This window comes from Segatella copri, assembly GCF_009495355.1.
Taxonomy (GTDB): domain Bacteria; phylum Bacteroidota; class Bacteroidia; order Bacteroidales; family Bacteroidaceae; genus Prevotella.
Genome location: NZ_VZAD01000040.1, coordinates 1 through 57,671, shown reverse-complemented (window position 1 = coordinate 57,671; position 57,671 = coordinate 1). Strand labels below are relative to the sequence as shown.

35 protein-coding genes and 1 riboswitch (1 of these 36 running past the window's edge) are annotated in these 57,671 nt (G+C 45.9%); of the genes, 24 read left to right on the top strand and 11 right to left on the bottom strand.

The genetic code is table 11. The annotated features are described in order from the left end of the window. Both F7D20_RS04875 and rmuC read left to right on the top strand, forming a co-directional pair. A protein-coding gene (locus F7D20_RS04875) for a Fic family protein (RefSeq protein ID WP_158463080.1) crosses the window boundary here: on the top strand, positions 1-434 show its 3' end. 715 nt of this gene lie to the left of the window's left edge; only the last 434 of its 1,149 coding nucleotides appear in the window; its start codon lies off the left edge, out of view; it ends in the stop codon at positions 432-434. Positions 435-1,023: 589 nt separating this feature from the next. Further along, positions 1,024-2,499: a DNA recombination protein RmuC gene (gene rmuC / locus F7D20_RS04870; RefSeq protein ID WP_228114103.1), complete on the top strand. Its 1,476-nt coding sequence runs from the start codon at positions 1,024-1,026 to the stop codon at positions 2,497-2,499. Positions 2,500-2,846: 347 nt separating this feature from the next. Here rmuC and F7D20_RS04865 read toward each other — a convergent pair whose 3' ends face one another. From F7D20_RS04865 to purL, 4 genes are all read right to left on the bottom strand, one after another. Then, positions 2,847-3,257, bottom strand: coding sequence for a hypothetical protein (locus F7D20_RS04865; RefSeq protein WP_158463079.1), 411 nt, complete (start codon positions 3,255-3,257; stop codon positions 2,847-2,849). 52 nt (positions 3,258-3,309) lie between these two features. Further along, a complete protein-coding gene (locus tag F7D20_RS04860) occupies positions 3,310-3,882 on the bottom strand; it encodes a chromate transporter (RefSeq protein ID WP_022253286.1) in 573 nt (190 codons plus the stop codon). A gap of 97 nt (positions 3,883-3,979) precedes the next feature. Continuing rightward, a complete protein-coding gene (locus tag F7D20_RS04855; RefSeq protein WP_158463078.1) occupies positions 3,980-4,531 on the bottom strand; it encodes a chromate transporter in 552 nt (183 codons plus the stop codon). A gap of 27 nt (positions 4,532-4,558) precedes the next feature. Continuing rightward, positions 4,559-8,290 (bottom strand): phosphoribosylformylglycinamidine synthase, encoded by a 3,732-nt coding sequence (gene purL, locus F7D20_RS04850; protein WP_158463077.1) that lies wholly within the window; start codon positions 8,288-8,290, stop codon positions 4,559-4,561. 534 nt (positions 8,291-8,824) lie between these two features. Here purL and F7D20_RS04845 point away from each other — a divergent pair. From F7D20_RS04845 to F7D20_RS04815, 7 genes are all read left to right on the top strand, one after another. Beyond that, positions 8,825-9,679, top strand: coding sequence for an OmpA family protein (locus F7D20_RS04845; protein WP_022251638.1), 855 nt, complete (start codon positions 8,825-8,827; stop codon positions 9,677-9,679). Positions 9,680-9,834: 155 nt separating this feature from the next. Next, positions 9,835-9,932: riboswitch (TPP riboswitch) on the top strand. Positions 9,933-9,994: 62 nt separating this feature from the next. Then, positions 9,995-10,810, top strand: coding sequence for a bifunctional hydroxymethylpyrimidine kinase/phosphomethylpyrimidine kinase (gene thiD, locus F7D20_RS04840; protein ID WP_158463076.1), 816 nt, complete (start codon positions 9,995-9,997; stop codon positions 10,808-10,810). A gap of 76 nt (positions 10,811-10,886) precedes the next feature. Continuing rightward, entirely contained in the window at positions 10,887-11,510 is a 624-nt protein-coding gene (locus F7D20_RS04835; RefSeq protein WP_158463075.1) for a thiamine phosphate synthase, read from the top strand. A gap of 23 nt (positions 11,511-11,533) precedes the next feature. Further along, positions 11,534-13,123: a phosphomethylpyrimidine synthase ThiC gene (gene thiC, locus F7D20_RS04830; protein WP_158463074.1), complete on the top strand. Its 1,590-nt coding sequence runs from the start codon at positions 11,534-11,536 to the stop codon at positions 13,121-13,123. A 79-nt stretch (positions 13,124-13,202) separates the two neighbouring features. Continuing rightward, positions 13,203-13,976 carry a sulfide-dependent adenosine diphosphate thiazole synthase gene (locus F7D20_RS04825; protein ID WP_022251642.1) on the top strand — a complete coding sequence of 258 codons (774 nt, stop codon included), beginning with the start codon at positions 13,203-13,205 and terminating at the stop codon, positions 13,974-13,976. A gap of 12 nt (positions 13,977-13,988) precedes the next feature. After that, on the top strand, positions 13,989-14,576 hold the full coding sequence (locus F7D20_RS04820) for a thiamine phosphate synthase (RefSeq protein ID WP_022251643.1): 588 nt from the start codon (positions 13,989-13,991) through the stop codon (positions 14,574-14,576). Positions 14,577-14,796: 220 nt separating this feature from the next. After that, positions 14,797-16,008: an NADP-dependent isocitrate dehydrogenase gene (locus F7D20_RS04815; RefSeq protein ID WP_022251644.1), complete on the top strand. Its 1,212-nt coding sequence runs from the start codon at positions 14,797-14,799 to the stop codon at positions 16,006-16,008. A 181-nt stretch (positions 16,009-16,189) separates the two neighbouring features. Here the strand turns inward: F7D20_RS04815 and F7D20_RS04810 are convergent, their stop codons facing one another. Beyond that, entirely contained in the window at positions 16,190-16,432 is a 243-nt protein-coding gene (locus tag F7D20_RS04810) for a helix-turn-helix domain-containing protein (protein ID WP_022251645.1), read from the bottom strand. A gap of 1,090 nt (positions 16,433-17,522) precedes the next feature. On the opposite strand from F7D20_RS04810, the gene F7D20_RS04805 reads away from it, so the two are divergent. The 12 genes from F7D20_RS04805 (at position 17,523) to F7D20_RS04750 (ending at position 36,719) form a co-directional block, all read left to right on the top strand. Beyond that, positions 17,523-18,218, top strand: coding sequence for a response regulator transcription factor (locus F7D20_RS04805; protein WP_158463073.1), 696 nt, complete (start codon positions 17,523-17,525; stop codon positions 18,216-18,218). Positions 18,219-18,238: 20 nt separating this feature from the next. Further along, positions 18,239-19,705 carry a sensor histidine kinase gene (locus F7D20_RS04800; protein WP_158463072.1) on the top strand — a complete coding sequence of 489 codons (1,467 nt, stop codon included), beginning with the start codon at positions 18,239-18,241 and terminating at the stop codon, positions 19,703-19,705. A 95-nt stretch (positions 19,706-19,800) separates the two neighbouring features. Beyond that, positions 19,801-21,930 carry a Tex family protein gene (locus F7D20_RS04795; RefSeq protein WP_158463071.1) on the top strand — a complete coding sequence of 710 codons (2,130 nt, stop codon included), beginning with the start codon at positions 19,801-19,803 and terminating at the stop codon, positions 21,928-21,930. Positions 21,931-22,075: 145 nt separating this feature from the next. After that, positions 22,076-24,847, top strand: a complete 2,772-nt coding sequence (locus F7D20_RS04790) for a TonB-dependent receptor (RefSeq protein ID WP_158463070.1) — start codon at positions 22,076-22,078, stop codon at positions 24,845-24,847. Between the two features lie 19 nt (positions 24,848-24,866). Next, positions 24,867-26,186 (top strand): DUF4876 domain-containing protein, encoded by a 1,320-nt coding sequence (locus F7D20_RS04785; protein ID WP_158463069.1) that lies wholly within the window; start codon positions 24,867-24,869, stop codon positions 26,184-26,186. Between the two features lie 36 nt (positions 26,187-26,222). Continuing rightward, complete coding sequence (locus F7D20_RS04780; RefSeq protein WP_158463068.1) at positions 26,223-27,722, top strand: DUF6850 family outer membrane beta-barrel protein; 1,500 nt, start codon at positions 26,223-26,225, stop codon at positions 27,720-27,722. A 49-nt stretch (positions 27,723-27,771) separates the two neighbouring features. Then, a complete protein-coding gene (locus tag F7D20_RS04775; RefSeq protein ID WP_158463067.1) occupies positions 27,772-29,538 on the top strand; it encodes a hypothetical protein in 1,767 nt (588 codons plus the stop codon). 23 nt (positions 29,539-29,561) lie between these two features. Continuing rightward, positions 29,562-32,375 carry a M16 family metallopeptidase gene (locus F7D20_RS04770; RefSeq protein WP_158463066.1) on the top strand — a complete coding sequence of 938 codons (2,814 nt, stop codon included), beginning with the start codon at positions 29,562-29,564 and terminating at the stop codon, positions 32,373-32,375. Between the two features lie 332 nt (positions 32,376-32,707). Then, positions 32,708-32,962: a hypothetical protein gene (locus F7D20_RS04765; RefSeq protein WP_158463065.1), complete on the top strand. Its 255-nt coding sequence runs from the start codon at positions 32,708-32,710 to the stop codon at positions 32,960-32,962. A 202-nt stretch (positions 32,963-33,164) separates the two neighbouring features. Beyond that, complete coding sequence (gene dnaK / locus F7D20_RS04760) at positions 33,165-35,078, top strand: molecular chaperone DnaK (protein ID WP_022251655.1); 1,914 nt, start codon at positions 33,165-33,167, stop codon at positions 35,076-35,078. Positions 35,079-35,232: 154 nt separating this feature from the next. Then, on the top strand, positions 35,233-35,838 hold the full coding sequence (locus F7D20_RS04755; RefSeq protein ID WP_158463064.1) for a master DNA invertase Mpi family serine-type recombinase: 606 nt from the start codon (positions 35,233-35,235) through the stop codon (positions 35,836-35,838). Positions 35,839-35,852: 14 nt separating this feature from the next. Next, positions 35,853-36,719 (top strand): TaqI-like C-terminal specificity domain-containing protein, encoded by an 867-nt coding sequence (locus F7D20_RS04750; RefSeq protein WP_367383910.1) that lies wholly within the window; start codon positions 35,853-35,855, stop codon positions 36,717-36,719. A gap of 319 nt (positions 36,720-37,038) precedes the next feature. Here the strand turns inward: F7D20_RS04750 and F7D20_RS04745 are convergent, their stop codons facing one another. The 6 genes from F7D20_RS04745 to F7D20_RS04720 form a co-directional block, all read right to left on the bottom strand. After that, the gene (locus F7D20_RS04745) at positions 37,039-40,398 is read right to left on the bottom strand and encodes an Eco57I restriction-modification methylase domain-containing protein (RefSeq protein WP_158463062.1); all 3,360 of its coding nucleotides are present in this window, start codon (positions 40,396-40,398) and stop codon (positions 37,039-37,041) included. Between the two features lie 10 nt (positions 40,399-40,408). After that, on the bottom strand, positions 40,409-43,666 hold the full coding sequence (locus F7D20_RS04740; RefSeq protein ID WP_437182654.1) for a helicase-related protein: 3,258 nt from the start codon (positions 43,664-43,666) through the stop codon (positions 40,409-40,411). Positions 43,667-43,757: 91 nt separating this feature from the next. Beyond that, the gene (locus F7D20_RS04735) at positions 43,758-44,417 is read right to left on the bottom strand and encodes a hypothetical protein (protein ID WP_158463060.1); all 660 of its coding nucleotides are present in this window, start codon (positions 44,415-44,417) and stop codon (positions 43,758-43,760) included. Between the two features lie 13 nt (positions 44,418-44,430). Beyond that, the gene (locus F7D20_RS04730; protein ID WP_158463059.1) at positions 44,431-44,820 is read right to left on the bottom strand and encodes a hypothetical protein; all 390 of its coding nucleotides are present in this window, start codon (positions 44,818-44,820) and stop codon (positions 44,431-44,433) included. Between the two features lie 12 nt (positions 44,821-44,832). Continuing rightward, positions 44,833-46,125, bottom strand: coding sequence for an ATP-binding protein (locus tag F7D20_RS04725; RefSeq protein ID WP_158463058.1), 1,293 nt, complete (start codon positions 46,123-46,125; stop codon positions 44,833-44,835). 518 nt (positions 46,126-46,643) lie between these two features. Next, the gene (locus F7D20_RS04720) at positions 46,644-49,139 is read right to left on the bottom strand and encodes a GH36-type glycosyl hydrolase domain-containing protein (RefSeq protein ID WP_158463057.1); all 2,496 of its coding nucleotides are present in this window, start codon (positions 49,137-49,139) and stop codon (positions 46,644-46,646) included. Between the two features lie 218 nt (positions 49,140-49,357). Here F7D20_RS04720 and F7D20_RS04715 point away from each other — a divergent pair, with 218 nt between their 5' ends. The 3 genes from F7D20_RS04715 (at position 49,358) to F7D20_RS04705 (ending at position 57,154) form a co-directional block, all read left to right on the top strand. Next, positions 49,358-55,066, top strand: a complete 5,709-nt coding sequence (locus tag F7D20_RS04715) for an alpha-2-macroglobulin family protein (protein WP_158463056.1) — start codon at positions 49,358-49,360, stop codon at positions 55,064-55,066. A gap of 81 nt (positions 55,067-55,147) precedes the next feature. Continuing rightward, positions 55,148-56,212, top strand: coding sequence for a DUF1573 domain-containing protein (locus F7D20_RS04710; RefSeq protein WP_158463055.1), 1,065 nt, complete (start codon positions 55,148-55,150; stop codon positions 56,210-56,212). Positions 56,213-56,299: 87 nt separating this feature from the next. Next, positions 56,300-57,154, top strand: a complete 855-nt coding sequence (locus F7D20_RS04705; RefSeq protein WP_022252440.1) for a 4-hydroxy-3-methylbut-2-enyl diphosphate reductase — start codon at positions 56,300-56,302, stop codon at positions 57,152-57,154. Positions 57,155-57,671: the final 517 nt, after the last annotated feature.

Genomic DNA, 57,671 nt, shown 5'->3' with positions numbered 1-57,671 from the left:
ACTATCGCAATCCTTCAAAAGGTATAGAGCCCAACAAATCATTCCTCATCAGGTTCTTCCGTAATTTGATGTTGGGCGAACATCATGAACTGAAGAACCGTTATATGCTGATAGGATATGCAGATGTTGGTGATACCCATACAAGTACCCATACAAGCACCCATACAAGTTTTGATGAAACCGTATCTACGTTATCTGAAAATATAAAACGGTTAGTTGTTGCGATTGGCACAGATGAAAAGAGCGTAAAGGAAATGATGGAGGCGGTCGGTTTGAAGAATCGTCCCAATTTCCTTGAATATTCTCTTACGCCAGCCATTACTGAAGGCTTGGTAAAAATGAAATTTCCTAACTCGCCACATCATCCTCGCCAGAAATATCTTCTGACCGTGAAAGGGTTAGCGGTGTATGATGAGTGTGTCAAATCAATGTGAAAAATCTGCCAGAGCTTGCTCCCCGAAGGTGCTCAGCCGAGGAACTCCGAGGATGCTTGACTTGTACAAGAACTCCTTTTGGAGTGGCAGCCTGATGCGGTTTTCAAAAACCGGTAATTAGGCTTACCGATTTTTAAAATCGTTGTTTTAGCGGCATCGAGATAGCTCGCTGGAAAAGTAAAAGCCAGTGCTCTTTGTGCATCTTATGTGAGGTGCGCATTGAGCATTGGCTTGACATTTATGAACAATTATTGTTTTTTAGCCTCTGTATGAGCCATTCAAGAGAGGGACAATCTCGGTTGTCTCTTTCAATCGGTCACCGATACGCTTGCCGTACACCTCTGAGATTTGTTGAAAAATAATTTGTTTAATTTTTAGTTAACATTTGTATGTGAAAACTTATAGAATGCACGGCTGTAGTGAAACAGTCGTGCATTTGACTTTAAAACGGTTGCTATGGCATTTCTTGGTTAAAAAAAAGATGGGGGCTTGGATATTCGTCAGAAAAAGTGTACCTTTGCGTCTGGTAATTGTAGGGATGAGAGTCCTTATATGTTGAATCGAGTAAACGCAAGAAATAAACAAAACAATGGAAATCATCATTATCATAGCCATTATTATCGGCATCATCGTAGGCTTCTTTCTTGGCAAGCTGATGGCTGCGAAAACTGCAAGCGAGGAGAAAACACAGCTTGTGGCAAAGGCTCAAGTGTTGGCGGCAGAGATGGAACAGGTTAAGAGCCTGACCGACCAGGTGCGCCAGCAGGCAGAGAAGGAAAAAGAAGTATTATGTAAGCAGGCAGAGAAGGAGAAAGAAAATCTGAAGGAACATTATGATGTTATCCTAAAGAATGAGAGAGCCCATCATGCCGAAGAGATGCAGGCATTGAGGGAAGCACATGCTTCGGAGATGCAGTCGCTGAAGGGACAGATGGAGAGCGAACGCCAGTATGCTGCCAAACTGCGTGCCGAGAGCGACCAGCAATGGGCGCAGAAGATGGAAACGCTTAAGCAAGACATGCAGCGCATGAATGCAGAACATCAGAAAGTGGCTGCAGAGCAACTGGCTGCCAAGCAATCGGCTTTGCAGGAGAACAACCGTCTGCAGATGGATGAACTATTGAAGCCTATCAAGGAACAGTTTGCAGACTTCAAAAAGTCGGTTGAGGAAAGCAAGACTCAGAACGAAGTGAACAAGAAAGAACTGCAGAACACCTTTGAGGCTACAATGAAACTCTTTCAGCAGGAGCAGCAGCAAGCAGTTTCTTTGTTGAAGGAGCAGACTTCGAAGATAGGTTCGGATGCTGCTAATCTAACTCGTGCCCTGAAGGGAGATAGTAAGATGCAGGGCGACTGGGGTGAGATGGTGCTTGAAACCATTCTCGAGAACAGTGGATTGCGAAAGGACGAGGAGTTCTTTATCCAGGAGAACACTAAGGATGAAGAGGGCAAGAACTTCCGCCCTGATGTCATCGTAAGATTCCCAGAAGGCAGAAGTGTAGTCATCGACTCGAAGGTTTCGCTTACTGCCTATTCTGATGCCATAGCGGCAGAAGATGATGGCGAGCGCGAACGGCTGATGAAACTGCATGCGGCAAGTGTGCGCAGACATATCGACGAACTGGCAGAAAAAGACTATTCCAAGCTGGTGGATGATGCCATTGGCTTTGTTCTGATGTTTATTCCCAACGAAACCAGCTATATTGCAGCCATGAAGCAGCAACCTGAGCTTAGCCGTTATGCTTATCAAAAGAAAATTATCATCATTTCGCCCAGCAATCTTCTGATGGCTCTTCAGTTGGCATACAACCTGTGGCAGTATGACCGTCAAAACAAGAATGTAGAGAAAATAGTGAAGACTGCAGCAGACTTGTATGATAAGGTGGCAGGTTTTGAGGACACCTTTATGGGTGTGGGCGACTTGATAACCCGTCTGTCTGGAACCTTTGACAAGGCTAAAAAGCAACTTTATGATGGCGCTGGTAATGTCATGAGAAGGGTAGAGAGTCTGAAGAAACTGGGTGTTACACCTAAGAAGCAGATTAAAGAACTCTCCGACGAATAGCCTTTTAAAGGTAAAAAGGTAAAAAGGTAAAAAAGGTAAAAGAGTAAAAGGTAAAAATGCACCGCTTTTTTGTCAAGAATGAGAGAATCTTGTCTTTCTCTTATTCTTGACTCGACTTTCGTAGATGGGGAAGTTAAAGAATTTAAAGAAGTTAGAGAAGTTAGAGCCATATGCTTTGTAGCTAAGTATACATCCAAAAGGCTATTGGCTATAACTTCTAACGACCGAGTGAAGTGATAACTTCTTTAACTTCTATAACTTCCATACATGCTAAACTTCAGTTCTTGACAATATATTTGAAGACTTATTTGGGAATAAACGGGCTTGTTTTTGAAAATGAGGTATGGTTATTGCTGTGTGATTTCTTCGACGGCTTTCACGAGCGAGTCTTTGCCATTGAGGAGATAGAAATCGACACGTACCACGTGGTTGATATCAGCGCAACCCTTAACCTTGATGCGGCGAGTCTTTCCGTATTCAAAGGTGTCTCGTCTTGAAGGATAGGAAACCAATTGTAGTTTTTCCTTAGAAGATCCGCTTCCGATATAGTATATTCCCACACTGTCGGTCATGGCCTTCTGAGCCTTTATTCGTGCCATCTTTTTGGCATGAAGTGCCGAAGTGTCTTCTGGATAGAATTCGCTGGCAGCCACTGTGTCTCCATCATTCTGCGATGGGGCAAACTTGCAGCTGGTGGCTGTTGAGACAGATGCGGTGGCAGCAATTACAACTGCAGCAAAATATAATAGTTTTTTCATTCCTTCGTAGATATATTGAATGTTCGTTCAGTTTCGGAGAATTTAATCTCTGTTAATACAGCAACAGCAATCCGGCAAAAGCAGAGTAGCATATCATGCGGATGGGGTTGATGCCGACAAACTTGACACCAAAGAAGGTGGCAAGGAAGAGCGCGATAGAGATATAGAATCGCCAGGGGTCGGCAGGAGATGAGAAGTTTTCTTGGTTCATCAAGAGCAGGGCTGCAGCTCCTACGAGCCCAACTATGGCGGGGCGAAGACCAATGAAAATGCTCTGTATGGCTGTGGTGTTCATATATTTGTACAGCATCTTGCTGATAAGAATCATCAAAATCAAAGAGGGAAGAACCAAGGCAAATGTAGCTACTGCACTTCCCAATATGGCCATTGATTCGCTCAAGCCTGCATTGTGTACAGCAGTATAGCCACAATAAGTAGCAGCATTGATGCCAATGGGACCTGGTGTCATCTGCGAAATGGCAACGACATCAGTAAACTCTTGCATCGTCATCCAGTGGTATTGTGTTACTACTTGTCCCTGTATGAGGGAAATCATAGAGTAGCCACCTCCGAAACCGAAGATGCCAATCTGGATAAAAACGAGGAAAAGCTGAAGAAAAATCATATCAATAGATAATTAAGAATCGATAATAGACAAATCTATACCTTGGAAGATTCATCTTTTCTGAAGACTTACACCTTATTATATATAAGCAGAGGCTTCATTCTGTAGGCAGTATGAACTTGCCGTAAATGTAGCCAGCTGCGGCTGCGGAAATGATGACCCAGATGGGGTTGACGTGCAGAAGCCAGATAAGCATGGCAGACAGAATGGGAATCCAGCAGTTGGCAAAAGTGATGTGTGCACTCTTGGCAAGTGAGAATGTAGGGACGGCTATCAGGGCAACGACTGCAGGACGAATGCCGGCAAACATAGCTGCCACAACCTTATTGTCCTCGAACTGATGGAAGAACATGGCGATGGCCAATATGATGAGGAAAGAGGGAAGTGAGGCTCCGAGAGTGCAGATGATGGCTCCTGGAGATTTTGCCAACTTATATCCAAGCATGGAACTCATGTTGATGGCCAGGGCTCCCGGACAAGTCTGTGTCACAGCGATGGCATCGAGAAACTCTTCCTTCGTCATCCAATGATGCTTGTCAACGACTTCGGATTCTATAATAGGAATCATGGCATAGCCACCCCCAAAGGTGACTATGCCAATCTTCGTAAATGTTTTGAATAATGTAAGATAACTTACGCTATTATTCATTTTTTACCTTTTTACTTTTTTACCTTTTTACTTTTTCAAAGTTCTTTCTTCAATCCACTGGCGTGCATTGACGAATGCCTCAATCCAAGGAGTTACCTCGTCGTTGCGACGGTCGGCCGGATACCAGGCGTTCTGCCATGGGAAGATGGCACGCTCCAAGTGTGGCATCATTGCCAGGTGGCGACCATCTGCTGAGCAGATACCTGCCACGTTGTAGTCACTGCCGTTAGGATTGCCAGGATACTCAGCATAGTTGTACTTCGCAATCACATTGTAGTGATCCTCTGGCTCAGGAAGGTAGAAACGACCCTCGCCGTGAGCTACCCAGATACCGAGCTTGTCACCGCTCAGGCTACCGAACATCACACTGTCGTTCTGAGGAATTGTCAAACCCAGGAATGTGCTCTCAAACTTCTTGCTGGTATTGTGGCAGAGGTGTGAGCGATGCTTGTGCTCAGGATTGATGAGGTTGAGTTCTACCATCAGCTGGCAACCGTTACAGATGCCGAGTGAAAGAGTGTCCTCACGGGCATAGAACTTGTCGAGTGCCTCCTTAGCCTTAGGATTGTAGAGGAATGCACCAGCCCAACCCTTGGCAGAACCGAGAACGTCGGAGTTAGAGAAACCACCGCAGAATACGATGAAGTTCACATCCTCCAAAGTTTCACGACCACTGATAAGGTCGGTCATCATCACGTCCTTCACGTCGAAGCCAGCGAGGTACATAGAGTAAGCCATTTCGCGCTCACCATTGGTTCCCTTCTCACGAATGATTGCCGCCTTGATACCAGATGGCTTGCGGCGGTTGGCATCGAGACCATAGCTGGAGAGTGTGCCCTTGAAACCATAACCGAAGTTCATCTCAATAGGCTGCTTCTTATAGTTGGTGTAGCGCTTCTTAGCCATGCCGTTCATGCTCTGCTTGCGGTCGAGGAGGTAAGAAGTCTTGTACCAGTTGTCGCGCAGGGCGTCAATATCGAATTCGTGCTCGAAGCCATCCTTCTTGATGATGATCTTGCGGAGCTCTGGAGCTGGATAACCAATCTTGGCATAGCCGATGCCATTGTCCTCGAGGAATGCCTTGAGTTCATCTTTATGAGCATCGCTTACCTGGATGACAACACCTGGGTTCTCTGCGAAGAGAGTCTTGATGATGTCTTTGTCGGCTATGTCATGGAGGTTGATCTTCATACCGCCCTCTACGTTGGCGAATGTCATCTCGAGGAGAGTGGTAATCAAACCACCGGCGCTGATATCGTGACCTGCCATTACCCAACCGCGGTTGATGAGTTCCTGTACGGCATTGAAGCAGTCAACGAAGTACTCAGGGTTCTTCACGGTAGGAACATCGCTGCCCACCTTGCCCAAGCTCTGAGCGAAGGCAGAACCACCGAGGCGCTGCTCGTCGAAGCTGAAGTCGATGTGATAGAGGCTTGAGTTCTTGTCGTTGACGAGAACCGGACTAACCACCTTCTTGACATCTGAAACCTCACCACCAGCACTTACGATAACGGTACCAGGAGCGATGATCTTCTCGCCGTTAGGATACTGCTGGGTCAATGAGAGCGAGTCCTTACCTGTTGGTACGTTCACGTGGATGGCGCAGCAGAAGTCTGACAATGCCTTCACGCCCTCGTACAAACGAGCATCCTCACCCTTCTGGCTGCGGCAAGGCCACATCCAGTTGGCAGAGAGGCTGATGCTGTCCATACCATCTGCCAATGGAGCCCAAACGATATTGGTCAATGACTCTGCTACAGAGAGTACAGAACCTGCCTTAGGATCTGCAAGACCTGCCTGAGGTGCATGACCCATAGCAGTTACGATACCCTTCTCGCCACGGTAGTCGAGTGCTACGACACCACAATCGGAGAGTGGCAACTGAATCTGACCCTGGCACTGCTGACGTGCAATCTTACCCGTTACGGAGCGGTCCACCTTGTTGGTCAACCAGTCCTTACAAGCCACAGCCTCCATCTGGAGAACACGCTGCAAGTATTCGTCGAGGTTGTCGGCAGAATAAGTTACATCCTCATATTTGCGCTCTACGGTCTCGTCGACCATTACAGTCTTAGGAGTATGACCGAACATCTGAGCTACATCGAGGTCGAATGGCTTCACGCCGTCAGCCTGCTTAAAGCTGAAGTGAGCATCGCCAGTAGTCTCGCCTACCACGTACATAGGAGCACGCTCGCGGTCGGCAATCTTCTGAACCTCGCTGATATATTTTTCGTCGATGAGTAAGCCCATGCGCTCCTGGCTCTCGTTGGCGATGATTTCCTTGGCGCTCAAAGTCTTGTCACCGATAGGCAACTTAGACATATCGATTTCGCCACCGCATTCTTCTACCAACTCAGAGAGACAGTTCAAGTGACCTGCAGAACCGTGGTCGTGGATGCTGACTACAGGGTTCTCGTCGTTCTCAACGAGTGCACGAACCAAGTTGTAAGCACGCTTCTGCATCTCAGGGTTGGCACGCTGAACCGCATTCAACTCGATACCGTTGCTGTAGCGGCCTGTATCTACAGAAGAAACAGAACCGCCACCGAGACCGATGCGATAGTTGTCGCCACCTACAACGACCACCTTGTTGCCCTTCTGTGGCTCTCCCTTCTTGTAATCACGCTTCTTGCCGTAGCCTACACCACCAGCAAGCATGATAACCTTGTCATAAGCATACTTCTCACCATTCTCCTCGTGCTCGAAGGTGAGCACAGAACCGGTGATAAGAGGCTGACCGAACTTGTTACCGAAGTCGGAAGCACCGTTAGATGCCTTGATAAGGATCTGCTCTGGAGTCTGATAGAGCCATTTGCGCACTGGCATGATGTCTTCCCAGTCGCGCTCTACATCGCTCTTGCCGTTGTCGTCCTTCAGACGAGGATAAGCAGTCATGTAGCAGGCAGTACCTGCGATAGGCCATGAGCCTACACCACCACCCATACGGTCGCGGATTTCACCGCCAGTACCGGTAGCAGCACCGTTGAAAGGCTCTACAGTAGTAGGGAAGTTGTGAGTCTCGGCCTTCAGCGAGATGACACTCTCGATATCCTTCACCTGGAAGAAGTCGCTGGTGGTCTGGTCGGCAGGAGCAAACTGCTCGATGACAGGACCCTGCGAGAAGGCCACGTTGTCCTTGTAGGCAGAGAGAATCTTATTGGGGTTCTCGTTGGTGGTCTTCTTGATCATATTGAAAAGAGAAGACTCCATCTCCTTGCCGTCGATGATAAACTGTCCGCCGAAGATCTTGTGGCGGCAGTGCTCAGAGTTGATCTGTGCAAAGCCAAAGATTTCGCTGTCGGTAAGAGGACGTCCGTTCTCTTTCTCCAACTTGTGGAGATAAGCCATCTCGTCCTCGCTGAGAGCCAAGCCTTCCTCTTCGTTGTACTTCTCGAGGTCGTCTACGTACTTGATGGGTTCAGGCTCATGGTTGACGGTGAACACATTCTGGTCTATTCCGTTGTACATGCGCTGCAGCATAGGGTCGTGCTCAGCGTCCTCGCTTTCTACGGGGAAGTACTCCTCAATACGCGAAATGCCGTTAAGACTCATGTTCTGAGTTATCTCAACGGCATTCGTACTCCAGGGAGTAATCATTTCACGGCGTGGACCCACATAGAAGCCCTGCAACTGCTGGGCGTCCTCTAATGTTGCGTCACCATAAAGCCAACAAAGTTCATTGATCTCGTCCTGAGATGGTTTGTGGTCAATCTCGGTCGCTATCACACTCTTGGATGGAGTTCTGAAAAAAAGAATCATACTTAGTTTTTCTCTTTTTATTGTTAATGTATTTCTTTTCGACTGCAAAGTTAGTGTAAAAAGGAGAGATAACAAAGAGAAAGCTCGTTTTTTTTGTTTTTTATCAAACTTTCGCATTTCTTCTGCCCTGTTTTTGATGTACAGCGCTCTTTTTCTGCAGGATGTAGTCAGTCTTCATAGACGGCCAGGCCGGAGTCTCTATGATGGCCGATATCGGTCATCTATTATGACCGGCATCGGTCATCTATTACGACCAGGCCTTGCCGTCTATTATGACCGGGATGAGTCTTCTATGAAGCCTTCTGTCGATAGAAAAAGTGAATGAAGAAGGGACCATAATTCGTGTTAAATCGTTAAAAATGAGAAGAAAAGGCTCAAAGGTGGTTAAAATTCCATAAATGGATTTGACAAAAGGCTTTTATTCCAGTCTTATTCATAACTTTGCATAATGAAAGAAGCATGTAATTAATGTTTAGGAAGACCCTTTACAAAAACTTAATTTTATCAACTAAGCAAAAAATAAACGAGAAGAATATGAAACAGACAAAGACTTTAGCGATTATCGCAATGGCAGGCGCTCTGCTTGCAACAAGCTGCGCCAGCAAAAAAGAGTTACAGAATTGTCAGACCGAGAATAAGGAACTGACCGGTAATTATCAGGCAGCCAAGGAGCAACTCGCTGCATCACAGGCTCGCGTTACTACTCTCGAGGATCAGCTCGCACAGATGAAGAAGGACTATTCTTCTATGCAGACAGCTCTCGACAAGAGTTTGAACAACGCCAACCAGAACAATATCAGCATCGAGAAGCTCGTTGACCAGATTAACGAGTCTAACCAGTACATCCGTCACTTGGTAGAGGTGAAGAGCAAGAGCGACTCACTCAACATGGTGCTTACCAACAACCTGACCCGCTCATTGAGCAAGGAAGAGTTGAAGGAAGTAGACGTACAGGTACTCAAGGGTGTGGTTTACATCTCTTTGGCCGACAATATGCTCTATCAGAGTGGAAGCTATGAGGTAAACAGCCGCGCACAGGAGACTCTGAGCAAGATTGCCAAGATCATCATGGACTATAAGGACTACGATGTATTGGTAGAGGGTAATACCGATAATGTACCTGTAAGCACCACAAGTCCTAAGATGAAGAACATCCGCAACAACTGGGACCTCTCAGCTCTGCGTGCTTCATCTGTAGTACAGTATCTGCAGGAGCACTTCGGTGTATCTCCTAAGCGCCTCACAGCAGGTGGCCGTGGTGAGTACAACCCTGTGACAACCAACGATACAGAGGTGGGCAAGATGCGCAACCGTCGCACTCAGATCATCATCACTCCTAAGCTCGACCAGTTCATGGATCTCATCGACAAGGCTCCAGAGGATAAGTAAACAGAAGAATTAAGATATATCTTTCTAAGGCGTGCCGTAGGTTTTTACTTGCGACGCGCCTTTTTCTTTTCTTGAATAAATCTTAAATTATCCGTGAATAGTTGGCTCGTTGCCGATTATTGCTTATCTTTGTAAGCGAAAATAATAAATCAACAACAAGAAATAAGGGGTGCTGCACGGTTGTGCTGCTGAGATTATACCCATAGAACCTGACGCAGATAATGCTGCCGCAGGGATATTTCTATTCCGTATTATCTTTTATTTGTAAGGTACGTGTGTGTACGCCTCTTCTTCTAAAGAAAAATGTAGATTGAAATGAGGTATATTTGTGCATTGACCATTGCCGGTTCCGACAGTTGTGGAGGAGCAGGCGTACAGGCTGATATCAAGACCATGTCGGCATTGGGCGTTTATGCGGCATCGGCCATTACTGCTGTTACTGTACAGAATACGCAGGGCGTTCAGGCCATTCAAGCCATAGAACCCGAAATTGTGGCAGGTCAGATCAAGGCTGTGATGGACGACATACAGCCCAATACTGTCAAAATAGGAATGGTGAACGATAAGGCCACTATCCAGACCATAGCCGATACGCTGAAACTTTATCCTGGAACTACACTTGTTGTCGACCCCGTTATGGTGTCGACCAGCGGTTCTATGCTCATGCAGCAAGATGCTCTCGATATCTTCTGTCGGCAACTCTTGCCGATGGCCAACTTGCTGACACCCAATATTCCCGAGGCTTCCGTACTTTCTCATACCTCAATACAGACGGCAGACGACATGGATCAGGCGGCCCTGCGCATCCTGTCGTTAGGCTGTGAGGCTGTTCTGATAAAAGGCGGGCACTTGGAAGGCGACAGGAAGATAGACAAACTCTATCTTGCCGATGGCAGAACCGAAGTCTACGAGCATGCCACGATAGAAACCCGCAATACTCATGGCACAGGTTGCACTCTCTCTTCCGCTATTGCCTCGTTCTTGGCCCGTGGCTTGGAAATGTGTCAGGCCATAGCTCAAGCCAAGGATTATCTGTCGCAAGCCATAGAGGCAGGCAAGGATGTGGAGATAGGAAAAGGACATGGTCCTGTCGACCATTTTTTCAACCCCGAGAAATTGAAGATTTGCTAAAGAAAAAGCCTATTTATATTTTCTTCGCAACTAAGCCTAAACCCTCATAAAATACGAAAACAAACAAAAAAAGAATATGATACAGTTTATAACCCATTCCAATGAGCGTTACGACCATGTAGAAGGCGCCAAGCTGGCTTTGCAGGGCGGATGCCGTTGGATTCAGTTGCGCATGAAGGACGCTATGGAAATAGATTTCCTTCGGGCGGCAAAGAAGATAAGAAGATTATGCGATGAATATCATGCCACATTCATTCTCGACGACCATGTGGAGTGGGTGGGGCTTACTGGTGCCGACGGAGTGCATCTTGGCAAGAACGACATGCCTGTAGATGAGGCACGAAAGATGTTGGGACGAAACAAAATCATCGGAGGCACTGCCAATACCTTCGAAGATGTGGAGCGGCTTTCTCGTCAGGAAGCCGACTACATAGGTTGTGGTCCTTTCCGGTTTACCACTACCAAGAAGAACCTGTCGCCAGTGCTGGGTCTGGAGGGTTATCGGGACATCACGGCACAGATGAAGGCTCATGACATTCAGCTCCCCATCGTCGCCATTGGAGGAATTCTGCACCAGGATATTCCTGCCATCATGCAGACTGGCGTGACAGGAATAGCGGTAAGCGGAGCTATCCTAAATGCGGAGAATCCTGTAGAAGAGATGAGACTCTTTATCTCGGCTACGGACAATGACATGTGATTACAAACTAATACAACTTATAAATGAAGACAAAAATCAAGTTTGACTATCCTTCCTCAGAGAAGGTTTATCTCAAGGGAAAACTCTTCCCCGACCTCAGAGTGGGCATGCGTAAGGTGCGCCTTACTCCAACGGTTACTTTCGAGGGCGATGTGCGCCACGAGGAACCCAATGCCCCTGTCTATATCTATGATACGAGTGGTTGCTATAGCGACCCCAATGTGGAAATAGACCTGAACAAAGGCTTGCCCCGTTTGCGTCAGTCATGGATAGAGAACCGCAAGGAGGGTGAGACTCAGATGTATTTCGCCAAGAAAGGTATCATCACAGAGGAGATGGAATATGTGGCTATCCGCGAGAATATGAACTGCGAGGAGCTGGGCATCAAGACTCACATCACTCCAGAGTTCGTGTGCAAGGAGATTGCCGAGGGAAGAGCCGTCATTCCTGCCAACAAGAAGCACCCTGAGTCGGAACCTATGATTATAGGAACCAACTTCCTGGTTAAGATCAATACCAATATAGGCAACTCTGCCACAACTTCCGGAATCGAGGAAGAGGTGGAGAAAGCCGTGTGGAGTTGCAAGTGGGGTGGCGACACGCTGATGGATCTTTCTACGGGCAATGATATTCATGAGACCCGAGAGTGGATATTGCGCAACTGTCCTGTGCCAGTAGGTACGGTGCCTATGTATCAGGCTTTCGAGAAAGTGGACGGCAAGGCAGAAGACCTGACATGGGAAGTGTTCCGCGACACCCTTATCGAACAGTGTGAGCAGGGAGTGGACTATTTCACCATCCACTGCGGCATCCGTCTGAAGAATATCCACTTGGCGGATACTCGTCTTACAGGTATCGTGAGCCGGGGCGGAAGCATCATCTCGAAATGGTGTAAGGTGCATCAGAAGGAAAGTTTCCTCTACGAGCACTTTGATGATATCTGTGATATCTGCGCCAAGTACGATGTTGCCATCTCGTTGGGCGATGGCTTGCGTCCTGGTTCAACCTACGATGCCAATGATGCAGCCCAGTTTGCCGAACTCGACACGATGGGCGAGCTGGTGGAGCGTGCCTGGGCAAAGAATGTACAGGCGTTTATCGAGGGGCCGGGTCATGTGCCTATGCACAAGATCAAGGAGAACATGGAGCGACAGATAGAGAAATGCCACGGAGCACCTTTCTATACATTGGGCCCTCTTGTAACCGATATAGCTCCCGCCTATGACCACATCACCTCTGCCATAGGTGCTTCGATGATAGGCTGGTATGGTACAGCCATGCTCTGCTATGTTACTCCGAAGGAGCACCTTGCCTTGCCAGAGAAGGAAGACGTTCGCACAGGTGTGGTAACCTACAAGATAGCTGCCCATGCTGCCGATTTGGCTAAGGGACATCCAGGAGCCTCTGTACGTGACAACGCGCTGAGCAAGGCCCGTTATGACTTCAGATGGAAAGACCAGTTCAACCTCTCGCTCGACCCAGAGCGTGCGCTGGAGTTCTACAAGACGAGCAACAGCGTAGATGCCAATTACTGCACCATGTGCGGTCCCAACTTCTGTGCTGCCCGCATCAGTCATTCATTGAAGAGCTGCGAGGAACGTAAAGGAGAATAAACGCACACTCTGTAATGCAACAGAGAGCAATGAGAATTTAGAATCAACTTATTTCAAAAAATAAAAAACTTTAAAAAAAATGATTGAAACACAAGTATCCAAAGGTATTATCAGTACCTATTTTGACAAACTTCAGCGTAATCTCGATCTCGATGTAGCCATTGTTGGCGGAGGTCCTTCTGGTATTGTTGCTGCTTATTATCTGGCTAAGGCAGGATTGAAGGTAGCTCAGTTTGACCGTAAACTCTCTCCTGGTGGCGGCATGTGGGGCGGTGCCATGATGTTCAACCAGATTGTCATTCAGGAAGAGGCTATGCACATCGTAAAGGACTTCGATATCAACTACGAGACTTTCGAGGATGGTCTTTACACTATCGACTCTGTGGAGAGTACCTCTTCGCTGCTTTATCATGCAGTACATGCTGGTGCAACTATTTTCAACTGCTACTCGGTAGAGGATGTCATCTTCAAGAATGATGTGGTAAGTGGTGTGGTTGTCAACTGGACTCCAGTGCTTCGTGAAGGCTTGCACGTAGATCCTCTCAACATCATGTCGAAGTATGTTATCGACGGAACGGGTCACGACAGCGAGATGTGCAAGGTTGTTGCCCGCAAGAACGGAATCAAGTTGGATACTGCTACGGGTGGTGTTATCGGTGAGCGTTCACTGGATGTGATAGAAGGCGAGCGCATGGTAGTAGAGGGAACCCGTGAGGTTTATCCAGGTCTTTATGTATGCGGTATGGCCTCTTCAGCTGTTGCCGGCACTCCACGCATGGGACCTATCTTTGGTGGTATGTTGCTTTCTGGTAAGAAGGTGGCTGATGCTATCATCGCTAAGTTGAAGAAGTAATTTCTGTTCTGGATGAAATGGATCGTGATAACCTCTCCTGACTTCCTGTCGGGAGAGGCTCTTTTTATTGACAGACTTTTCTGTCATGGTCTGGATGTGCTTCATCTGCGTAAGCCGGGGGCTTCGTATGAGGACTGCCGGCATTTGCTGAGCGAGATTCCTTGCCGTTGGCACAACAGGATTGTGGTGCATGAACATTTCTCTTTGGCCGCAGAGTACTCTCTTCTTGGCATTCATCTCAACCGTCGTTGCCCCGATGTCCCAGAGGGTTTTCGTGGGCATGTGTCTTGTTCCTGTCATTGCCTCGACGAGGTTGTGGCAGCAAAGCCACATTGCGATTATGTCTTTCTGAGTCCCATCTTCGACAGTATCTCCAAGCAGGGATATTCGGCTTCCTTTACCGACAACGACTTGCAGCAGGCTCATGTTGCCGGTACAATCGACCATAAGGTTGTGGCGTTGGGAGGCATTACTTCTTCGCATATTCCGCAAATCAAAGCCTGGGGCTTTGGCGGTGCCGCCTTCTTGGGTGATGTGTGGAGCAGAATGAATGATGCCGGAGTAGATGAATATCTCGACACTTTGCGCTTGCTCCTCTAATGGTTTTCAGACGATGCCGTCAACCTGCGACTTTGTATTGCCAACCTTCGCCTCTTGTACAGACTTATTCTGTGATAGAAAGTTCAAAGAAGTATTCTTCAAAATAACCGGATACGCAACAAAAATGTGGCATTGTGAAAGAAAAACATGAAAATATGTTTCTCTTTAAAATATTATTCGTAATTTTGCAAGCAAATTATCAAAAAACAAGAGAAAGCTTATGGAAAAGATTCAAATGACAACTCCCTTGGTGGAGATGGACGGTGACGAGATGACTCGCATCCTGTGGAAGATGATTAAGGATGAACTGATATTGCCTTTCGTCGACCTCAAGACTGAGTATTATGACTTGGGCTTGCCCTATCGTGATCAGACCAACGATCAGGTGACCATCGACTCTGCTGAGGCTGCCAAGAAATATGGTGTGGCAGTAAAGTGTGCCACGATTACTCCTAATGCCCAGCGTATGGATGAATACAAGCTGCACAAAATGTGGAAAAGTCCTAACGGAACCATCCGAAGCATCATGGACGGAACTGTATTTCGTGCACCTATCACCATTCCAAGCATCCACCCATGTGTGAAGAACTGGGAGAAGCCTATCACCATTGCCCGTCATGCTTATGGTGATGTATACAAGAGTGTGGAGATTCGTGCCGATGAGCCAGGAGTGGCTAAACTCGTGTTCGAGGGCAAGAGTGGAAAGAAGCAAGAGGTGGAAATCCACAACTTTGATGGTGCTGGCGTTATTCAGGGCATGCACAACACGGACAAGAGTATCCGCAGCTTCGCGCATAGCTGTTTCAAGTTTGCTATCGACACCAAGCAGGATCTTTGGTTTGCCACCAAGGACACCATCTCCAAGACCTATGACGCACAGTTCCGTAAGATTTTCGAGGAGGTGTACGAGAGTGACTATAAAGAGAAGTTTGCCGAGTTGGGCATAGAGTATTTCTATACTCTGATAGACGATGCTGTGGCTCGTGTTATCCGCAGTAAGGGAGGCTTTATCTGGGCTTGTAAGAACTATGATGGCGACGTGATGAGCGATATGCTCAGCACAGCTTTCGGTTCGTTGGCTATGATGACTTCCGTTTTGGTTTCGCCCGATGGCAAGTACGAGTACGAGGCTGCTCATGGTACCGTGACACGCCACTACTATCGTTATCTGAAGGGTGAGGACACTTCCACCAACCCAATGGCAACCATCTTCGCCTGGAGTGGAGCGCTGAGAAAGCGTGGTGAGCTGGATGGCAACAAAGCTCTTCAGCAGTTTGGCGATCAGCTTGAGGCTGCCTGCTTCGATACTCTGAATGACGGAATAGCCACCAAGGACCTTGTCAACCTGATGGAAGGTGTAGAGGCCAAGGCAGTCAATTCTGCTGGCTTTATTGCTGCCATTCGTGAGCGCCTTGAGAAGCGCTTGGCATAGTCATGATAGAATAAGAATATAAATAGTAGTTCCTAAAGAGGTAGTGCTTACATTGGCAAAGTAAGTACTACCTCTTTTTATAGGACAATAAAAAAGTGAGACTTGCCTCACGGCAAATCTCACTTTCGCTTTGTCCTTGCGGACTCTGCAAGTTATTCTAGGAAAATTATAACTGTCTATTTTATCCCCTCTCTTGAGGATGTGTAAGTAATTCTGAGTATAGTTTGAAAAAATCAAAACTCAGGAGCTTGCTGATATGGAACAGCAGCCCTGTATCTATAGTGGCTCTTTCGTACACCTTATATATATTGGTACGATGGCAACCAAGTTGCTCTGCGAGCCAAACTGAAGTCTTGCCTTGTTTTTTGAGTTCCTGTTTTATTCGTTCGCCAATGACCAAGGCGTTAATACCATATTTTGCCATTTTCTGAAATAATTAAGTGTAAATTGTATTATCGATTGCAAAATTAAGAATAAGGAATTAATCAAAGAAATTTTTTAGTAGCTAATTTAGCAACATTGTGCTAAAAAAATATAAAATCTGGCGGTTTGCTCCTTTTTTTACCACATTCTTATACATTTAGTCTCCTTTTCTTCTTTTTCTTCTCTTTTTTATTTTTAAAGGGTCTGTTTTCCTTTCTTGTTGTTGGTCTTGGTGTGCTCAGTAGGACAAGCAGTTAGAGTAAATGTTTTTTGGCCTATAAAAATCTATGTTCTAAACTATCGAACTTATGTTCTAAACTTTCGAACTTAAGTTCTAAACTATCGAACTTGTGTTCTAAACTTTAGAACATAGATTTAGCTTGCTTAAAACACAATTTTCTGTAGTACTAAAAACAAATGGCCAAAGAATTAAAAGCATCTGCAGGTGCATCCTTGCACACTATTTATATACTCCACTTCTCTATTTGCGAAGGTTGAGGTACTTACAGCTCCTAAGCGCCAGTAAAGGCTTATAGATGTTTTTGGAGGTACTTAGTAGTTGTATAAGGGGCTAAAAACATTAAATAAGTTAAAAAATACCCGTAAAACACAATTTTTCCACCTAAAAAAGAGTTTTGTATTGCTTTTTTTTGTAATTTTGCAGTCAGACAATGGAATGGTTGCGAAACCATTGATAAGAATTTTGAGAATTCATGCCGATGTAAGTTGTATTAGTAAAAGGTGGTTTGGAGTTTTTTTCGCTCGGCCTTTCTTTTGGGTTAGATTAGTAAAGAGTCAGAGTGAATCCGTAAAACCAGTACCACGTATTTTTTTATCTACTCTTACATGGGATGCATTTCGTTGGCGATGTGTGTTCTTTGCTATGTTATTCTCTTCTCGTTTTTTGAATAAAATTAAGTGTTTAGCAATTAGAAAGTGTTTTGAGAACTATATATATGGGGGAACTGGCCAGGGATGGTAGGTTTCCCCTTTTGCTTTTTGGTAAAATGACATAGAATTGTAATCAAATGTAACGCATGTTACAAAATAAAAGTTGTAACTTTGCCCCCGTAATATTAAATGTTTCGATTATGGACGAAAAAGACAGCAGAATATTAGTAGTCGACGACGAGCAGGATCTCTGTGAAATCCTGAAGTTCAATCTTGAGACTGAAGGTTATCAGGTAGAGACCGCCAATTCGTCAGAAGAGGCTTTGGAGAAAGACATTGCGTCTTACAATCTCCTGCTCCTCGATGTGATGATGGGAGGAATGAGCGGTTTTCAGCTTGCCAAGCAACTGAAGAACAGTGAGGTGACGGCCCATATTCCTATTATCTTCCTTACAGCTCGTGATACGGAAAACGACACGGTGACAGGCTTCAACCTGGGTGCCGATGATTATATCTCCAAACCATTCTCTATCCGTGAGGTAATGGTTAGGGTGCGTGCCGTGTTGCGCCGTACAGCCAGCAGGTTGGAAGGAGCAGAGGAACCGGCAGTCATCAGTTATCAGGGCCTGTTGCTCAATCTCGACAAAAAGTCGGTGAGTGTGGACGGAGAGGACGTGCCATTCACCAAGACAGAGTTTGAGTTGCTTCGTCTGTTGTTGGAGGAGCGCGGAAGAGTCTTTTCGCGTCAGGAACTCATCGACCGCGTATGGCCCAAGGATGTGTTGGTTCTCGACCGTACGGTGGATGTCAACATCACACGTATGCGCAAGAAGATAGGCAAGTTTGCCAAGTGTATCGTTACCCGTTTGGGATTCGGTTATTATTTCGACGCATAATATAATAATAAGGTGGAGATATGTATGAATTTAAAGAAAAAAAGTCGAAGCTTGGGCGTCGGCTCTATTTCGTGGTGTTGGCTGTGTTCTTGGTGTTCGCAGTCAGCTTTATCATCTTTCAGCAGGCTCGCGAGAAACAGTTCAAGATAAGCACGCTCACGTTGAAGTTGAGCAACTACAATGCCCTTTTAGAGGAAGATTTGTCGTTGGCTCACGACAAGGGAATCATTCTGAGCGACAGTAGCGGAAAGGCAGTAGATGTGGCACGCGACAAGCTGAATGTTTTTATAAGAGAACACGAGAGTAAGGACTTGCGTATTACCCTGATTCGTCCCGACGGCAAGGTGGTGTACGACAATATGCGAAACGACTTCGATCATTTCTCCAATCACCTCAACCGAAAGGAGATACAGGAGGCATTGAGGACAGGACAGGGCTCGAGTGTGGAGCGACAGTCGAAAACCCTGAAGCATGATTACTTCTATGTGGCTACTTATTTTCCTGCCGATTCCATTATCATCCGAAGCGCTTTGCCTTATAACAACGATCTCTCTAAGTCGTTGAAGGCCGACCAGCATTACATTTGGTTTGCCATCTTTGCTATCATACTCCTTACCATTGTGCTTTATCGGTTTATGCATCGCTTGGGAAAGAATGTGGCCAAGTTGCGTATCTTTGCCTATAAAGCCGACCATAATGAGAGTCTTGAGATAGAAGACCTGGCGACTTTCCCCAACGATGAGCTGGGCGAGATTGCCGAGCGCATCATCAAGATGTACAAGCGAATACAGACCACGCGCAAGGAACAGGATATCCTGAAACGGCAGCTTACCCAAAACATAGCCCATGAACTGAAGACACCAGTGGCAAGTATACAGGGCTATTTGGAGACCATTATCGACAATCCCCGTATCAGCGAAGATATGAAGCAGCAGTTCTTGCAGCGCTGTTATGCCCAGAGTGAAAGACTCACTTCGCTCTTACGTGATATTTCCACACTCAACCGTCTGGACGATGGCTCCGACATGATAGATTTCGAGGCGGTAGACATCACTCAGTTGGCCAGCGACATTATGAGAGAAACCGCCCTTGAGCGCGAGGAGCGCAAGATGAGTTTTCATAACCTGTTGCCCGAGCACATCGTGGTGAAGGGAAACCGAAGTATGCTTTACAGCATCTTCCGCAACCTTACCGATAATGCCATAGCCTATGCCGGTGAAGAAACAACCATCACCCTGGAAGGCAAAGAGGTTGGCAATAAGTGGCATTTCATTTTCCGAGACAACGGACAGGGAGTGCCTCAGGAGCATTTGGCTCGCATCTTTGAGCGTTTCTATCGTGTGGACAAGGGGCGCAGCCGTAAGATGGGAGGTACAGGGCTGGGACTTGCCATCGTGAAAAACTCGGTATTGCTGCATGGAGGAACCATTCGGGCAGCCAATCTGCCCGAAGGAGGATTGAAGTTCGAGTTTACCATCAAGAAGTAATGATAAGTAATGCTAAAAACAGAAAAAGTCGCAAGGAGATTTGTCTTTGCGACTTTTTTCTTGTATCTTTGCATTACAATAAATAAATGCAAGAAATGAATCCATTTTCAAAGATGATTGCGGCTGCTCTTGCTTTGAGCGAGAAAGCAGTCGAAAATACATTAGAGTTGCTTGAGGAAGGTTGTACTATTCCCTTCATCTCCCGCTACCGTAAGGAGAAAACCGGCAACATGGACGAGGTGAAGATAGAGGCGGTGGCTCAGGCCAACGAGAAATATAAGGAGATGGCGAAGCGCAAGGAAACCATCCTGAAGACCATAGACGATCAAGGCAAGCTTTCGGCAGAGTTGCAGCAGCGCATCGACAACTGTTGGGATGCCACAGAGCTGGAAGACATCTATCTGCCTTTTAAGCCCAAGCGTCGTACTCGTGCACAGGTGGCTCGCGAACAGGGTCTTGAACCGTTGGCACAGCTTCTCCTGCTTCAGCGCGAACGTAATCCCGAGCAGGCTGCCCGCAAGTTCGTGGGTGACAAGGTGAGCGATGTAGAGGCTGCGCTCCAGGGAGCTAAGGACATTATAGCCGAGACGGTAAGCGAGAATGAGCAGAGCCGCAACCAGATACGAGGTGAGTTCCGTCGTGGCGCCATCATCACCTCAAAGGTGGTGGCAAAGAAGAAAGACGAGGAAGATGCCCAGCGCTTCTCCGATTATTTCGACTTCTCGGAACCATTGAAACGTTGTTCTTCCCATCGTTTGTTGGCCATGCGTCGTGGAGAGGCGGCAGGTTTCCTGCGTGTCAGCATATCTGCAGATGAAGAAACTTGCATCTCCAAACTGAAACGTCATTATGTTCATGGCTTTGGCGAGTGCCAAACTCTGGTAGGCGAGGCTGTCGATGATGCATTCAAGCGCTTGTTGAAACCCAGTATCGAGACTGAGTTTGCAGCTCAGAGCAAGCAGAAGGCCGATGAGGAGGCAATCGTTGTCTTTGCAGAGAACCTGCGCCAGTTGCTCTTGGCAGCACCTCTTGGACAGAAGCGTGTCATGGCTGTCGACCCAGGCTTTGCCAATGGATGCAAGACAGCATGTCTTGACGCCCAGGGCAATCTTGTGCATCATGAGATCGTCTATCCGCATCCTCCCCGCAGCAAGCGCATGGAGGCCACTGCTGCCATGAAGCGCATGGTGCGCCAGTATCAGGTTGAGGCCATGGCGGTAGGCAACGGAACGGCAAGCAGGGAAACCAGTGAGTGGCTGAACGAGATAGATTTTGAGCATCCGGTAGATGTCTATGTGGTAAGCGAGGATGGAGCCTCTATCTATTCTGCCTCCAAGATTGCCCGCGAGGAGTTTCCTGATGAGGATGTGACGGTGCGTGGAGCGGTTTCTATCGGCAGAAGACTGATGGACCCTTTGGCTGAGTTGGTGAAGATCGACCCCAAGAGCATCGGAGTGGGGCAGTATCAGCATGATGTGGACCAGAGTCAGTTGAAGAAGAGCCTCGACTCGGTAGTGATGAGCTGCGTGAACTCGGTGGGTGTCAATCTCAATACAGCCTCTCAGCATCTGCTCACCTATGTGAGTGGTCTCGGTCCCACATTGGCGAAGAATATTGTGGAGTATCGTCGTGAGAATGGTGCGTTCTCCTCTCGTGCCCAACTGAAGAAAGTGCCGCGCTTAGGTCCTTCGGCTTATGAGCAGTGTGCCGGTTTCCTCCGCATCCCAGGAGCAAGAAATCCTTTGGACAACAGCGCCGTTCACCCTGAGCGTTACTCTCTTGTAGAGACCATGGCCAAAGATCAGGGTGTGACGGTAAAGCAACTGGTAGAGGACAAAGCCTTGCAGAAAAAGATAGACATACGGAAGTATGTGAGTGGTGAAGTAGGCATGCCTACGCTTACTGATATCATGGCCGAGCTCGATAAACCCGGACTTGATCCACGAGGCGAGGTAGAGAAGTTTGAGTTTGATGCCTCCATCAAGACCATTGAGGACTTGCAAGTAGGCATGGTAGTACCGGGCATCGTGACCAACATCACTAAGTTTGGTGCCTTTGTTGATATAGGTGTCCACAATGACGGTTTGGTTCATGTCTCACAAATGGCCAACCGCTATGTGAGCGACCCTTCAGAAGTGGTAAAACTCCACGAGCACGTGATGGTCAGGGTGACAGAAGTCGACCTGAAGCGCAAACGTATCGCCCTGTCGATGAAGCAATTATAATGTAACGGACTCTCTTCGGAGAGCCCGTTGTTTTTTAGACGTATTCTAAATTACCTACTTTTAGGTATTGTATGTTTTTCCTTTTCTTCATATCTTTGCAGCCGAATTCTATATCATATAAAAAAGGTAAAAGCATCAAGGTAAGATGAGAAGGACGGTTAGTACCCTCTTGCTATTGCTTTTTGTGGTGATGGCTGAGGCTCAAAATTTGACAGGAAAGGTCATTGATAGTAAGACTCAAGAGGCAATCATAGGGGCGACAGTGACGTTGAAAGGATCTAAAAAAATAGCGACAGTCACGGATATCAATGGTCAGTTTCGTTTGAGAAATACGACAGAAGGAAGTATCATACGTATCAGTTATGTGGGATACAAGTCTTTGGATGTGCCATTTCATAATGGTGCCACTTATCGCTTGTGCCAGGATGTTGCTGCTCTTGGCGAGGTGGTGGTGACAGCTCGTGCCAGTGACGGACCTGTCACGTCATCCATTATCGGCAGGGATGCCATGACGCATCTGCAACCTAACAGCATTGCCGACTTGATGGAACTTCTTCCTGGAGGTTATTCCAAAGACCCCAATATGGGCGAGGCTAATACCATCACACTTCGTGAGACGGGTACGATGGGAGCGTATGGTTCCACTACTAAAAACAACAATTATTCCATTTCTTCTCTTGGTACGCAGTTTATGGTAGATGGCGTACCTATCTCTACCGATGCCAACTTGCAGTATTCTCCATTGTCGGATACGCAGTCTTCAACCAGTTCTTCTACGTTAGAAAATAATCGCAACATAACCAATAGAGGTGTGGATATGCGTTCTATCTCAACCGATGACATCGAGAGCGTGGAGGTGGTACGTGGCATTCCTTCCGTGGAGTATGGTAATTTAACCAGTGGATTGGTGAAAATCAAGAAGATTCGTCGTGCTATCCCATTGACAGCCCGTTTCAAGGCTGATGGCTACAGTAAGCTCTTCTCTTTGGGCAAAGGTTTGGCTCTCAATAGTGCTGGCAACTCTATCTTGAATGTTGATTTAGGTTACATGGACTCTAAGATAGATCCTACCGATAACTTCGAGAACTATAAACGTGTAACAGGTTCATTGCGTTATACCTTGCGAGGTGAAAATGATAAGAAGTATCTTTGGCAATATAACTCCGCTTTTGATTACTCAGGTTCTTTTGATGACAGTAAGAGTGACCCTGATATCAACTATGGCAATGTGGAGGAATATAAGTCTTCTTTTAGTAGATTGGCATTGACTAATAGTTTCAACTTGAAGATGCCGAAGTCTTGGTTCAAGGAAGTGGATGTCAATACATTGGTAAGCCTTCAGCTCGACCGCTTGCACCAAACTCGTTTGGTGGCACCTCAGCGTTACGGCATCGTGCCTCTCTCCTGGACGGATGGTGAGAACGAGGCACAAGCTGTGTTTGCGGAATATACAGCCAACTATCTTTGTGACGGAAAGCCTTTTAATGCCTACGTCAAAGCCAAAGGTGTAATGGGATTTAAAACCACTCATACCAACCATACGATAAAAATAGGTGCTAATTGGGATATTGCAAAGAACTTTGGACGTGGGCAGGTATATGATATGCACAGACCTTTGAGTGTAAGCGGTTGGAGTTCTCGTCCTCGTAAATATTCCGATATTCCTGCTTTGCAAAACTTTTCTTTCTTTGCAGAAGAATTAATGAAAGCGAATATAGGCATGAGTAAGATAGAACTGATGGCTGGTGTTCGCTTGAATACACTTTTGGGCTTGGATAGTAAGTATGATATGAGTGGTAAGTATTATGTCGACCCTCGTACCAATCTCGCTTGGCATTTCCCGAAGTTTGATGTGGGAGGTAAACCTATGTCTATTTCGTTGAATGGAGGATATGGTATCACTACCAAGATGCCTACGCTCAATTATCTCTATCCAGATAAGTATTATAGTAACTTTATCTGCATGGCTTATTATGATACGGAGAATCCTACGCAAGATAGTAAGTTTGTTGTGCATACATATGTGCAAGATCCTACCAATTATCAGATAAAGCCTGCACGAAATTATAAGTGGGAGGTTCGTTTAGATATGAACTGGAATGACAATCGTCTTTCTGTTGATTATTTCCGTGAGTCGATGACTTCGGGTTTCCGCTATTCTTCTATCTATGGTGTGTATGACTACCGTTCTTATGACGTGAGCCAAATGAAAGCTGGTGTGGATTATACCACACTTCCATACGAGAATCGTAGAGTGTTGGATGGGTATCAGCAGGTTTCTAATGGCAGTAAACTGGTGAAGCAGGGCATCGAGTTGGCTTTCACTTCCCAGCGTATTCATTGTCTCAAAACTCGTGTGAATGTGACAGGGGCTTGGTTCCATACCCAATATACCAATAGCCAACCGATGTTTGATGCCGTCAGTACGGTAGTCAATGGACAGACGGTTAGGGATAAGTATGTGGGGCTTTATGACTGGAACGATGGCCGAGAAAATGACCGCTTGAATACCAATGTCACTTTTGACACCCAGATACCAGAGTGGAAACTTATCTTCACCACTTCTGTGCAGTGTATGTGGATGATTCGTACCAAGCAGATGAAGAAGAATGGTATGCCAATAGCCTATATTTCTTCGGAGGATGGACAACTTCATGACTATACGGAAGAAAGTCTGAATGACCCTTATCTGTTACAGTTGGCAAGAACCTATAACGACGATCAATTTAAGGCTTTTACGGTACCGATGTCTATGGTTGTCAATCTGAAGGTGACTAAGGAAATAGGTAGGTATATGCGTCTTTCTTTCTTTGCTAATAAAATTTTGGATTATTTGCCAGATTATACAGCCAACGGAAGAGTGATTCGTAGAAATGCTTCGCCCTATTTTGGTGTTGAAGCAGGTTTTACTATATAATATAATAAGATGTAAGAAGATGAAAGATTTTAGAAACGTAACAAAAACAATATGGTTATTGGTCTTTGGGGTGGTGAGTTTGTTCTTGTTGGCTTGTGAAGACCAAACGTCTGATATTCCACACACCAACTCGGAGTTTAGTATATCCATGCCGGAAGGAGTTGAAAACCTGAAGGTTGTGGACCAAACCTTGAAGATGACCAATTTATCTACGGGTAAGGTAACTGTTTTGGACGATTTGAAGAATGTCAGCCTACTGGAGGGACTTTACGACTGCGTCTATTCTGCCAATGTCATATATACAGCCAAGAACTCTGAGGGCGAGGAAACAGAAAGTAAAGGTATCTTGACAGGTAAGGCAGAGAATGTGGAGGTAACAGGGGAGACCAAGAATATTTCGATTGAGACCTATCTCTCTGCAGAGAACGATGACTTCATTTTTGAGGAAATCTTCTTCTCTGGCACCTTGCGATCTTCAGGCTTGCAGTATTATGGTGATAGCTATATTAAGATATACAATAATACCGACCATGTGCTCTATGCCGATGGCTTGGCTTTCTGCGAGTCTAAGTTCAAATCTACGCAATACTTTGAATATACTCCAGATATTCGTAAGGACACAATGACCATCTGGTCTTTGTATGTGGTTCCTGGTAGTGGACATGACCATCCTGTCTTGCCGGGTCATTCCATGATTCTGTGTGATACAGGCATCGATCACCGTACGGCAAATCCAAACTCATTCGACTTGAGTCATGCTGATTTTGAATGGTATGACGTCTCCATCCATCCTGATCACATGGACATAGATAGTCCTACGGTGCCTAATTTGGATAAATGGTATTGCTATACAGAGTCGTTTTATGTGCTTCACAACCGTGGCTTTACGTCGTTTGCCTTGGCTCGCATTCCAATCGACAAAGAGGAATACTTGAAGAAATATAGATATACCTATAAATATACGATGTATCTTCCAGCAGGTACTTTCCCTATGCAACAAGATGCTTACAAGATGCCGAATGCTTGGATTATTGATGGAGTCAACTGTAGTGTGGAGGCTAAGCGCTTGTGGAATATCTTACCGCCATCCATCGATGCAGGTTGGACACACGTGGGCAAGATTGACAAAGACAAAACTCGTTACTTCCGTAGCATTCGTCGCAAGATGCTCTATCTCAATGCAGATGGCACGATGCATTTGAAGGATACCAATAATTCTACGGAAGATTTCAACACAGAGTGTATTCCCTCGATCATCGAGATGCAGCATTCTGCCATTGATGCACAGGGCACGAAGGCAACGACTGAGACATACGATGGTATTCAATCTAAGAAATAAGCAAGAAGAATAAGTATGAAGAAAAAATATTATTTCATGGCAATGATAATATTGGCGACAAGTCATGTCGGAGCACAAGAGGCGAACTTGGTGGGCAAGGTCTTCGAGCATACCCTACTTCGAGATGGTATGAATGCTTCTGTCTTCTTGAATCCTGCCATGCAGTCGTTTCATTATCAGCATTCGTTGAATACGCTGAATGTGGGGTACGACTATCGTCATGCTACTACTCCTGAGAGATGGGAAGAGGGAGATGGGCATAGTAGAGTTTTTGCTGATGTGGATGCTTATTTGCATAAGGGAAAGGCTACACTTTGGGGAAATGCCTATTATGTGAACGGTAGTACTCGCAACGTTCGTTACAATGAAACCACGGATTTTGATTTACTCTATCCTTATTTGATGGCTGATACTGTGGGCGGAAAGACCCAGCAGGAGTTTTACCACTTCATGGGTGGTTTCTCCTATCCTTTGGACAAGAAGTGGACGATAGGTGCGGAAGGTGAATATACAGCCAGAATGGAATACCGTACTCGTGACCCTCGTCCCAAGAACCTTACAGGTGACTTGCGTGCGAAAGTGGGTATCTCGTATCTCTTGGGTGGCTTACACTCGATAGGCGCAGCTGTGACAGCTCGTAAGTACAAGCAAACCAATGAACTGAAACTCTACAATGAAGTGTCTGTGCCAACCATTTATCATCTCACAGGCTTGGGCAATGATTACTATCGTTTTCGTGGTGTCAATACATCCACTTACTATAAGGGCTATGGAGTAGGGGGTATGTTGACGTATTCGCAAAAAGATCAGAGGGGATGGTTTGCGCAAGCGGAGTATGAATATACCAACATCGACAAGATCATATCCACGCTCAACGAGCTTCCGATGGCAACTTTGGAGAGCGACCGTTTTCATGGTACGGTAGGTTACTTGATGAATGATGGACATCAGTATTATGGAGCCAACTTGGATGGCGAGATTTACCGCAAGTTTGGTACTGAGAATATTTTTGGAACAGCTCAAGACAACATTTATCCTCAAATAGCTTCTGCAGAATTTTATACTTCTGCACAGTCCAGGATTGGGATGGAGACTTTCTACCAAAACGTTCTTTCCGGCAAGTCTTCTTGTGGAGGTAAGTGGAAGTTGGCTTATATGGGCTATTCTGAGAAATATCAAGAACCTTATCGTCGATTAAGATATGCAGCAGTGGCAACCTCTTTGCTGTTGGACGGGAAGGTGAAAGTGGGCAAGTGCCTGTTGATGGCAAATGTGCATGGCGGTTATGAGTGGGCTATCAAGAAAAACAATGATGATAGTTTCTTGTCGGAGGACAACTCTGCGATGATGCAACCACTCATCCATACCAACGAATATCTTGCCAATAATCGTTGGAATATGGGGGCGGATGTAGAAGTTCCTCTTTTGGCGGCTCGTAAGTTCTTGCCATTCGTCAAACTATCATGGCAGTATGACCACTATTTTCAGACTGCACATCAGAATACCTTGGTCGCCTCTGTTGGCATTCGGTTCTAAAAGAAATATGTAACATTACAATAAGTTTATTAACTAAAAGTATTAATTTATGAAGAAAAAGTTTACTTTATTATTGTTTGCGATCCTATCGCTTACAATGAGTCTGAATGCTCAAAGTCCTCTGACTTTTCAGTGGGCACACTCTGTTGATGGTGCAACTACTGGTGGTGACAATGTGATGGGCATGTGCAAGTCAAGTGATGGCTACTATTACGTTGCAACAAACTTTGGTACGTCAACTACTCAAAATGCAATGAACGTTTGGTTTGATGGTGAGCAACTGAAGGATAAATATGGATTTTATGAAGGTAGCCCATATACTGGTACAAGTCAGAATGGCAATATGTTGCTACAAAAAATAGCAAAGGATGGCTCAGTTGTTTGGACTACGTTTACTAATAAGGGTGATGTCGATCACTCTGCAACTCAGATAGCTCCAACTTCTGATGGCGGCGTGATTATTGCTTTGAAATGTCGTGCTTGGGTAGAGGATGCTGGCTTGATTAATTTGTTATGTTATGTAGACCCAAAAGGTGCAGAGCAACGCATTACAAGTGACCAAGTAAAAAGCGAGTATCGCTATTTAATCATGAAGATAACTAAAGCTGGTAAGATAGGATGGTATCGTATAATTTCTGGATTAGTTAAAACTTATGATGAAACTCATGCTACAAAAAACAATATCTACATCAATGGTCTGGCTGTAGATGAGAAGGATAATATTTATCTTGCAGGTAATTTTAGAACAGAGATGTATTTGAATAAGGCTGATGGGACATCAGCGACTTTGGTGGCCAAAAGTAGTATAGATTCTTGGGGTGGCGATTCTCAAAATGTTGTGGGTGATATGTTCCTTGTTAAGTTGGATAGTAAGGGGTATTACCTTAATAGTATTGTTAACGACGGTATTGTGGATTGTGCCTTTTTGGATAAGGTTGCATATAATGATGGAAAGCTTTACCTTGACGGTCGTGTGAGAAGTGTAGGTAATGACATTACTTTCGGAGGTGTTAAAGTGAATGCAAGTAAGGATTTCCAGACTCAACTCTTGCTTTCTGTAAACACGGAGGATTTATCTGTAAACTATATCAAATCGTTGACTTCTGTTGCGAATAAATCAGGAAGATTTGTTATACAGAACAAGAGTGCTCAATACTTGAATGGGTATGTTTACTTTACTGGTCTTTTGAATGGTAGTTGGAAGCAAGAAAGTGAAAGTGAGAATATAGTAACAAATCATGTTTCTAAGCAGTTGAAGGGCTATGTCTTGAAGATGAATCCAGAAACAGGAAAAGTTGAAAAAGCTACTGTTCGTACAGATGGTGGCATTGGTGGCTTCTTTGGTGTTTATGAAGGCGCAGAGAAGTTGTATGCTTTTGGCTATGATTTCAGTGGTGGTGCTATTGTTGCTCCAATCAATAAGAATACTTATGCAGTTGAGACTCCAATTCAAGTTTGTGACTATGGTACAGTCGGTAATGCAACAGCTCCTATTGTAGATGGTGAGAACTTCATTATGGCAAATCGTGGTGGTATTGCAAGGGCTACAGATAATACAGTTTCTTTCTATGGTACAGACAAGAAGTTTGAGAACTTGAATTGTTGGGGTTCTGTATATTACAGCTACAAGATGAGCGATGTCATTTCTACAGGTATCAACAGACCTACTGCTTCTGGCATTGATTCTGATGCATTTGTAGATGTTTATACGATCGGTGGTGTGAAGGTAAAGAGTGGTGTTGCAGCAGGCAATGCAACAGAAGGTCTTGCCAAGGGCATCTATATTGTCAACCACAAGAAGGTAATCGTAAAGTAATTATTGTATAATACTCTTTTTAAATGAAGAAACAAATTCTAAGCCTGTTCCTTCTTCTCTTAGCTCCTGCATCTTTGTTTGCTCAAACTGTGGAGCAGGATGCATCCATCCGTCAGGGCAAGTTGAAGAACGGACTCACTTACTACATTCGTCATAATGCCAAGGAGGCAGGACTTGCCGACTTTTATATAGCCCAGCGTGTGGGCTCCATCTTGGAGGAACCTCGCCAGCGTGGCTTGGCTCACTTCCTGGAGCATATGGCGTTCAATGGTACCAAGCACTTCCCCGGAAAGGGCAAGCAACTGGGCATCGTGCCTTGGTGCGAGACCATCGGTGTGAAGTTTGGTACCAACCTCAATGCCTATACTTCGGTTGACCAGACGGTTTATCACATCGGTTCGGCTCCCATCAAGCGCGAAGGTATCATCGACTCCTGCCTCTTGGTGCTCAACGACTGGAGCCAGTTTATCAACCTTGAACCCAAGGAGATAGACAAGGAGCGTGGCGTCATCCACGAGGAATGGCGCAACCGCCGCACGGGCATGGCCATGCAGCGCATGATGGAGAATGTGATGCCTAAGATTTACAAGGGCAGCAAGTATGAGGACTGTCTGCCTATCGGCAATATGGACATTGTGGATAACTTCCCTTACCAGGACCTGCGTGACTACTATCAGAAGTGGTATCGCCCCGACTTGCAGGCCATCGTGGTCGTGGGCGACTTCGACGTGGATATGATGGAGAGAAAAATCCAAAAGCTCTTTGGTAAGATTAAGGCACACAAGAACCCTGCCGAGCGCATCTATTATCCTGTCGCTGACAACGACAAGATGATTGTCGCCATCGAGAAGGACAAGGAGCAGCCTATCATCCTCGGTCATCTCTACATGAAGAGCGAGGCCACTCCAGACAGCGAGAAAAACAGCGTGAAATATCAGCGTGAGGATTACATCAACGGCTTAATCACCTATATGCTCAATGGTCGCCTTTCGGAGAAAAAGCAAGTGGCCAATCCGCCTTTCATGAGTGCGACGGTGAAGAACGGTGCGTTCTTCGTTTCCCGCACCAAGGATGCCTTCAGCCTGAGCATCAGTTGCAAGCAGGACAATGTACTGGGTGGTGTTTCGGTAGCCGTAGGTGAGGTGGAACGTGCCCGTCAGCATGGCTTTACACAGAGTGAGCTGGAACGTGCCAAGAAGCTCTATCTCAATGCTGCCGAGCGACAACTGAAGATGGAGAAAGACTATAAGAACTCTCACTATGTGAGCCAGTGCGTGAACAACTTCTTGGAGGGAGAGCCTATCTTGACCCCTACTTACAACCTCCAGTTGGTGAAACTGTTTGATGGCGAGGTGAGTCTTGACGAGGTAAATAGTCAAGTGGGCGAGATAATCACCGACAAAAACCAGGTGTTCATCATGTATGGACCCGACAAGGATGGTTTCGTGGTTCCTTCGGAATCGGAAATTGAGAACACCGTGCTTGCCGCACAGCAGAAGCGTTACGACGCTTACCAGGAGGAGCAAGTACCAGCTACCTTGATGGCGGCCTTGCCTGCACCTGGCAAGATTGTATCGGAGAAGCCATACGGCAAGTTTGGCATGACGGAGATTGTCTTGAGCAATGGCATGAAGGTGTATGTGAAGTCCACCGACTATCAAGCCGACCAAATCACTATGAGCATGAGAGGCGAGGGAGGTACTTCCGTCTATGGCGATGAGGACATCCCTAACTTCGCCTTCCTGAGTGGTTCCATCACGGAGGCGGGCGTGGGCGACTTCACGGCCACTCGTCTTCGCAAGGCATTGGCCGGAAAGTCCTTGAAGTTGGCTCCTTCCATCACCAGCGAGGGACAGCGCATCACAGGTACCTCGTCAGTAAAAGACTTGGAAACGATGCTTCAGTTGGCTCATCTCTATTTCACTGCTCCTCGCAAGGACAGCATGGCGTTCGAGGGAATGATGAACCGCAACCTTTCGCTCCTGAAGAACCGCAACGCCAGTTCGAAGGTTGTCTACAATGACTCCCTCTCGGCTACTCTGTACGACCACAATGTGCGTATGGCTCCTGTAACCGTGGAGATTGCAAAAAAAGCGGATTACAACCGCATCTTCGAAATCTATCGTGAGCGTTTCAGCGATGCGAGCAACTTCAATACCGTCTTCATCGGCAAGGTCGATATGGCGCAGCTTCGTCCGTTGCTCTGCCAGTATCTCGCCACCCTGCCTTCTACCCACAAGGCAGAGAAGAGCAACAAGGTCAACGTGCCTCAGATTGTGAAGAAGAACGAGGTGGTGAAGTTCGTGCATAAGCAGGAGACTCCGCTTGCCAACGTGAGCGTGTTCTATACTGCCAACGTCCCATTCTCGCCGAAGAACGACTTGGCGCTCGACGTGTTGACCCGTGTCCTCCAGATAGCTTACACCGACTCGGTACGTGAGGAGAAGGGAGGAACATACGGAGTGGGAGTAAGCTTCAACCTCGAGAAGGAGGACAATCCGAATGCCTTGCTTCGTATTTCCTACAAGAGCGACCCTAAGCGTTATGAGGAACTGAATCCTGTCATCTACAAGCAACTCCTGAACATCGCCGACCATGGTCCTGTGGCAAGCAGTATGGATAAGGTGAAGAAGTATCTGAAGAAGCAATACGGACAGATGGCAATCACCAACGACTACTGGAACTACGTCATCTGGCACCAGCTCGACGACGATGCCGACTTCGACAAGGATTACTGCAAGATGGTGGACAACCTGACAGCTTCTGATGTGCAGAAAATGGCTAAGGAGTTGTTGAAGCAGAATCATCGTGTAGAGGTTACCATGCTCTCGGAGTAAGGATCAGAAAAAAGATAGTTCGGCTTCTTGCATATATATATGTATGCGGAAACCTATTATCTATAGTTGAGAAAAAAGAAATTCCCAGTTAGGAAAAAATATTTTGTCAGTTGATTGACAAGTTTTCCCTAATTGGGATTTTCTTTTCTACTGAAGGTGCGAAACTTGACAGTAATATCACATATTATAAATAACCTATGAGGTAAATCCCCAGGACCCATAAATTCCCAGAACTCATAAAATGGAATAAAACCTAAAAAGTGATGTGGAAGTATGGCTTTTTAGGTTTTTCTTGTTACTTTTGTATCATGTTATCGAAAAGTCAAAACAAAATGAATATAGATTTCACCAAGGACAGCATCGAGTCGGCCTATTGCTTCTTCCATCAGAAGTTGCGTGTGTATGAATATTCCACCAGTCCCACTCAGCGTGATGATATAGAATATGCCATCAGCCAATATGTAGATGGGATGAACCCCGCGCTCTACCAGTTGTTGGCTAATGGCACTCCGCATTATCTGCTCGACCATACTACTTTCGAGCAAGATATGCGCCATGCCATCAATCAACTCGACGGCATGTTGTAGAAAGAAGAAAATAGCAACTTATGACAATTTGTCAGCCAGCGTGTGTCAATATTACCATTGGCACACGCTTTGTTATTATAGGTAGCGTAAACACTTAGAGATGAGGCTCCCGATAGATGCATATCTTCGGCAAACTTCCAGTCTGGGTGTTAATGAGATTTTATAACATATTAATAACGAAAAAAATAAAAACAAAATAATTATGGGAAAAGTAATTGGAATTGACTTGGGTACCACAAACAGTTGTGTTGCCGTTTTCGAAGGTAGCGAACCAGTTGTAATCGCTAACAGTGAAGGTAAGCGTACTACTCCATCAGTAGTAGGTTTCGTTAAGGATGGTGACCGCAAGGTAGGTGATCCTGCTAAGCGTCAGGCCATCACAAACCCTAAGAACACTGTATATTCTATCAAGCGTTTCATGGGTGAGACATACGCTCAGAGCCAGAAGGAAGCTGAGGCAATGCCTTACACAGTAGTAAACGAGGGTGGTTATCCACGTGTTGAAATCGAGGGTCGCAAATATACTCCACAGGAGATTTCTGCGATGGTTCTCCAGAAGATGAAGAAGACAGCAGAGGATTATCTCGGACAGGAGGTTACAGATGCTGTTATCACCGTTCCTGCTTACTTCTCTGACTCACAGCGTCAGGCAACTAAGGAGGCTGGTCAGATTGCAGGTCTCAACGTTCAGCGTATTGTCAATGAGCCTACAGCCGCAGCTTTGGCTTATGGCGTTGACAAGGCTAACAAGGATATGAAGATCGCCGTATTCGACTTGGGTGGTGGTACATTCGATATCTCTATCTTGGAGTTCGGTGGCGGCGTATTCGAGGTACTTTCTACAAATGGTGATACTCACCTGGGTGGTGATGACTTCGATCAGGTAATCATCAACTGGTTGGCTGATGGTTTCAAGGCTGAGGAAGGCGTAGATCTCCGCAAGGATCCTATGGCTATGCAGCGTTTGAAGGAAGCAGCTGAGAAGGCTAAGATTGAGTTGTCAAGCTCTACATCTACAGAAATCAACTTGCCTTACATCACAGCCGTTGACGGTATGCCAAAGCACTTGGTTAAGACTTTGACTCGTGCACAGTTTGAGCAGTTGGCTCACAACCTGATTCAGGCTTGTCTTGTACCTTGCCAGAATGCAGTTCGTGACGCTAAGCTCTCTACATCAGATATCGACGAGGTTATCTTGGTTGGTGGTTCAAGCCGTATCCCAGCCGTTCAGACACTCGTAAAGAACTACTTCGGCAAGGAGCCTTCTAAGGGTGTTAACCCAGATGAGGTAGTAGCAGTAGGTGCAGCTATCCAGGGTGCCATCCTGAACAAGGAAGAGGGTGTTGGCGACATCGTATTGCTCGACGTTACTCCATTGACTCTCGGTATCGAGACTATGGGTGGTGTGATGACTAAGCTTATCGATGCTAATACAACTATTCCTTGTAAGAAGAGCGAGGTATTCTCTACAGCAGCCGACAACCAGACAGAGGTAACTATCCACGTACTGCAGGGTGAGCGTCCAATGGCAGCTCAGAACAAGAGTATCGGTCAGTTCAACTTGACAGGTATTGCTCCAGCTCGTCGTGGTGTTCCTCAGATTGAGGTTACCTTCGATATCGATGCCAACGGTATCTTGAACGTATCAGCCAAGGATAAGGCTACTGGTAAGGAGCAGAGCATCCGTATCGAGGCTTCATCTGGTTTGAGCGAGGACGAGATCAACCGCATGAAGGCTGAGGCAGAGCAGAACGCTGCTGCTGATAAGGCTGAGCGCGAGAAGATTGACAAGATGAACCAGGCAGACTCTATGATCTTCACCACCGAAAACTTCTTGAAGGATAACGGTGATAAGATTCCAGCAGACAAGAAGCCAGGCATCGAGCAGGCATTGCAGCAGTTGAAGGATGCTCACAAGGCTGGTGATGTTGCAGCTATCGATACTGCCATCAACAACTTGAACACCGTAATGCAGGCTGCTTCTCAGCAGATGTACCAGGGTGGTCAGCAGGCAGGTCCTCAGGGTGCACAGGGTGCTCAGGGCGGTCAGCAGTCACAGGGTGCTAATGATGGCGCTCAGGATGTTCAGGACGCCGACTTTGAGGAGGTGAAGTAATGCCGAAAGGTAAATACATAATAAATAATAAGCAAAAGCGTGCAGCTCAATGAGTTGCACGCTTTTTGCGTTTATGGGGTCCTTGTTTCTTATGCCTTTGTTATGCGCTTGTTAATCGCTTATTTATTATTTTAAACTTTACAAATGAATAATTATGATTTACGGTTACATTAGAGTCAGCAGCGACAGACAGACAGTAGAGAACCAACGTTTTGAAATCAACAAATTCTGCGAACGCAACAAACTTGTGATTGATGGTTGGATTGAGGAAACCATCAGTGGAACGAAAGCATACAACAAACGAGAGCTGGGAAAACTTCTGAAGCGAGTACAAAAAGACGATCTCATCATTTGTGCTGAGCTTTCCCGCCTTGGTCGCAACTTGTTCATGATAATGGAGATTCTGAATATTTGCATGACAAAGGAATGTCGTGTGTGGACTATCAAGGACAACTATCGCCTTGGTGACGACATCCAAAGCAAAGTGCTCGCCTTTGCTTTTGGTTTGTCTGCCGAGATAGAGCGCAACCTTATCAGTCAGCGAACCAAGGAAGCTTTGGCGCGTAAAAAAGCAGAGGGCGTTATACTTGGCAGACCAAAAGGGCGAAAGAGTGCTCCCGAGAAATACAAGTTACACGGAAAAGAAACACTTATTCGAGAACTGCTTAAAGCGAATGTTTCGAAGCGCAAAATTGCAACGCTGTGTAAGGTTGACAGAAATACTCTTGATCGTTATATCAAGCATTTTTTATCTGAATAGAACTGAGCGTTTTCGTGCAGCAGAGCGGTTCTGTATGTGAATTTGCGAATAGCGACAGTTGGGTAATATTGTCACCAATAGAACAGAGCATAAAGCGTAAGATAGAAGCCGTAGGCACTCCGCTCAAAGATTGGGATATAAATATCTACCGTGGTGTGCTTACTGGTTATAATGAGGCATTTATTATCTCAACGGAAAAGCGTGAAGAGATTCTTGCCAACTGCCAATCCGAGGATGAACGTGAACGGACGGCTGAACTTATACGACCGATTCTGCGAGGCAGGGATATCAAACGGTATGGATATAACTGGGCAAACTTGTGGCTAATTAATACACACAATGGTATTCGCGGCAAGTTGGAACGTATTCATATTGAGGACTATCCTGCTGTTAAAGCTCATCTTGATCAATATTGGGATAAGATTTCAAAGAGAGCCGACAAAGGAGAAACGCCATATAACCTTAGGAATTGCGCTTATTTGGAGGATTTTTCTAAGCCAAAAATTCTTTGGAAAAGAGTAGGCTCGATACTTCGATTCTGTTATAGCGATAATGACTTTTTAGGACTTGACAGTACATGTTTTGCTACGGGCATAAACATTGAATATGTCTGTTGTGTATTAAATTCACCAATTGGACATTATTTGCTTAAAGATGCCCCGAAGACAGGTACAGGTGATTTGCTAGTTAGTGTACAAGCAATTGAGCCAATACAAATACCTCAAGTTGGGTCGGAAATGAACTTGATTTTCAAAAGACTCTTAGAAGAGCTTATTAAAGGAGAATCACTCACTAATGAAAAAGAGATAAGTCGTAAAATATTTAAGCTATACGACTTATCTCTTGATGAACAAAGCTATATAGAAGAAAATTTTACTTAATCTCTATATAACTAATGATTTTACGTTCTTCTGATGTCAGATTATACAAATCGAACAACATGTCATCTATAGATTTCGTTTGTTCTATTGTATAATCTGATTGAATAGAATTAATAATCTTTCTGAACCCTTCATTTGGTTCTAAAGACACCTGCTTTATTGGAATCTTATCGAAAAAGATTTTGCTTAACTCTCTTGTGCCCCATTGTAACTCTGGAAAAGAATCGCGAAAACAATATTTGAACATAGAAGAATTCAAAAAAGCAGTTAAGTATACCATATTTTGTCCATAATTCATAGACGTTGAACTTGGTTATTATTAATAGTTTTCTTGTGTTCCCTTTTCTATATATTGTATTTCTTTATCATTTAATCCATACAAAGAATACACAATAGTATCTATTATTTTCTCGTTTTTAATAGCCACATTAGTATCGATTTCTTTAAGAATAGAATTATCTAGGCATTGAGGGACAGGAAGCTGTTCTATGAACATTGGCTTGTATTCAAAATACCCACCATTGCGAGTTACACCAAGTTGTCGAATAAAGTAATCAGCCAGTTTTGAATTTAAGATGGCCAATAAATATCTGCTTGCAGGTACAATCATTGGTGATGGCGCATTTATGAAGCTATTGTCTTCAACAATTGCATAACTTGGCTTTAGATTTAAATTTCCCCAGACTATTTTTGGCTTTGAGAAATCCTCCCAATATTTTGCGCCCCATCGTTGCATGGCATACCATTCATAGCGTATTCCTGTTTCTGCCTTATTGCGCTTAGACAATGGTTCTTTATACTGAAGCATATGATTATACACAGCAGGATATTGTTCCTTAAAAGCCTCTTCCGCCTTATCAGATGCGCCCTTTATAGACTCGTCAAATTGATAAGGAAAATGCCATGGAATATAAATCAACCACAAGTTTGCCCAGTTATATCCATACCTCTTGATATCCCTGCCTCGCAGAATCGGTCGTATAAGTTCAGCCGTTCGTTTGCGCTCGTCCTTAGACTGGCAATTGGCAAGGATTTCATCACGTTTAGCGGTGTCTATAATGAAAGCATCATTATAGCCCGTCTTGATGCCGTAGTTGATTTGGATATCCCAGTCCTTCAACGGTGTTCCCACAGCTTCAATTTTTCGCTTGATGCTCTGCTCAATAGGCGAAAGAATCACCCATGAATCAGAGTTACTAAATTCACACTCTGTCCCGCTCTGCTGCACGAAAACGCTCAAATTCTTTACGCTATCTTTGTTCTGCTTGTTTGTGACGGCACACCATGTCTTATGTTCATTGGTGGCTTTGGCAAAGAGAAGAATATTAGTGTCAACCGTTGCGCTCTCAAAGATTTTTACACCAGCAAAATCAATCAAGAGCATCGGATTTGTATTCTTGGCAAAGAAGTCACGTGTCTTTTCGCCATACCCAGCACGCATCCACTTGTTGGAAGTAATGTAGCATAGATGGCCATTAGGCTTCAGAAGTTGATGGCCACGTTCGTAGAACAGACAATAGATATCGCCTGTACGTGCAAATGTCTTATAATTGCAATCGGCATACAATTTTGCCAATTTGCCACCATCATTCTGAAGCTGAATGTACGGTGGATTGCCTATGACAATATCGAAGCCATCGCTGACCCCGAACATCCATTCTGGATCAAAGAAATCGGCAACAGCATTTTGGTCGTATGGATTCCATTCTGCAAGCTGCTTAGCGTCGGCAGGAGCAAAGTTGTTGTCATCAGCCAGCAAATGAGCAAGCTTCTCACGAAGTTCTTTGTCTTTCTGACGTAATGTGCTTTTGCGATTTGCAGTCTTGGCAGCAAAATGCTCATGGCGAATTTCCGTTAAAGCCTGTTTTGTCAGCTCTATCTCTGGGTTTTCAAACAGACTATGACATGCCTGCCTTTTCTTGGCTATCAAAGAGTTCGCAGCTACAAACTTCGTTTCAAGGTTTGGTAATGTAGGAATGCCATAGTTTGGCTTGTTTGCGTCCTTTTCGCAATTGCAGATAAGAGAGATGAAGAATCGTAACTTCGTTATTTGGGCTGCAATACTCTGAATGTCACTACCATATATGCAGTTTTCAATGATAGATAATTTCAAGTCATAAGTATTCTCTTCAGGAGAAATATGACCAAGAATGTCTATCATGCGATTGAGCAATCCCATAGGGAATGCTCCCGAACCACAAGCTGGGTCGAGTATCTTGATAGCCTTCAGCTTATCAGAAATGGTTTTGTAATCATCTGCCTTTGTCTTGTCGTAGCTAAACTCAGGCGAGAAAAGTGAACGTACAAACGAAGTGTTACCCAAATAAGAGATAAGACTCTCATCCACCATATAGTTTACAATCTCTCGTGGAGTGTAAAACGAGCCACTTTGATTGCGTGCTGTTTCTCTTGTTTCTGGGTTATAGGCTCCCAATAGGTTCTCAAATACCTTACCAAGCAACTCTGGGTCAAGTGCAACTTGCTGCTCTTCAGGCGAGTTCTCTTCAATGGTAAAATTATAGCGGCTGAGTATGGATATCAATCCTCTCTCCTCATCGAAGAAAAGGATGTTCGGCACCACAGCACGATTACGGTAGCGTTCGTCAGCAAATTTCTTGTCATTACGACTGAAACCGTCATAGTTGTAAGCTTGTTCTACTCCGTCTATAGTCTTTGTCTTGTCAAGACACTCAAACAGACCACCATTAAGGAAAGGTACCTCTGAGAACATCTTTATCACCTCATCCTCATTGATTTTGAACATTTCAGGATAGCGGTAAAGAGTCTTGATGTCTTTCTTCACATTGGTTGCAAAACGACGCTTGTTACCCTGCTCGTCCTCTATGGCACGGTTGAGCGTGGCAAAGAACAAGTTCTGAAGAATGGCATTATAATAATTGCCTACATTCTTACTTTCGGGATCAAAGTCTTTCAGAATTGTGTCAAGAAAATCTATATCAAAGATTTTGTTTGGCACAAGTTCTTTTTGCTTGATGAACCATACGAACATAATTCGGGTTATCATGCGGATAATTTTAGTCTCAATATCCTCACGATCATCATCTTCTGTTGATGTGTTGTTGGGGAAATATACACCTGATGCTGGATCTACCGCCCATTGATACCAGTCAAACAAATCCTTATAGAATTGCTTGGTAAGAGCTTCAACCGAGAAAGCAGCTGTAACATCACTGAGAGACTGCTTGCTGTCTTTAAGTGCACTAAACTGCTCAATGGCAGTACGGCATCCGCGACCTTCTCCAAGGAGATAGGTGTATCGCTTAGTATTGGTAGACAACTTTTCATAATCGCCTTTTTTGTTGAATCCCCATGTTTCGCTGACATAAGAGAAACGCAACACGCTCTCGTTCTTGCGATAGCAAAACATGAAGGCACCAGCATAGCCCATACGACGCCAATCTGCAGTAAGCATATCTCTAATACCACGTTTGTTACGTTCTATATCTACCTTATCAGACAATTCAACTTCATATATAGCTAGTTGCTGCTCATCAGACAATGTAATTGTGCCCAGTTTGAGAGCTTTTTTGGCAAAATGGCTATTTACTTTCACTTCATAAGGAGCCCTGAAGACCACTTTGCTAAGGAATATATCATGAAGCAATTGCTGCCATGCATCTCTATTGTATCTTGATTCTATTATTTCTTTGTAATTCATTGTATATGTTTTAATTAAATGATTCTGAGAGAATTATTTCTGCATTCGTTTCTTGTTCATTCATCTGAGACTCTTGTGCAACGAAATAAGGGGAGTATTTCTTTGCCATATCAATTATTTCATCTAAGGCATCAGTTGGAGATAGTTTATTTTTACCACTGCGAGTAAGATCCTTCTGTATACGTTGCAAACGTTTAGGAATGTATGTGATGACACCTCGTTCTGCCAGAGCCTTTAATTGACTCACTTTTATACGAATGTCAGGATCGTCTATTTCGCGAATAAAAAGATTAAGCAAACTGACAGCTGTTGTCACTTGTGCGCCTAAAGATTTCTGCGCATCTTGTGCATTTTCTTGATTGCGCAGTTCTTCATCCTGCATGGCACGGAACTTCTGCAATGCCATATTGATGTGCTTGTGATGTTGCTCTATTCGCTCCACAGGTTGTTCCTCTTTTTTAGCTTTGAAATATTTGAGTGCATCAAGCACAGACAATTCCTTAGCTGTTTCCGACACGAGAAAGAACACCTTGCGGAAGTTCGTCTTTAGGAATACGAGCGTGTCTCCAGATAATGTCACACCATCAACCTCTCTTGCGTCACGTCCAGTTCTACTACGCAATGACAGCTTCTCTATGCGATTGTACTCCCTACGATTTGTCTTGTAAAGAGTTCGCAGTTCCTCATAGAATGGCAATTCTTGATTGTTTTCTTCCTTCTGTCGTTTCATGCCTTCGTCAAACAATTTAGTAAGGTCACGATCAAGAATTTCCTCCTGTGAGTAAATCTGGTTGTCCTCGCCAAATGTAGAATGGAATGTTTGTATCTTACTCAAAGCTATTTGATTCAGATTGATTTCCCTATTACCTTCACGCGAAGGATAGAACACATAGTTGTATATGTGCTTTGATGAAGAACCTATACGGTTTACACGGCCTATGCGCTGCATAAGACGTGTACTGTTCCAAGGTGTATCGTAGTTGACTATCACGTTGGCTCGATGCAAGTTTACTCCTTCTGCTAAAACGTCAGTTGTGAGGATTATATTGTATTTATTGAGCTTTGTTTTATAATTTGCATCAAAATTCTCACGAATTGTCTTGAACAGTTTACTTCTGTTGTCAGCAGAGATGACCAACACGTCCTTGCGGTTAATGCGCCGTTCGAGATACTTAACCGTATCAACAGATTCTGAAAATACTACTAACTTTTGTTCCGGATTACGTTCGACCTTAAACAACTCATGCTTTAAAAGCTCGTTAAATTTTGCAAACTTGGAATCATCTTCATCTGTTATGCCCTCCCAATCCTTGTACAGTTTTTCGAGTATCTCTTGGTCTTGCTGCAACAATTCGATATACTCAGGGTCGAAATCTTCAGCCTTAAATACAGAATTCTTTGGATTCTCCTCCGCCTTAGCATTCAATTTTTCTTCTATTTCCTCATCTGAAAGCCCTGCTTCCAACAAGTTGTTTATGTCAAGGTCTGGAGCGATGAATACCTTATCACGATTGAACATGTCAATCATATTTTGGTTCGCCTGACGGAAATTGTTCAACGATATTTGGAAAGCATAAAAACTGCTTTCAAGTCGTTTTACCAATCCATTCTTGCGGATTCCTGCCAGGCTGCGGCTTATCAATTCGGCATTGTCATACAAACCATTTGCAGCTTCAGGTTTCAAATAGGCAATAGCCTGATAACGGGCATAGCTTAACTTCTTATCAAGAGTTTCCATTGCACTTTCAAACAGATTGGCTAAACGTTCATTCAGCTCATACCTGTTTTCAATAGGACGTTCAACCTTTGGGAATCCATTTACATCTTTGTTATAACGAGCCACATTTTCAATGTCTGTTCTTGTGCGGCGGACGGTCAAAGGCTTTATAACACGGTCACGCACATGCTCGGCCAACTTCTTAAACTGTGTCACATCGAAGTTGGGGTCATTCCTTAATTGTTGGAACTCCTTGATAAGAGGAGAGAAGAATGCTGTCAAGTTTGCCACTCCGTCTATTGTACAACGTCGAGGGTCTTGGAACAACTGTATCTCATTGTAAATGTCTGCTGGTGTATTGTTCATCGGTGTTGCCGAGATGAGCATCACTTTTTTCTTATATCCAGGAATATTTCCATTTTCGATGCGAGGCATCTTGCAGATTTCCTGCAGTTGTTCAAATGCAGCTGTGGTGTGTGAACGAAACTTGTGTGCCTCGTCCACCAATATCAAATCGTACTCATCAGCATTCCAATAGTTATAGTTCTCTTCATCAAGGACCTTTGCCAAACTTCCATTGGAAATAAATTTGGCATATTTATCTATGCCAAAGTCTTTGAATGTTGCTTTCCAGTTCTGTTCTACTGCAGGAGGATATACAACAAGAATTTTTGTCTTATCGTGTCCATTCTCTATCAAGAACTTCTTTGCAATCATGGTTGCAATAACAGTCTTACCAAGACCAACGACATCTGCAAGGAAAAATCCATCATACCTAATGAGCTTCTGATATCCCTCCACAACTGCATCCATTTGGTAATCATACTTGGTATATCCCTCAGGCATATCAAACGGATTGTTATCATCTGTGGCCAACACACGATCAGAGAAGTATTCCATAAGCATTTTGATGTACAAATCGTATGGAGCGACATCACCTTTTAGGTAGGTTTTGTCTATGGATATTTTCACATCTTCTGCGGTAATCTCACAACCTTCAGCTTCTTTCCACAACAATTCAAATTCGTCTTTGGCAAATTTCACATCATCAAATCGGTCAAGCTTGACATTGAACTCATATTGCTTATCTTGCGAAATGCCAAGCCCATTGCCGGACAAATTGCTTGAACCTGTTATGGCGATGCCTTGGGAATACTGATTGAAATCATCTGGATAGAGTACATACAACTTTGCATGTATTCTCTTTGACGGATGAGCACGTAGTTCAAGTTTACCAACTATAAGGTCTTGAACCATCTGAAGCATACCACTCTCTACCTCCTTTGAGTAGTTAGAACGCTCTATATCCTTACGGATTTTACGCAAACAATCTTCTTTTACTTCCTCTTCTGCACCAAAGAAAATTTTTCCTTGGTTAGCGGCTTGTGCTATATACTTGTCTACATCTATACCGATAAGCACCCGCACCTTATTGATATGGTCTAAGAATGGACGCAAGGAAAAATATCCAGACGCACGCAGAAAACCAACTACAGCATCAAGATTTTTTATATGATTGTTATGTTGTAACACGCCCTCAAACTCTTTCATAAGAGTGTTTCCATTCCTATTCGTAAAGAAATTGGAATTATTTATAGTTTCGTTCATATTGTCGTTCTAATTAGGTTTATTATTGTTTCGCTCATGGCATCTTCTTATACACGAATCCTTCACCACCAGGGAAGTAAGCTTTGAATACAATGCTGAGGAACCGTGCAATATTCTTACGCTTCTTTCCAATCTTGAAGAAAGCGGAGCTGGCATACGCCATGAGGTCGGCTTGGCTGCATTTGGCATTGACGGCTATGCTGACTTTAGGTATTACTATCTGGTCACGCTCGGCAAAGGCAATGGCACAAGCGTTGATGGCCTCTTGCTCTTCTTTGCTGAACACGCTTATTTTCGCTGCAAACCAGTCGAGGGCTTCTTGTACTTTGTGCTGCTCTTCATCCACGGCTTGCGACATTGCTGCTGCACGTTCCTGTTCAAGTTTCTCTACCGTGTCCTCAAGTACTGCCACCTTTTTCTGCATGACATTGTACTTCACCATATTCGCCATGACGAAGCAATAGCAACACACAACGACGATGAAGACAAGCACGGCTTGATAGCGTAGCTCGTCCACAATATTGTTCTGCCCTGCAATGTAATGGCTCATCATTGGCACTGCCATTAACGATAGCGCAGCACCGACATACATAAACCTAATTTTTGCCTTGTCGCTTATTGGCAATATGCCCACAAACAAGGCAAGAACGAGCGACAACGCGCAGAAGCAGAGTGCAAGTAATGCTGTTCCCATATTCTATTCTGTTTTATTGTTTTGCTTTATTATCTTCTTTGTCAAACAATTCATCATCCTCATGAAGCAGATATTCATATTTGGTACCGATAAGACTTTCACGGTCATATTCTTTTCTGTACTCCATGATGTAATAACTTATGGTTTCGGGATAATCATAGACGAATCTTCGGCAGACTTTCTTGTACATAAGCAATATGCGTTCGTCGTCGGCAAACTCAAACAGATAGTCAAGCATCCGGCCTACTTCATTTGCTGTTGCGTGTTTCCTCGCACAGAAGTCCTCCACAATGGGAGCATACTCTATGGCTGCTCTCTCACGAATCTGCATAAGTCCCTTTGCCAATTCTTTTATTCCTGCAAAGAATTCTTGATAATCCTTGTCCTTACTTATATCATTCATGCCATGTCTTTTTTAATCTTTCAAACAAGCAAGCGGTATGACTCTGACTCCGTCTGGGCGTGTGTAAGCCATGCTGCCACCTGTCATGACAATCATCAAATCGGGTTCGCGCAGCGGCACCTGCTTTTCTGTCTCATTATGCACTTGAATGAGTCGTTTAATTTCCAAAAGATGTTTGGCTCCTTCTTCTATTTCACGGCTGCCAAGCTTGCACTCTATCAGAGCATAGCGTCCATCGTCAAGATGAAGCACAAGGTCTGCTTCCAGTCCGTAGCGGTCGCGATAATATGACAGATGATTGCCAAAACCTGGAGTATAAGCCCGAAGGTCTCTCGCACACATCTGCTCAAAGATGAAACCAAAGGTTTTGAGCTGCGTCATCAATGCTTCTGGGGAAAGTCCTAATGATGCAATTGCAATGGATGGGTCTACGAAAGCTCGTTTTATACCACTTCGAATTGCAGTCTTGCTTCGGACTGCAGGACACCATGCTTCGATGTTGTCAATAACGAACAATTTGTTGAGGGAGGTTACATAATCCTCAAACGCACTCATAGAAAGTGAAACTTCCCCAGAGGTTGTTACATCAGCTAACAGAGCGGTATTCTTTGCCAATGTTGAGATGTTACGGGCATACGAACGCAATATTGCACGAGTTGTCCGTTCATCCCTTTGTACGCCATCCACTCTTGAGATATCGTCACGACAAATGGCATCAACATAGTTGCGTGCAATAAGTAGCTTTGCCTTATCACTCTTCATATTTAGAAATGCAGGCCATCCACCACGACAAGCAGCATAAATCAAGTCTTCAATCTTCATATCTGAAGTGATGCCGTCTATGTCTAAGTCTTTATTATCAAACAATTCTTTAAGTGAAATTTTTCCGTTAGACTCTCCTGACTCCCATAGACTCATTGGCAACATCTTCATTCGTGAAATCCTACCCGTACCAGAATGATGTATTTTACTTCTGTCTACAACAGTAGACCCTGTAAGAATGAATTGGCCTGGAACCTGACGCCTGTCCACCATAGTACGCACGGCATCCCAAAGCACAGGAGCATCCTGCCATTCATCTATAAGACGAGGAGTTTCACCCATCAACAACAATGATGGTTTTGAGGCAGCAGTTGCAGCGTATTCTTCCTGCATCTCCGTGTCCTGCATCTTAATGACACTTTTGCTCATTTGTTCCGCAGTTGTTGTCTTTCCGCACCACTTAGGCCCCTCTATTAGTACAGCCCCGAAAGCCTCAAGACGCTCTGCCAGTTGAAGGTCTGCAATTCTATGTGAATAACTCATATTGTAACCGTGATTTGATTATGTATGCAAAGTTAGTGATATTCAGTCATGTATGCAAGCAAAAACAGATATTTGTGGATATTTAACACTATGAATTGTGCTGTTTTATTGCTAACTTTTGTGGTAGTTTAGAACTAACTTTTGTGGCAATTCATTTGTATTTTTTGCTGTATTTCGTTTGTAGTTTTTGAGGTACTACATTTAGTGTTTACAAGTAAAAACACTACCTTTTAATAAGGTAGGCTGCACTCGGGAATACAAAACAAAACTTCGTATTTGTTTTGATATTCCGCTCATTTGCACTACCTTTGCAGCAGTTGAGTGCGTGTTTGCTTATCGTTGCTTATTTCCATAATTGCAGCACATTTGCAGCACGTTCACGCAGATGGCTTGTTTAATAACGGTTTGCATTTCGAGGAGGTGAAGTAAGTTCTTGTAAGTAAGAATAGTGTTAATAAAATAAAGATGAGGGTGCGTCACAGACTTATGACACACCCTCCTTTTTGTTTTTGGGGTAGTTACATCTCTACGTGGACTTCGTGCTTGCCTGGGGAGCAGGGAACAATGGTTCCGCTGATGAGCTTGCCGTCTACGGTGATGCGGCTTACGCCCTTCTCCTTGCCATCGGGATTTTTTATCACGATGTGGTACTCGCCACCACGGAACTTGCGCACTACCTCATACTCCTTAGCGGTGCTTGGAAGGCAGGGATCGATGAGAAGACCCTCGTAGTCGGGCTTGATGCCGAGAATGAATTCGCTGACGGTGTACCACATCCATGCTGCGGTGCCTGTGAGCCATGAGTTCTTTCCCTCGCCCGGACGGGCAGCATCCTTGCCTGCCACCATCTGGCAGTTCACGTATGGTTCCACCTTGTGTAGTGTCTGATATTTTTCTTCCACGTAGCTGGGCAGAATTTTGGTGTAGTGGTTCCAGGCATCGTTGCCACGTCCCGCTACAGTCTCACCGATGATAACCCAAGGATTGTTGTGGCAGAAGATGCCGGCATTTTCCTTGTAGCCCTCTGGGTAAGAGGAAATCTCGCCCATCTCTACATGATAGGTGGTATAGGCAGGATTGTTTAACACCATTCCGTGCTCGCACTCCAGACGCTCCTTGGCGCTATCCAGTGCCTTGTCGCAGAGACCGTTTTCCAGTCCGATGCCCGCCATGGTACACCAGCCCTGACTCTCGATGAAGATCTTGCCCTCCTCGTTCTCATCACTTCCTATCTTGTTGCCGAAGAAGTCGTAGGCACGGAGGAACCATTCTCCGTCCCATCCGTGCTGCTTCACGGCTTCGCTCATCTGGTCTACTGCCTGCTGCATACGGTTGGCTTCTGCGAGGTAGTCATTCTCGGCGAGACCAGCGATAGTGCCTTCACTGCTGTTTGCGGCTTCCTTGGCGAGCTGCTTGCAGAGCGCCACATAGTCCTTGCCTGTAACGACGAAGAGTCCGGCTATCATCAGGCTCTCTGCCTTGGAGCCTTCTCCCTTGTTCTCTGTTGTCTGGAAACTCTCGTTAGGATTCCACGAGAAGCAGTTGAGGTTGAGGCAGTCGTTCCAGTCGGCACGTCCGATGAGTGGCAACTTGTGAGGACCGAGGTTGTTGATGACATGGTTCATCGAAATCTTCAAGTGCTCGAAGAGACTTACCTCGCTGCCCGGCTGGTTGTCGAAAGGCACCTGCTCGGAGAGGATGGAGAAGTCGCCCGTCTCCTTGATGTAAGCCACGGTTCCGAAGATGAGCCAGCATGGATCATCGTTGAATCCGCCACCGATGTCGTTGTTGCCGCGCTTGGTGAGTGGCTGATACTGATGATAGCAGCCGCCGTCTGGGAACTGGGTGCTGGCAATGTCGATGATGCGCTGCCGTGCACGGGTGGGAATCTGATGCACAAAGCCCACGAGGTCCTGGTTGGAGTCGCGGAAGCCCATGCCACGACCGATGCCGCTCTCGAAGAAACTTGCCGAGCGCGACATGCAGAAAGTGATCATGCACTGATACTGGTTCCAGATGTTCACCATGCGGTCTAACTTATCGTTGCCGCTCTTTATGGTGAAGATGTTCAGCAGGTTGTCCCAGTACTGGTTGAGTTCTGCGAAGGCAGCGTCCACCTTCTCAGTAGTGTTAAACTGCTGGATAAGCAGATGAGCCTTCTCCTTATTGATGACCTTCTTGGCGACGAACTTCTTGTCCTGTTCGTTCTCCACATATCCTAAGAGGAAGATGAGATCGCGGCTCTCGCCTGGCTGCAGTGTCACCTCGATATAATGCGACGCGATAGGGCTCCAGCCGTGGGCAAAGCTGTTGCGTGGTTTGCCCTCCGTCACAGCCTGTGGCTCAGAGAACTCGTTGTAGAGTCCGATGAAGCTCTCGCGGTCGGTGTCATATCCCTGGATTTCTGTATTGACGGTATAGAAGGCGTAGTGGTTGCGACGCTCACGATACTCGGTCTTGTGATAGATGGTGGAGCCTTCCACCTCTACCTCGCCGGTGGAGAAGTTGCGCTGGAAGTTCTCCATATCGGTGGCTGCATTCCACAGGCACCATTCGGCAAAGGAAAACACCTTGAGGGTCTTCGTCTCCTGCGACTGATTCTTGAGCGTCATCTTCTGTACCTCAGCCCAGGTGTGAAGCGGAACAAAGAAGAGCACACTTGCCTCCACACCGTTCTTGCTTCCCGTAATGCGGGTATAGTTCATACCGTGACGGCACTCGTAGCTGTCGAGTGGAGTCTTGCAGGGCTTCCATCCGGGATTCCACACGGTGTCGCCGTCCTTGATATAGAAATAGCGGCCGCCATTGTCCATAGGCACACCATTGTATCGGTAGCGGGTGATACGCCGGAATTTTGCGTCCTTGTAGAAGGAATAGCCGCCTGCTGTATTGGAGATGAGCGAGAAGAAATCCTCGTTTCCCAAATAGTTGATCCAAGGCCATGGGGTCTGTGGATCGGTAATTACGTACTCGCGATTGTCGTCATCGAAATGACCATACTTTTTCTCTGCCATTGTCTTTGTAGTATTTTTATTGGTTTTTTACTTATTTATTACGTAGAACTGAATTCTTACGAGAAACAGAATGCTATTTTTTAGATTATTTGCATGATTTTGATGCAAAGTTAGTAAAAAGTTATAGTTGTAAAGTTAGATAACTGATATTTTTTGTATTTTTGCAATAGATTAGGTTTGAAATCAAACGGATTGTTAACATTTCATACACTTGGCTTATGAAAAAAAACATTTTAGCACTTATCATTGCCTTGTTTGCCGTGATACAAACGATGGCTCAGACTTACGACAACCTTTGGAAGCAGGCTGATGCCTACAGGCAGAAAGACCTTCCGAAGAGCGAGATCGGTGTGATGAGAAAAATAAGCGCCAAGGCTTCCGCGTCGAAAGACTACGGACAACTGCTGGCTGCCGAGATGAGACAGGCGATGCTGTGGAAATCAATCTCCACCGACTCGCTGACTCCTGCTATCCAACGCCTGAGGCTGCAGGAACAGCACACTGCCGACCCAATGCTCAAGGCCGTATGGAATGCTGTGTTGGGAAAACTCTACAAGGAGAATGTTTACTACATTGACGCAAGCGACGAGGAAGTCGCTAATAAGCGTTATCGTGTGAACAGGGCTAAGGCACAAGCGTACTTCATGAAGGCGCTGGCGCAGCCCGAGCTACTGACACGCCACGCATCTACCGAGTATGCGCCACTCACCATGAGAGGACTCGACGGTGCTTCGTTTGGCAACGACATGCTGCATCTCATCGGGTTTGAGGCCGACACGAAGGAGGCTTACCTGGAGATGTACACCTATTATAATAAGGTGGGCAACAGAGGTGCAGCCTGTCTGTGTGCCTTTGAGGTGATTCAGAAATATCGTCAGGACGACGTGAGAGAGGTGAAAAAATCGAAGTATCTCAATGCCATCGACTCGCTCATCCATGTATATCAAGATATTCCCGAGGCGGGAGAACTGGCGGTGGAGCACTATCGCTTCATGGAGGAAGCCACCGACATCAAACCGGCTGACAAGCTCAATTATATCAACTATGCCCTGAGCCGATGGGGAGGATGGTCGAGGATGAACGTGTTGAGAAATGCACAGAAACGACTCACCGAACCTATGTTTGACATCGAGGACCTGCAGCAGGTGTTGCGCCCAGGACAGAAGCAGTGGGTTCATCTCAGCGTGCGCAACCTGCAGAACATAAAGGTGAAGCTGTCGCGCCTCGATATCACTGCCGACAACGAATACGACGTGCAGGACGAGAAAACTTACAAGTGGCTGAAGACCAAGACTTCAGCGCTGCACGAGAAAGAATACAGCAGACTGTTTTACGGTCATCCCAACTACGAGGAGGTGAAAGACTCCATCCTGTTGCCAGCGCTGCCCATAGGCGCTTATCTCATGGAGGTGACGGCCGATAATCCTGGTGTGGCGCCAGCCCGACGACTCTTCTATGTGAGTGACCTGGCTGTGATGATACAGCAGTTGCCCGACGAAAGGCACCGCTATGTAGTGGTTAGTGCCACGAGCGGACAGCCCATTGCCGGTGCAAGGATAGAACTCTACAGAGACGACTACTACGACTTCAAAACCAAGAAGCATAAGCGTATCGTGCATGCCAGGCTTACCAGCGACGCCGAGGGTGAGGCGTACTTCAAGAACGTGGACGGAAGCGTGCTGCTTTCTACCACGACCGACAAATACTGTCCAGCACGAGACATCTATCTCTCGCGTACACGCTACTATGAGCAGAAAAACAACAAGACCATCGTCAATCTATATACCGACCGAGCCATCTATCGTCCCGGACAGACGGTGCATGCCGCTGCCATCCTCGCCATCAATGAGCGAGGGACTGATGCCAAGGCATTTGAGAAGGGCAAGGAGGTGAAGATGGAATTGTATGATGCCAACTGGAAGGTGGTGGCAGAGAAGACTGTCACGACGGACGATTACGGAATGGCTGCCGCCGACTTCGTGTTGCCACAAGGCGGACTGACTGGGCAGTATAGTGTAAGAGCCATGGGCGATGGATGCTACTTCCGTGTTGAAGAATACAAGCAACCCACCTTTGAAATCAACTTTCCCGAGGTGAACGAACGATATACATGGGGCGACACCGTGGTGGTGAAAGCTACAGCTAAGACCTATGCAGGCCTGCCTGTTCAGGGAGCCAAGGTGGAATACACTGTGACAAGGCGCAATCAACTGTGGTGGTGGGGCTCACGTTCAGCCGACCGACAGGTGATGACAGGAGAGGCTGTGACCCGTGAGGATGGAAGCTTTGATGTGGAAATACCATTAGAGGCAAAGTTGACTGGCGCCGACAGCAATGGCGCTGACGATTTTATGCGAGTGGCGAGATTCTTCCACTTCGACGTGTCTGCCATCGTCACCGACATCAGCGGCGAGAGTCATGAAGGCGAGATGAGTCTGCCTCTCGGCACGAAGCCCACCGCCTTTGCTGTCGACCTACCTAAACGCATGGAGACCGACAGTCTGAAACAGGTGACCTTTGCCTACCTCAACAGTGCTGGAATAAAGATTGCCCACTCGCTGAAGTATCGCATAGATGGGGGCGAGTGGCTTGATGCTGAGGCCAATGAGCCTGTGCAACTGCAACATTTGGCATCGGGCATGCACATGGTGGAGGCTGTGTGCGGACAGGACAGTCTGCAGCATAAGTTCGTCCTCTTTAGTATGAAGGACACCAGGCCGATGGAGGAGACCATGCACTGGAGCTATCAGACTGCCACGAGCTTCCGCACCGACGGCAAGCCTGTCTATCTGCAGGTTGGGTCATCGGCCAACGGTGTGCACATCGTCTACTCGATCATCGCCGGTAACAAGCTGATCGAGAAAGGTGCATGGGAACTGGGCGACAGCATCGTCACCTTGCCCTTCACCTACCGACCAGAATATGCCTCGGGCATCGTGCTCAACTACGCCTTTATAAAGGAGGGGAAATGCTACTCACGCACCATGAACATCGCACGCCCCATGCCCGAGAAGAAGCTGAACATCGAGTGGAAAACTTTCCGCAACCGGCTTACACCAGGACAGAAGGAGGAATGGACACTGCGCATCACTACGCCCGACGGAAAACCAGCCAAGGCGCAGTTGATGAGTGTGCTCTACGACAAGTCGCTCGACCCGTTGCAGAGGCTTACATGGCAGATGAACTTAGGCTTCTATCAGTCGCTGCCCAGTTGCTACTGGAAGAACAATCTCGCCGTGAGAAGCCGCTATGCGGGCTTCGGCAGCAACTTTCCCACCAAGTATTATCAGGAGAACGAACTGCAGGCCGACAGTTTTAATCCGTTCTACTTCCAGAGCGAGTTTTATGGCAAGAAGGTGTTCTTCTTAGCCAAAGGTGCCATGGAAGACAGAACGGTGGAGAGTGCAAAGGCAACAGCCCCCGTCATCAAACGCGATGAATTGGTGAAGGAGGAAAGTAGAGTGATGCACATCAGAGGAGCCAGATATGCTAACGCCGAACAGCTGTTTGGACTTACCGAGAGCGCGGCAGAGGATGTGGCTGACGGAGGAATCGCTGTGGGCTGCTCTGCGCCTGAGGCGGCAAAGACTGAAGAAATGCTCGACCAGGTGCAGACACGCGAGACCTTGAACGAGACGGCTTTCTTCTATCCAGCCCTGCAGACCGACGATGAGGGTAATGTGGCCATACGTTTCACCCTGCCTGAGAGCATCACAACTTGGAGATTTGTGGGACTGGCTCATAATAGAGAGATGTGTCATGGCGTCATAGACGCCGAGGCTGTGGCACAAAAGACGGTGATGGTGCAGCCCAATATGCCACGCTTCCTGCGCGAAGGCGACAAGGCTGTGGTGGCTGTCAGAGTGTTCAACAACTCAGACAGGAAGGTGAACGGCAGTGCTCGTATGCAGATCCTTGACCCCGAAACCAACAAGGTGGTGTGGCAACAGACTCAGAAATACAACCTGGAAGCCAACGGATCGACATCGCTGATGTTTGACGTGCAGGGGCTGAAAGAAGGTATATATATAAATAAGGTGGTGGCAGCCGGTCGTGGCTATAGCGACGGCGAGCAGCACTATCTGCCCGTATTAGGAAACAGCGAGCTCGTAACACGCACCCTGCCCATCACACTGACCGAGAAAGGAGAGAAGCACTTCGACCTCACTTCGCTCTTTGCCGACAAGGAAGGCAAACAGGCTGCACAGGCAGAACGCGCCAAGGTGACTATCGAGTACAGCAACAATCCAAGCTGGCTGATGATTCAGGCTCTGCCATCGCTCAGCAAGGCAAAAGACGACAATGCCGTCTCGCTGATGTCGGCTATCTACAGCAACAGCATCGCCCGCCACATCATGAAGCAGAGTCCTGTCATCGCACAGGTAGTGAAGTTGTGGAAGCAGGAGGCAGCCTCGGCTGAAAGCGCAAGAGCAGCCAAGGGTGGCAAGGCTGACGAGGCTGGCTCCTCACTGCAGAGTGTTCTGGAGAAGAATCAGGAACTGCGCGAACTTGTGCTCAACGAAACACCTTGGGTGATGGATGCCGACAGGGAGAGCGAGCAGAAAAAACTATTGATTGAATATCTGGATGAGTCGCTGTGTCAGAACCGACTGACCGACGAGGTGGCAAAATTGCGTAAGCTTCAGCTTGCCGACGGCTCCTTCGCCTGGTGGAAAGGCATGGAAGGCAGCAGATACATGACTACCGAGGTGGCTGAGATGATGGTTAGGCTGAACCGTATGGTGGGTGTACAGCAGGAGACCAAAGACATGCTGACTGCTGCTCTGCGCTATCTGCAGCGAAAGGCTGCTGCAGAAGTGAAGGACATGAAGAAAGAGGCGGAGAAGAAGAGAAATGTGCGCCCGAGCGAACTGGCTATACATTATTTATATATTCTCTCGCTCGACGGACGCAAGCTTGATCCGGCAGCGACTTATCTGCTGCAGAATATGGCAGAGCGTACCGGTGAGTTCACCATCTATGGCAAGGCAAGAACTGCCGTGGTGCTGGCAAGCAATGGACAGCAGGCTAAGGCTGCCGACTATCTGCAGAGCATAGCCGAGTATTCGGTAAGCAGACCGGGAATGGGAAGATACTTCGACACACGCAATGCTTACTATAGCTGGCGCGACTATAAGATTCCTACACAGGTGGCCGCTATCGAGGCAACGGAGATGCTGGGTACAAAGGCTGGAAAGGCATTTGCCGCAGAGAATCTGACCGTTCAGCAAGCTATCGACGAGATGAAGCTGTGGTTGTTGCAGTCGAAGCGCACCCAGGCTTGGGATACTCCAGTCAACACGGTGGATGCGGTTTATGCCTACCTCAATGGTAAGGAAATACTGCTGCAGAAGTCGGCAGACGATGCCACTATCCGTATAGACGGCAAACCACTGCAGTTGCCTCAGGCTACGGCAGGACTGGGCTATGTGAAGACCTCGAAGCAGGGCGCACCACACACGCTGACGATTGACAAGAAGAACGAAGGCACCAGTTGGGGCGCAGTATACGCCCAGTTTGTGCAGTCCTCTGCCGAGATAGCCGCCTCAGAGGCAGGCATCAAGGTGGTGAGAAAGGTGGAGAACGCCAAGAACGTGAAGGTGGGCGACAAGGTAAAAGTAGTGCTTGCTATTACAGCTGACCGCGACTACGACTTCGTGCAAGTGGTGGATAAGCGCGCTGCCTGCTTGGAGCCCGTCACTCAATTGAGCGGCTATCAGTGGAGCATGGGTTGCTATGTGGCACCCAAGGATTATACAACAAATCTCTACTTTGGCCGTTTATCAAAAGGAAGGCACGTGGTGGAGATGGAGTATTACATCGATCGCAAAGGCGAATATCAGGCAGGAACCTGTGCGGCGCAGTGTGCCTACAGTCCTGAGTTTGGCGGAAGGGCAGAGGCTTATAGGCTGAATGTGAAGGAGTGATGTCTTAACTCCCTGACTCTTAGAATTCCGAAAGTAGAATAAGAAACAGAATATACGAACTGATAAATACAAAGTGAACAGATGAAAAGAATGAGTATATGGATGCTGGTATCGCTGTTGGCGGTTTCGGCATCGGCGCAGAAAATAACCACGCAGCAGGAGACAATCGACTGTGGACAGGTGTTGTTCAGAAATCCCGTAACGGCAGAATTCCCTTTGAAGAACGTCGGCAACAAGGCTTTGCGCATCAGTCAGGTGCGCAAGAGTTGCGGATGCACAGAGGTGGAGTTTCCTGAGCGAGACATAGCACCGGGCGATTCGTTTATGGTCAGGGCAACATTCGATGCCAAGCAAATGGGCACGTTCATCAAGCAGATTGGACTCTTCAGCAATGCCGACGAACAGCCTTTCGTGCTTACTATGCGTGGAAAGGTGGTGGACAGAGTGGTCGACTTTGCTGGCAATTACGCCTATCAGTTGGGCAAGTTGAAAACCGACATACAGGACCTGGAGTTTGATGACATCAACCGAGGCGACCGCCCCGTGCAGCGCATCCACATCATGAATCCTACCGACGAGGTGCTGCAGCCTGTAGTGCTGCACTTGCCTCCCTATCTCACCGCACAGGTGTCGCCTTCCAAGTTGGCGCCACGCCACAGTGGTGTGATCACAGTTATGTTGGACTCACGCAAGTTGCGCGACTTGGGACTGAATCAGACTTCCATCTATCTTGGCTCGCATCTTGGTGACAAGGTAGCACCCGAGAAGGAAATCAGTGTGTCGGCAGTTCTTTTACCAAACTTCGAGAAGTTGACAGCCGAAGACTTGGCACAGGCGCCTAAGGTGAAACTATCTACCACCACACTCGACCTTGGTAACTTCGGCACCAAGAAAAAGGTGAAGGGCGAAATCCTCATCACCAATGAAGGCAAATCGGTGCTCGAGATAAGAAGTATGCAGATGTTTACCATGGGACTTCAGGTGTCGCTCAAAAAGTCGAAGATTCAGCCTGGAGAGACGGTTAAACTCAAGGTGACAGCCGTCGCATCCGAACTGAAGAAGTCGCGTTCTAAGAATCCTCGTGTGCTCATGATAACCAACGATCCTGATAATGCCAAGGTGGTGGTAAAGGTAAAGGTGAAGTGAGAGAAACGAGTCTGTTAAGAACAGATAAATAGGAACAGATAAGTAAGAACGCAAAGTAACAAGTTCTGTAAAAAAAAAGAAAGAACCGTGCAAATAGAAATAGATAATGGCAGTGGATTCTGCTTTGGTGTGACCACTGCCATCAAGAAGGCTGAGGAAGAACTCGAAAAAGGTGGACAACTGTATTGCTTAGGTGATATCGTACACAACGGAATGGAGGTGGAACGACTGCATCATGCCGGGCTAATCACCATCAACCACGAGGATATGGAGAAGCTGCATCATGTCAAGGTGTTGTTGCGTGCTCATGGTGAGCCGCCTGAGACTTATGCCCTGGCCGAGCAAAACCATATAGACATCATTGATGCCACCTGTCCTGTGGTGTTACAGTTGCAGAAACGTATCAAGCGGCAGTATACCAGCAATCCGGATGCGCAGATAGTCATCTTTGGCAAGAATGGACACGCAGAGGTGTTGGGACTGGTGGGGCAGACTGCCAGCAAGGCCATCGTGATTGAGAAATTCCAGGATGTGGAGAAACTGGATTTCTCTCGCGATATCTATCTCTATTCCCAGACGACTAAGAGTCTTGACGAGTTTCATCGTATCATAGAGTATTGTCAGGAGCATATTGTAGAGGGCGCCACTTTCAAGAGTTTTGACACCATTTGCCGACAGGTGGCCAATCGTATGCCTAATATAGCCAGCTTTGCTTCCAAGCACGATCTCGTGCTTTTTGTGAGCGGACGCAAGAGTTCCAACGGCAAGGTGCTCTTTAAGGAATGTCATCGCGTGAACCCCAACAGTTATCAGATAGAAAGTGCCAATGAAATCAACCTCGACTGGCTCAAGGATGTAAACACAGTGGGAATTTGTGGCGCTACCAGTACTCCCAAATGGCTGATGGAAGAATGCCGTGAGTTTATCTTGAACCATTTGTAATAAGTTCGTGAATGGGGAAGAAGTTAATATAAACAAAACAGGTGGTACGTCTTCTCACGAGGACCCACCACCTTCAAAAAACAGTAATTAACTCAAAATTTATAATCTATATCATTACTACCTTGTTCTGATATTCTAATCTCTACATGCAAATGTACAGAAAAGGTACATTTTGACCAAATTATTTTCCGTGAAACGGCACAATGTTTCGCTGAAAGCTTTTTGTTTAAGATATTTTTATACTTTAATCTCTTTTAGTAACTATTCAGCATAAGTCGTCAACTATGAATATAACTAAAATGAAGTAAGTCAACGTAAATGATAAATAAAATAAGTAACAACCGAGTCAACCATGTTAAAAACAACGCTAAGAGGGTAAGCTAAAATCGTCAAACCACAAGAAATCTTACTCTTATACTATATAAATGTTCTTTTAGCCTATATAATTCTATGTTCTAAACTCAGGGCGGACGCATCAAAATGCGTTCGCCTCCAAAAGTTTTGACAGGTAATTTTC

Bases quoted from the DNA above. Each gene is read 5' to 3' on its own strand.
- rmuC (WP_228114103.1), top strand. From the start codon at position 1,024: ATGGAAATCATCATTATCATAGCCATTATTATCGGCATCATCGTAGGC.
- F7D20_RS04865 (WP_158463079.1), bottom strand. From the start codon at position 3,257: ATGAAAAAACTATTATATTTTGCTGCAGTTGTAATTGCTGCCACCGCA.
- F7D20_RS04860 (WP_022253286.1), bottom strand. From the start codon at position 3,882: ATGATTTTTCTTCAGCTTTTCCTCGTTTTTATCCAGATTGGCATCTTC.
- F7D20_RS04855 (WP_158463078.1), bottom strand. From the start codon at position 4,531: ATGAATAATAGCGTAAGTTATCTTACATTATTCAAAACATTTACGAAG.
- purL (WP_158463077.1), bottom strand. From the start codon at position 8,290: ATGATTCTTTTTTTCAGAACTCCATCCAAGAGTGTGATAGCGACCGAG.
- F7D20_RS04845 (WP_022251638.1), top strand. From the start codon at position 8,825: ATGAAACAGACAAAGACTTTAGCGATTATCGCAATGGCAGGCGCTCTG.
- thiD (WP_158463076.1), top strand. From the start codon at position 9,995: ATGAGGTATATTTGTGCATTGACCATTGCCGGTTCCGACAGTTGTGGA.
- F7D20_RS04835 (WP_158463075.1), top strand. From the start codon at position 10,887: ATGATACAGTTTATAACCCATTCCAATGAGCGTTACGACCATGTAGAA.
- thiC (WP_158463074.1), top strand. From the start codon at position 11,534: ATGAAGACAAAAATCAAGTTTGACTATCCTTCCTCAGAGAAGGTTTAT.
- F7D20_RS04825 (WP_022251642.1), top strand. From the start codon at position 13,203: ATGATTGAAACACAAGTATCCAAAGGTATTATCAGTACCTATTTTGAC.
- F7D20_RS04820 (WP_022251643.1), top strand. From the start codon at position 13,989: ATGAAATGGATCGTGATAACCTCTCCTGACTTCCTGTCGGGAGAGGCT.
- F7D20_RS04815 (WP_022251644.1), top strand. From the start codon at position 14,797: ATGGAAAAGATTCAAATGACAACTCCCTTGGTGGAGATGGACGGTGAC.
- F7D20_RS04810 (WP_022251645.1), bottom strand. From the start codon at position 16,432: ATGGCAAAATATGGTATTAACGCCTTGGTCATTGGCGAACGAATAAAA.
- F7D20_RS04805 (WP_158463073.1), top strand. From the start codon at position 17,523: ATGGACGAAAAAGACAGCAGAATATTAGTAGTCGACGACGAGCAGGAT.
- F7D20_RS04800 (WP_158463072.1), top strand. From the start codon at position 18,239: ATGTATGAATTTAAAGAAAAAAAGTCGAAGCTTGGGCGTCGGCTCTAT.
- F7D20_RS04795 (WP_158463071.1), top strand. From the start codon at position 19,801: ATGAATCCATTTTCAAAGATGATTGCGGCTGCTCTTGCTTTGAGCGAG.
- F7D20_RS04790 (WP_158463070.1), top strand. From the start codon at position 22,076: ATGAGAAGGACGGTTAGTACCCTCTTGCTATTGCTTTTTGTGGTGATG.
- F7D20_RS04785 (WP_158463069.1), top strand. From the start codon at position 24,867: ATGAAAGATTTTAGAAACGTAACAAAAACAATATGGTTATTGGTCTTT.
- F7D20_RS04780 (WP_158463068.1), top strand. From the start codon at position 26,223: ATGGCAATGATAATATTGGCGACAAGTCATGTCGGAGCACAAGAGGCG.
- F7D20_RS04775 (WP_158463067.1), top strand. From the start codon at position 27,772: ATGAAGAAAAAGTTTACTTTATTATTGTTTGCGATCCTATCGCTTACA.
- F7D20_RS04770 (WP_158463066.1), top strand. From the start codon at position 29,562: ATGAAGAAACAAATTCTAAGCCTGTTCCTTCTTCTCTTAGCTCCTGCA.
- F7D20_RS04765 (WP_158463065.1), top strand. From the start codon at position 32,708: ATGAATATAGATTTCACCAAGGACAGCATCGAGTCGGCCTATTGCTTC.
- dnaK (WP_022251655.1), top strand. From the start codon at position 33,165: ATGGGAAAAGTAATTGGAATTGACTTGGGTACCACAAACAGTTGTGTT.
- F7D20_RS04755 (WP_158463064.1), top strand. From the start codon at position 35,233: ATGATTTACGGTTACATTAGAGTCAGCAGCGACAGACAGACAGTAGAG.
- F7D20_RS04745 (WP_158463062.1), bottom strand. From the start codon at position 40,398: ATGAATTACAAAGAAATAATAGAATCAAGATACAATAGAGATGCATGG.
- F7D20_RS04740 (WP_437182654.1), bottom strand. From the start codon at position 43,666: ATGAAAGAGTTTGAGGGCGTGTTACAACATAACAATCATATAAAAAAT.
- F7D20_RS04735 (WP_158463060.1), bottom strand. From the start codon at position 44,417: ATGGGAACAGCATTACTTGCACTCTGCTTCTGCGCGTTGTCGCTCGTT.
- F7D20_RS04730 (WP_158463059.1), bottom strand. From the start codon at position 44,820: ATGAATGATATAAGTAAGGACAAGGATTATCAAGAATTCTTTGCAGGA.
- F7D20_RS04725 (WP_158463058.1), bottom strand. From the start codon at position 46,125: ATGAGTTATTCACATAGAATTGCAGACCTTCAACTGGCAGAGCGTCTT.
- F7D20_RS04720 (WP_158463057.1), bottom strand. From the start codon at position 49,139: ATGGCAGAGAAAAAGTATGGTCATTTCGATGACGACAATCGCGAGTAC.
- F7D20_RS04715 (WP_158463056.1), top strand. From the start codon at position 49,358: ATGAAAAAAAACATTTTAGCACTTATCATTGCCTTGTTTGCCGTGATA.
- F7D20_RS04710 (WP_158463055.1), top strand. From the start codon at position 55,148: ATGAAAAGAATGAGTATATGGATGCTGGTATCGCTGTTGGCGGTTTCG.